The sequence below is a fragment of the Streptococcus sp. 3.1 genome, assembly GCF_016648915.1.
Lineage (GTDB): Bacteria > Bacillota > Bacilli > Lactobacillales > Streptococcaceae > Streptococcus > Streptococcus salivarius_E.
This window is the reverse complement of sequence record NZ_JACLQV010000010.1, coordinates 1-57,671: the sequence shown is the minus strand read 5'-3', so window position 1 is coordinate 57,671 and position 57,671 is coordinate 1. Positions and strand designations below refer to the sequence as shown.

General features: G+C 41.2%; 56 protein-coding genes and 1 pseudogene (1 of these 57 running past the window's edge). 46 read left to right on the top strand and 11 right to left on the bottom strand.

What is annotated here, in order from left to right:
- From H7U02_RS07095 to H7U02_RS06970, 26 genes are all read left to right on the top strand, one after another.
- Window positions 1–349, top strand: partial view of a DUF1340 domain-containing protein gene (locus H7U02_RS07095; protein ID WP_260318463.1) — the 3' portion only. It extends 311 nt beyond the left edge of the window; 349 of the gene's 660 nt are visible here — the last part of the coding sequence; its start codon lies off the left edge, out of view; the stop codon is at window positions 347–349.
- 344 nt (window positions 350–693) lie between these two features.
- Window positions 694–1,092: a DUF1492 domain-containing protein gene (locus H7U02_RS07090; RefSeq protein ID WP_201043027.1), complete on the top strand. Its 399-nt coding sequence runs from the start codon at window positions 694–696 to the stop codon at window positions 1,090–1,092.
- A 114-nt stretch (window positions 1,093–1,206) separates the two neighbouring features.
- Window positions 1,207–1,731 (top strand): HNH endonuclease, encoded by a 525-nt coding sequence (locus H7U02_RS07085; RefSeq protein ID WP_311637512.1) that lies wholly within the window; start codon window positions 1,207–1,209, stop codon window positions 1,729–1,731.
- Between the two features lie 180 nt (window positions 1,732–1,911).
- The gene (locus H7U02_RS07080; protein ID WP_201043024.1) at window positions 1,912–2,370 is read left to right on the top strand and encodes a phage terminase small subunit P27 family; all 459 of its coding nucleotides are present in this window, start codon (window positions 1,912–1,914) and stop codon (window positions 2,368–2,370) included.
- A gap of 12 nt (window positions 2,371–2,382) precedes the next feature.
- The gene (locus H7U02_RS07075) at window positions 2,383–4,260 is read left to right on the top strand and encodes a terminase large subunit (protein WP_201043022.1); all 1,878 of its coding nucleotides are present in this window, start codon (window positions 2,383–2,385) and stop codon (window positions 4,258–4,260) included.
- Between the two features lie 3 nt (window positions 4,261–4,263).
- Window positions 4,264–4,443, top strand: coding sequence for a DUF1056 family protein (locus H7U02_RS07070; protein ID WP_201043021.1), 180 nt, complete (start codon window positions 4,264–4,266; stop codon window positions 4,441–4,443).
- A 17-nt stretch (window positions 4,444–4,460) separates the two neighbouring features.
- Window positions 4,461–5,612, top strand: a complete 1,152-nt coding sequence (locus H7U02_RS07065; RefSeq protein WP_201043019.1) for a phage portal protein — start codon at window positions 4,461–4,463, stop codon at window positions 5,610–5,612.
- Window positions 5,599–6,267, top strand: coding sequence for a head maturation protease, ClpP-related (locus H7U02_RS07060; RefSeq protein ID WP_201043017.1), 669 nt, complete (start codon window positions 5,599–5,601; stop codon window positions 6,265–6,267). Before H7U02_RS07065 ends, H7U02_RS07060 begins: the two co-directional genes overlap by 14 nt.
- A 14-nt stretch (window positions 6,268–6,281) precedes the next feature.
- The gene (locus H7U02_RS07055; protein ID WP_201043015.1) at window positions 6,282–7,472 is read left to right on the top strand and encodes a phage major capsid protein; all 1,191 of its coding nucleotides are present in this window, start codon (window positions 6,282–6,284) and stop codon (window positions 7,470–7,472) included.
- Between the two features lie 14 nt (window positions 7,473–7,486).
- Window positions 7,487–7,801 carry a head-tail connector protein gene (locus H7U02_RS07050; RefSeq protein WP_201043014.1) on the top strand — a complete coding sequence of 105 codons (315 nt, stop codon included), beginning with the start codon at window positions 7,487–7,489 and terminating at the stop codon, window positions 7,799–7,801.
- Window positions 7,801–8,151: a phage head closure protein gene (locus tag H7U02_RS07045; protein ID WP_014634375.1), complete on the top strand. Its 351-nt coding sequence runs from the start codon at window positions 7,801–7,803 to the stop codon at window positions 8,149–8,151. Before H7U02_RS07050 ends, H7U02_RS07045 begins: the two co-directional genes overlap by 1 nt.
- 6 nt (window positions 8,152–8,157) lie before the next feature.
- Window positions 8,158–8,580 carry an HK97 gp10 family phage protein gene (locus H7U02_RS07040; RefSeq protein ID WP_201035901.1) on the top strand — a complete coding sequence of 141 codons (423 nt, stop codon included), beginning with the start codon at window positions 8,158–8,160 and terminating at the stop codon, window positions 8,578–8,580.
- Window positions 8,581–8,585: 5 nt separating this feature from the next.
- On the top strand, window positions 8,586–8,957 hold the full coding sequence (locus H7U02_RS07035) for a DUF806 family protein (protein ID WP_201043013.1): 372 nt from the start codon (window positions 8,586–8,588) through the stop codon (window positions 8,955–8,957).
- Between the two features lie 18 nt (window positions 8,958–8,975).
- A complete protein-coding gene (locus H7U02_RS07030; protein WP_201043012.1) occupies window positions 8,976–9,593 on the top strand; it encodes a phage tail protein in 618 nt (205 codons plus the stop codon).
- Between the two features lie 68 nt (window positions 9,594–9,661).
- Window positions 9,662–10,015 carry a phage tail tube assembly chaperone gene (locus H7U02_RS07025; protein ID WP_201043011.1) on the top strand — a complete coding sequence of 118 codons (354 nt, stop codon included), beginning with the start codon at window positions 9,662–9,664 and terminating at the stop codon, window positions 10,013–10,015.
- 220 nt (window positions 10,016–10,235) lie between these two features.
- On the top strand, window positions 10,236–15,245 hold the full coding sequence (locus tag H7U02_RS07020) for a tape measure protein (protein WP_201043010.1): 5,010 nt from the start codon (window positions 10,236–10,238) through the stop codon (window positions 15,243–15,245).
- Between the two features lie 5 nt (window positions 15,246–15,250).
- Window positions 15,251–16,807, top strand: coding sequence for a distal tail protein Dit (locus H7U02_RS07015; protein WP_201043061.1), 1,557 nt, complete (start codon window positions 15,251–15,253; stop codon window positions 16,805–16,807).
- Window positions 16,807–21,156, top strand: coding sequence for a phage tail protein (locus tag H7U02_RS11615; RefSeq protein WP_201043008.1), 4,350 nt, complete (start codon window positions 16,807–16,809; stop codon window positions 21,154–21,156). The genes H7U02_RS07015 and H7U02_RS11615 overlap by 1 nt, the downstream gene beginning before the upstream one ends.
- Complete coding sequence (locus tag H7U02_RS07005; RefSeq protein WP_201043006.1) at window positions 21,156–23,153, top strand: DUF859 family phage minor structural protein; 1,998 nt, start codon at window positions 21,156–21,158, stop codon at window positions 23,151–23,153. Before H7U02_RS11615 ends, H7U02_RS07005 begins: the two co-directional genes overlap by 1 nt.
- Window positions 23,154–23,170: 17 nt before the next feature.
- A complete protein-coding gene (locus H7U02_RS07000) occupies window positions 23,171–23,425 on the top strand; it encodes a hypothetical protein (RefSeq protein WP_201043004.1) in 255 nt (84 codons plus the stop codon).
- Between the two features lie 44 nt (window positions 23,426–23,469).
- Complete coding sequence (locus H7U02_RS06995; protein WP_201043002.1) at window positions 23,470–23,889, top strand: phage holin family protein; 420 nt, start codon at window positions 23,470–23,472, stop codon at window positions 23,887–23,889.
- A complete protein-coding gene (locus H7U02_RS06990) occupies window positions 23,882–24,112 on the top strand; it encodes a phage holin (RefSeq protein ID WP_201043001.1) in 231 nt (76 codons plus the stop codon). The genes H7U02_RS06995 and H7U02_RS06990 overlap by 8 nt, the downstream gene beginning before the upstream one ends.
- 3 nt (window positions 24,113–24,115) lie before the next feature.
- Window positions 24,116–24,568 (top strand): hypothetical protein, encoded by a 453-nt coding sequence (locus tag H7U02_RS06985; RefSeq protein ID WP_201043000.1) that lies wholly within the window; start codon window positions 24,116–24,118, stop codon window positions 24,566–24,568.
- Between the two features lie 13 nt (window positions 24,569–24,581).
- A complete protein-coding gene (locus tag H7U02_RS06980) occupies window positions 24,582–24,917 on the top strand; it encodes a hypothetical protein (protein WP_201042999.1) in 336 nt (111 codons plus the stop codon).
- Window positions 24,918–24,929: 12 nt separating this feature from the next.
- Window positions 24,930–25,202 carry a hypothetical protein gene (locus H7U02_RS06975; protein ID WP_201042998.1) on the top strand — a complete coding sequence of 91 codons (273 nt, stop codon included), beginning with the start codon at window positions 24,930–24,932 and terminating at the stop codon, window positions 25,200–25,202.
- A gap of 18 nt (window positions 25,203–25,220) precedes the next feature.
- Complete coding sequence (locus H7U02_RS06970) at window positions 25,221–26,624, top strand: GH25 family lysozyme (protein WP_201042997.1); 1,404 nt, start codon at window positions 25,221–25,223, stop codon at window positions 26,622–26,624.
- 602 nt (window positions 26,625–27,226) lie between these two features.
- Here the strand turns inward: H7U02_RS06970 and H7U02_RS06965 are convergent.
- The gene (locus H7U02_RS06965) at window positions 27,227–27,772 is read right to left on the bottom strand and encodes a hypothetical protein (protein WP_073686997.1); all 546 of its coding nucleotides are present in this window, start codon (window positions 27,770–27,772) and stop codon (window positions 27,227–27,229) included.
- A gap of 75 nt (window positions 27,773–27,847) precedes the next feature.
- Window positions 27,848–28,024 (bottom strand): DUF3042 family protein, encoded by a 177-nt coding sequence (locus H7U02_RS06960; protein WP_002883513.1) that lies wholly within the window; start codon window positions 28,022–28,024, stop codon window positions 27,848–27,850.
- 75 nt (window positions 28,025–28,099) lie between these two features.
- Here H7U02_RS06960 and miaA point away from each other — a divergent pair, with 75 nt between their 5' ends.
- The 4 genes from miaA to H7U02_RS06940 all read left to right on the top strand — a co-directional run bounded on the left by miaA (window position 28,100) and on the right by H7U02_RS06940 (window position 31,550).
- Window positions 28,100–29,011, top strand: coding sequence for a tRNA (adenosine(37)-N6)-dimethylallyltransferase MiaA (gene miaA, locus H7U02_RS06955; protein ID WP_049545618.1), 912 nt, complete (start codon window positions 28,100–28,102; stop codon window positions 29,009–29,011).
- A gap of 33 nt (window positions 29,012–29,044) precedes the next feature.
- Window positions 29,045–29,545: a GAF domain-containing protein gene (locus H7U02_RS06950; protein WP_282185667.1), complete on the top strand. Its 501-nt coding sequence runs from the start codon at window positions 29,045–29,047 to the stop codon at window positions 29,543–29,545.
- Window positions 29,545–31,197: a DNA polymerase III subunit gamma/tau gene (gene dnaX / locus H7U02_RS06945; protein ID WP_107372996.1), complete on the top strand. Its 1,653-nt coding sequence runs from the start codon at window positions 29,545–29,547 to the stop codon at window positions 31,195–31,197. Before H7U02_RS06950 ends, dnaX begins: the two co-directional genes overlap by 1 nt.
- Before the next feature lie 167 nt (window positions 31,198–31,364).
- A complete protein-coding gene (locus H7U02_RS06940; protein WP_002883500.1) occupies window positions 31,365–31,550 on the top strand; it encodes a DUF3272 family protein in 186 nt (61 codons plus the stop codon).
- Here the strand turns inward: H7U02_RS06940 and birA are convergent.
- Entirely contained in the window at window positions 31,537–32,475 is a 939-nt protein-coding gene (gene birA / locus H7U02_RS06935) for a bifunctional biotin--[acetyl-CoA-carboxylase] ligase/biotin operon repressor BirA (RefSeq protein WP_110981196.1), read from the bottom strand. The genes H7U02_RS06940 and birA overlap by 14 nt on opposite strands.
- Before the next feature lie 279 nt (window positions 32,476–32,754).
- Here birA and metK point away from each other — a divergent pair, with 279 nt between their 5' ends.
- The 15 genes from metK to H7U02_RS06860 all read left to right on the top strand — a co-directional run bounded on the left by metK (window position 32,755) and on the right by H7U02_RS06860 (window position 50,548).
- On the top strand, window positions 32,755–33,948 hold the full coding sequence (gene metK, locus H7U02_RS06930) for a methionine adenosyltransferase (protein WP_037601155.1): 1,194 nt from the start codon (window positions 32,755–32,757) through the stop codon (window positions 33,946–33,948).
- 667 nt (window positions 33,949–34,615) lie between these two features.
- Window positions 34,616–36,388, top strand: coding sequence for a DUF4118 domain-containing protein (locus H7U02_RS06925; RefSeq protein WP_201042995.1), 1,773 nt, complete (start codon window positions 34,616–34,618; stop codon window positions 36,386–36,388).
- The gene (locus H7U02_RS06920) at window positions 36,385–37,302 is read left to right on the top strand and encodes a hypothetical protein (RefSeq protein WP_022496453.1); all 918 of its coding nucleotides are present in this window, start codon (window positions 36,385–36,387) and stop codon (window positions 37,300–37,302) included. The genes H7U02_RS06925 and H7U02_RS06920 overlap by 4 nt, the downstream gene beginning before the upstream one ends.
- On the top strand, window positions 37,299–39,125 hold the full coding sequence (locus H7U02_RS06915; RefSeq protein WP_201042994.1) for a DUF2194 domain-containing protein: 1,827 nt from the start codon (window positions 37,299–37,301) through the stop codon (window positions 39,123–39,125). The genes H7U02_RS06920 and H7U02_RS06915 overlap by 4 nt, the downstream gene beginning before the upstream one ends.
- 22 nt (window positions 39,126–39,147) lie before the next feature.
- The gene (gene pelF, locus H7U02_RS06910; RefSeq protein ID WP_201042992.1) at window positions 39,148–40,554 is read left to right on the top strand and encodes a GT4 family glycosyltransferase PelF; all 1,407 of its coding nucleotides are present in this window, start codon (window positions 39,148–39,150) and stop codon (window positions 40,552–40,554) included.
- On the top strand, window positions 40,554–42,005 hold the full coding sequence (gene pelG / locus H7U02_RS06905) for an exopolysaccharide Pel transporter PelG (protein WP_110981201.1): 1,452 nt from the start codon (window positions 40,554–40,556) through the stop codon (window positions 42,003–42,005). Before pelF ends, pelG begins: the two co-directional genes overlap by 1 nt.
- Window positions 42,002–43,768 (top strand): CotH kinase family protein, encoded by a 1,767-nt coding sequence (locus tag H7U02_RS06900; protein ID WP_207185663.1) that lies wholly within the window; start codon window positions 42,002–42,004, stop codon window positions 43,766–43,768. Before pelG ends, H7U02_RS06900 begins: the two co-directional genes overlap by 4 nt.
- The gene (locus H7U02_RS06895; protein ID WP_002883511.1) at window positions 43,758–44,486 is read left to right on the top strand and encodes a polyphosphate polymerase domain-containing protein; all 729 of its coding nucleotides are present in this window, start codon (window positions 43,758–43,760) and stop codon (window positions 44,484–44,486) included. Before H7U02_RS06900 ends, H7U02_RS06895 begins: the two co-directional genes overlap by 11 nt.
- A 49-nt stretch (window positions 44,487–44,535) precedes the next feature.
- The gene (locus H7U02_RS06890) at window positions 44,536–45,207 is read left to right on the top strand and encodes a DUF4956 domain-containing protein (RefSeq protein WP_060972706.1); all 672 of its coding nucleotides are present in this window, start codon (window positions 44,536–44,538) and stop codon (window positions 45,205–45,207) included.
- Window positions 45,200–46,621, top strand: coding sequence for a DUF4832 domain-containing protein (locus tag H7U02_RS06885; protein ID WP_107373003.1), 1,422 nt, complete (start codon window positions 45,200–45,202; stop codon window positions 46,619–46,621). The genes H7U02_RS06890 and H7U02_RS06885 overlap by 8 nt, the downstream gene beginning before the upstream one ends.
- A gap of 14 nt (window positions 46,622–46,635) precedes the next feature.
- Window positions 46,636–47,649: a UDP-glucose 4-epimerase GalE gene (gene galE / locus H7U02_RS06880; RefSeq protein WP_021144269.1), complete on the top strand. Its 1,014-nt coding sequence runs from the start codon at window positions 46,636–46,638 to the stop codon at window positions 47,647–47,649.
- Window positions 47,650–47,840: 191 nt separating this feature from the next.
- Entirely contained in the window at window positions 47,841–48,077 is a 237-nt protein-coding gene (locus H7U02_RS06875; RefSeq protein WP_037603973.1) for a DUF1146 family protein, read from the top strand.
- Between the two features lie 67 nt (window positions 48,078–48,144).
- A complete protein-coding gene (murA, locus tag H7U02_RS06870; protein WP_038675881.1) occupies window positions 48,145–49,416 on the top strand; it encodes a UDP-N-acetylglucosamine 1-carboxyvinyltransferase in 1,272 nt (423 codons plus the stop codon).
- Between the two features lies 1 nt (window position 49,417).
- The gene (locus H7U02_RS06865; protein ID WP_013990684.1) at window positions 49,418–49,606 is read left to right on the top strand and encodes a DNA-directed RNA polymerase subunit beta; all 189 of its coding nucleotides are present in this window, start codon (window positions 49,418–49,420) and stop codon (window positions 49,604–49,606) included.
- A gap of 60 nt (window positions 49,607–49,666) precedes the next feature.
- A complete protein-coding gene (locus H7U02_RS06860) occupies window positions 49,667–50,548 on the top strand; it encodes a DNA/RNA non-specific endonuclease (protein ID WP_073687265.1) in 882 nt (293 codons plus the stop codon).
- A gap of 77 nt (window positions 50,549–50,625) precedes the next feature.
- Here the strand turns inward: H7U02_RS06860 and H7U02_RS06855 are convergent, their stop codons facing one another.
- The 8 genes from H7U02_RS06855 to H7U02_RS06820 all read right to left on the bottom strand — a co-directional run bounded on the left by H7U02_RS06855 (window position 50,626) and on the right by H7U02_RS06820 (window position 56,729).
- Window positions 50,626–51,276, bottom strand: a complete 651-nt coding sequence (locus H7U02_RS06855; RefSeq protein ID WP_002886253.1) for an amino acid ABC transporter permease — start codon at window positions 51,274–51,276, stop codon at window positions 50,626–50,628.
- Window positions 51,277–51,287: 11 nt separating this feature from the next.
- Window positions 51,288–51,986 carry an amino acid ABC transporter permease gene (locus H7U02_RS06850; RefSeq protein WP_002886251.1) on the bottom strand — a complete coding sequence of 233 codons (699 nt, stop codon included), beginning with the start codon at window positions 51,984–51,986 and terminating at the stop codon, window positions 51,288–51,290.
- A 17-nt stretch (window positions 51,987–52,003) separates the two neighbouring features.
- Window positions 52,004–52,837: a transporter substrate-binding domain-containing protein gene (locus H7U02_RS06845; protein ID WP_201042990.1), complete on the bottom strand. Its 834-nt coding sequence runs from the start codon at window positions 52,835–52,837 to the stop codon at window positions 52,004–52,006.
- An 11-nt stretch (window positions 52,838–52,848) separates the two neighbouring features.
- Window positions 52,849–53,616: an amino acid ABC transporter ATP-binding protein gene (locus H7U02_RS06840; protein ID WP_014634411.1), complete on the bottom strand. Its 768-nt coding sequence runs from the start codon at window positions 53,614–53,616 to the stop codon at window positions 52,849–52,851.
- A gap of 187 nt (window positions 53,617–53,803) precedes the next feature.
- Complete coding sequence (locus H7U02_RS06835) at window positions 53,804–54,454, bottom strand: amino acid ABC transporter permease (RefSeq protein ID WP_002886253.1); 651 nt, start codon at window positions 54,452–54,454, stop codon at window positions 53,804–53,806.
- Window positions 54,455–54,465: 11 nt separating this feature from the next.
- Window positions 54,466–55,164 (bottom strand): amino acid ABC transporter permease, encoded by a 699-nt coding sequence (locus H7U02_RS06830; protein ID WP_002886251.1) that lies wholly within the window; start codon window positions 55,162–55,164, stop codon window positions 54,466–54,468.
- Between the two features lie 17 nt (window positions 55,165–55,181).
- Window positions 55,182–56,015, bottom strand: a complete 834-nt coding sequence (locus H7U02_RS06825; RefSeq protein WP_155124255.1) for a transporter substrate-binding domain-containing protein — start codon at window positions 56,013–56,015, stop codon at window positions 55,182–55,184.
- Window positions 56,016–56,024: 9 nt separating this feature from the next.
- Window positions 56,025–56,729: an amino acid ABC transporter ATP-binding protein gene (locus H7U02_RS06820; protein WP_201043060.1), complete on the bottom strand. Its 705-nt coding sequence runs from the start codon at window positions 56,727–56,729 to the stop codon at window positions 56,025–56,027.
- 30 nt (window positions 56,730–56,759) lie between these two features.
- Here H7U02_RS06820 and H7U02_RS06815 point away from each other — a divergent pair.
- A pseudogene (locus H7U02_RS06815) lies at window positions 56,760–57,671 on the top strand (IS3 family transposase); the annotation flags it as partial.

The following is a 57,671-nucleotide window of genomic DNA, read 5'->3' as shown; positions in this document are numbered from 1 at the left end:
GGAAGTAGAAGAACTACGCAAGGAACACCCTAACGGCTTAAATAGCTATATTAGATATGTTAAGGACTGCGACCAGAAAAACGCTAACAGAACCCAAAACGCCCTCAATCTGTGCTATGCGGAAAAAGCAGCCCTAACCCCTTTGAAAGCTATTCAAATGGAAGGTCTACTTTCAAGAGAGTTATTTAGTGAGATTATTGACTTTGTCTTCAATAACTACGAGTGGGCTGAGAGATTAGATGATGAAGTTGATCGCATCATTCTTAAATATCGAACTAAAGGCAAGGTAGGTCGTAATAAGACCACGGTCAGAAAAGCTCTTTATACAGCCTACGCACTAGGCGTGTAGCTAGAACGGTTTACGAGGGTTCGACTCCCTTGCTAGCTATTGTCTGTCAAATACACTAATTTTAGTGGCTTGAACACTTTTTCGACAACCGTCGAGCTGACAGACCTCGACACGAAAATCCAGTAAATAATAAGTTATAGAATCGAGGAATCCTTTTTATTTTTTTCAACCCTAGCCTTGCATTACTGGTGGCATGGCTAAATCTAATGTATGGGAGGTGGTACATTTCTCCGCTCTTTATTCTTGTTATCAATGCGGATATAAATAATAAAAAAAGACCCAGACTAATGCCTGAGACTGTTCAAATGCTAATAATATTATTATACCATAAAGGAATCGTATTTATGAGAACAGTGGAACGGCTGCAACAAATCAAGGCGCTTGATAGATACATTGACAGTCAGATAGAACAGATTAAACGGCTGGAATCACAAGCGCTAAAAGTAACGGCTGGTGCAATGCAAACAGACATGGTCCAAGGTGGCAAACGTAAGGGCAAGGATGATATCTATGTGGAGCTTATGACAGCCCGTGAAGAAGTAGAACGGTTTACTGCCGAAGCTATCAAACAGAAACTAGAGTTTCACCGGCAGATAGCAAACGTGGGGGACATAGACGCTAGGTCCCTATTGCAAATGGTATATATAGACCAGCTAGATATCTGGCAGATATGTGACCGCATGGGCTTTAGTAAGGCTACATACTACGTTAAGTTAAGACAAGCTGAGAAGTATTTGGATTAATCTACAGTGGTATATACCAATTCATACGGCATCATACTACCAACATGGTAACATAGTATTATCGAATCAGAAGGACACAGTAGTGTTCTTCTTTTACTTTATCTGAAAGGAGGTATGCCAATGCCGATGGTCAGACGATGCAAGGCTGAGGGGTGCCGTGCCTTAACAGAGAGACCAGCACACTACTGTCCTGCACACAAGGACATGGAAGCAGCATACGCACAAGAGAGGCAGAGATACTCACGCACTAGATACAACACACGAGTAAGGAACAGAGACGATGAGAGTAAGGAACGGTATGCGTTCTATCGCTCAAAGATTTGGTCTTCTATTCGTAAGATAGCTTTAGAACGTGACAACTATCTGTGTCAGTACTGTCTAGCGTTGGGTGTGACCACACCAGACGCACGCATAGGCGACCACGTAACACCCGTTGAAATAGCTCCAGAACTTAGGACTGAAGTTTCAAACGTGGTAGCAACATGTAGAAGCTGCGATAACACCAAACGTACCCTAGAGCAAGAAATCTATGGTACTGGTCAAAATAGAACGAAACAGAACACCGAGCTACGACTTTCCGTGGCTACGTGGGCAGATTTAATAGCCCGCAAAAAAGAGGACGTCGTTAAACCCCTCTAATAAGCCCATAGCACGATTTTATAATAAGGGTGGTATAATAACCCTCGACCCAATTTAAAATTGACCCCCGCCCCCTTCTCGTGCCAAGGAGAGCCGCCACAAGGTGTTTTCTTACACCGCACGCCAATTTTGAGGGTTTTAAGCGGTGTCATAATTGAAAAATAGAAAGGAGGGTGCGATGTGGTCAAGAATCCATACTTCAAACAAAATTCGGGGCGTTTACCCACGGACCCTCCGAACTATTTAGGCACGGTGGCTAGAGAGACATGGCGTAAAATCATTCCGTTTTTAGAAGCAACAGAAAAGGTTGAACGCATTGACACTTTTCTTGTGGAAACCTACTGTACTAACTACGAGATTTACAAAAAAGCCTATGAGGACGTGAAAGAAAACGGTATCCAAACCGAGATTAAAAAACTTATCCAAGCACAGGGTAGCGGCGAGATTTTAGGTGAACAATCAATGGGATTTAAGAAGAACCCTGCCGTTGCGACGATGAAAGACGCCACTGAAACCCTTAATAAGATAGGTATTCAGCTAGGTTTGACCCCTAAAGGAAGGGCAGAATTGGCTGAAATAGCCGGAAGTCAAGCGGATAATTCTTCGATGAAAGATAAAATGGCAGCATTCTTCAAATAAAGGAGGTGAAACATGCAAGAGATTGATTTAACCAAATCAAAAGATGTAATCGGTGCTTATAACAGCATCGATTTTTCTTACGAGCGAAAAACATATACCGACTATGGCACACAATATTGTTTTAACGTGCTAGATGGCAAGATTGTCGCTGGTTACAATATCCAATTAGCGTGTTTCCGACACCTCCGAGATTTGCAAAGACAAGGGGATAGCGATTTTCCTTATGTCTATTCGGTTGAAGCATTTAACCGTTTCTTGAAATTCTTGTCTCTAGTGCCAAACGTTGATGATCTGAGCCAAAAGTTAGAGCCTATGGATTGGCAGTATTTCATATTTGCCCAACTCTTTGCATGGTTCGATTTAGACGATGTACCGAGGTTTTCAAATATCATTATCTCGATTGCCCGTTCGCAAGGTAAAACGATGATAGCTGGTATTTGCCTTAATTTCTCTTATTTGATTGAGATTATCGGGCAAAGTAACCAAGATTTTCTTGTTAGTTCGCTAAACTTCGACCAAACGATGAAGCTGTACACTTATGTCAAATCTATGATGGCTAGAATCATAGAGAATGAGCCGTTTAAGTCGTTAGCAGAGGAAACACAAGTCCAATTATATTCACGAGAAATTAAATCGCTCGTAGATGCCAATACCATTCATACTATCTCGTTTGAATCTGGTAAATTTGACGGTAAACACTTTAAACTGGCCGTGGCTGATGAGGTTGGTGAGCTTAGAACGGATGAAGGTATTTCTAAAATCACATCCGGACAAGTTAACACCGAGGGCTCACGCTTTATTGAGATTTCAACATCTTACCAAACGCCCGATGTGCCGTTTCATCAAGAGCAAAAGAAACTGATTGAAATCATGGAACGTGATTTCGACAGGTCTGGTGATGATCAGCTATGTCTAATCTGGTCTCAAGATAACTTGGAAGAAGTCTTTAAGCCAGAAACGTGGTCGAAAAGCAATCCTTTGCTTAATCATCCAAAACTGAAAGATGGCTTGATGAAAGGGTTACTTTCTGAGCGTGATAAGAAACTGCTTATGGGGAAACTTGCTGACTTCCAAGTTAAGAACATGAATTGCTGGTTGCTGGCAGATAGCAATAGCTTTCTTGATCTAACAGATATTGAAAATGCAGTCGTTGATGATTTTGATATCAAGGGCAAGCGTGTCTATGTCGGACTGGATGCGTCTATGTTCAGTGATAACACAGCCATTGGTTTCGTCTACCCCTACGTTACTGAAGATGGCAGTCAGAAATGGCATGTTGAACAACACAGTTTTATTCCTTGGCAACAAGCTGGCTCGTTAGAAGCCAAGATGGAACAAGACGGTGTCAACTATCGAGACTTGGAAACCAAGGGCTACTGTACGATTACCAGTCACCCACAAGGGCTTATCAATCCAGAGGAGGTCTATCGCTGGTTTGTTGATTATGTTGAAGACAATCAACTTGATGTAGTCTTTTTCGGCTATGACGCTATGATGGTTTCTAAAATTATCAAAGCCTTGGAATCTAACACTAGTTTCCCACTTATGCCGATTAGGCAGCGTACAAGCGAATTGAAAGACCCGACAAAATTCCTTCAAACGCTCTTTATCGAAGGCAATATCACTCGCCTTGATGACGAAATCATGCGAAAAGCCTTGATAAATGCGGTAATTAAAGAGGATAACATCGGTATTCAAGTAGATAAAATGAAATCGACCTATAAAATCGACGTTGTGGATGCTCTTATCGATGCGTTTTATGATGGTATGTATGCGTTTGAAGACTACGCTATTACCAACAATCCAACGTGGAAGGTAGAGCACATGAGCCAAGAGGCCGTTCTAAACTGGTTAAAAAACCCAGACAGTGGGCTATTAGAGGAGTATTAAGACATGATTTTGAAGTTTTTTAAGGCAATTTGGGCTATTTTTGACATTTTGATGTTTATTTTAGCTGCAATTTCGCTTAATTTAACGACTTACAACCTCGGCTACGTGTGGTTTGGTGTCAGCATGACCATTACATTCGTACTAGCTGGGTTGATTAGTGAACTAGCCGCAAAAAAAGGCTAGAAAGGAGGTGATAATAATTGCCGATATTTAATTTAGCAACCGAAAGCCCACCGAATAACCAAGGGGGCTTTTTTGATATTACTGATCCAGAGTTTTTAGCTACTTTGAATGGTAGTGAGTGGGTATCAGCCGAAACTGCTCTTAAAAACTCGGACCTATTCTCTATTATCAGTCAGCTATCTAATGACCTTGCGACTGCTAAGTTAACAACTAGCCGAAAACAAATGCAAGGAATTGTGGATAATCCGTCTAACAATGCTAACCGTTTCAATTTCTACCAGTCAATCTTTGCTCAAATGCTATTGGGTGGTGAAGCTTTTGCGTATCGATGGCGTAATGATAACGGCCGTGATATGAAGTGGGAGTATCTAAGACCATCTCAAGTCACTTTCAATCGATTGGACAATCAGAATGGGCTTTATTACAACATCACGTTTGACGATCCACGCATTCCGCCAAAACAACATGTTCCACAAAGCGACATCTTACATTTCAGACTGCTATCTGTAGATGGTGGGCTAACAAGCGTAAGCCCGTTGATGGCTCTAGGTAGAGAACTAGATATTCAAAAAGCTAGTGATAAGTTAACGCTTAATTCACTCAAAAATGCCCTAAATGCTAATGGTATTTTGAAAATCAAGGGCGGTGGTTTGCTCGATTTCAAAACTAAGGTTTCACGTTCACGACAAGCAATGAAGCAAATGCAAGGCGGTCCGTTGGTACTGGATGATTTAGAGGATTTCACACCTCTTGAAATTAAATCCAACGTGGCCCAATTACTTAAGCAAGCGGACTGGACGACCGGACAATTTGCAAAAGTCTACGGTATCCCAGAGAACGTTGTCGGTGGACAAGGTGACCAACAATCATCACTAGAAATGAGTTCCAACGTCTACTCTAAAGCAGTCGCACGATATTTAAGACCGTTTCTTAGTGAGTTGTCTCAAAAACTTTCATGCGATGTGGATGCGGATATTTTCCCAGCGGTTGATCCGACTGGTGCTAACTATATCAGCCGTATCAATAGCATGGTTAAAAGTGGCACACTCGCACAGAATCAAGGCTTGTATATTTTGCAGCAAGCTGAAATTCTACCTAAAGAGTTGCCAGAGGGTAAGAACCCTAACCGTACCACATTGAAAGGAGGTGAGATAAATGGGCAAGATTGACATTAAAGGCGATATTGTAAGTGATGATGCTGGTGCATTCTACGAATACTTTGGCATGTCTAGTACCTATCCAAAACTGGTACAGGATGCCATTGCTAACGATGAAGACGAAGAAATCACGCTTAACATTGCGTCAAATGGTGGTGATGTGTTTGCAGCTAGCGAAATTTATACAATGCTTAAGGCTAGTGGCAAGCGTATTGTGGTTAATGTGCAGGGCCTTGCGGCTAGTGCTGCGAGTGTCATTTCTATGGCTGGTGATACCGTGCGTATCAGTCCAACGGCACATATTATGATTCACAAAGCGTCTACTGGCATCGTTGGTAACAGCGATGACCTAGAGCATCAATCAGCGGTCTTAAATAGCATTGATGAGTCTATCGCATTAGCTTATGAAATGAAGACTGGTCTTAAACAACCAGAATTACTTGATCTCATGGCTAAAGAGACATGGCTTAATGCTAAAACTGCCGTTGATAAAGGCTTTGCGGATGAAATCATGTTCTTCGGCAACGATGAAGAAGAAATCATGGTCACTAATGCCGTGCATCAACTACCAAGCAAATCAGCAATCACTAAATTTAAGAATATGATTGCGACACCTAAGACCAATACATTGCGTGAGCAGAAATTGGCTATTTTACTTGAAAAATGAAAGGAAGATGATTGATGAAAACATCAAACGAATTGCATGACCTTTGGGTTGCTCAAGGCGACAAGGTCGAAAATCTTAATGAAAAACTTAACGTAGCTATGCTTGATGATTCAGTAACCGCTGAAGAATTGCAAGCCATCAAAAACGAACGTGACACTGCTAAAATGAAACGTGACATGTTCAAAGAACAATATGCTGAAGCTCGTGCTAGCGAAGTAGCTAACATGACTGAAGAAGACAAGAAACCTTTGACTGAAAACGAAGAAGAAGTTAAAGCTGACTTTGTTAAAGACTTCAAAAACCTAGTCCGTGGTCGTTACCAAAACTTACTTGATTCTAAAACAGACGGAACTGGTGCAGACGCTGGCTTGACTATCCCTCAAGATATTCGCACAGCTATTAATACATTGGTTCGTCAATACGATTCATTGCAAGAGTATGTAAATGTTGAAAACGTAACTACTCTTACTGGCTCTCGTGTTTACGAAAAATGGGCTGAAATTACTGGCCTTTCTAAGCTCGATGATGAAGCTGGACAAATCGGTGCTAACGATGATCCAAAACTTTCTCTTATCCGCTACGCTATCAAACGCTATGCTGGTATCTCAACAGTAACTAACAGCTTGCTTGCTGATTCTGCTGAAAATATCCTCGCATGGTTGTCTGGATGGATTGCGAAGAAAGTCGTTGTTACTCGTAACAAAGCTATCTTGGAAGTTATCGCAACACTCCCAACTAAACCAACATTGGCTAAGTGGGATGACATCATTGATCTCGAAGCTAAAGTTGACCCAGCAATCAAACAAACTTCATTCTTTTTGACTAACACTTCTGGCTTTACTGCTCTTAAGAAAGTTAAGAATGCAATGGGTGACTACCTCATGGAACGTGACGTGAAATCACCAACTGGATACTCAATCGATGGTTTTGCAGTTAAAGAAGTTTCTGACCGCTGGCTTGCTAATGGCACTGGTGGAGCTATGCCATTGTACTTTGGCGATTTGAAACAAGCGGTAACACTCTTTGACCGCCAACACTTGTCACTACTTTCAACTAACATCGGTGGTGGGGCATTTGAAACTGACACTACTAAAGTACGTGTTATTGACCGCTTCGATGTTGTTAAAACTGATGAAGAAGCATTTGTGCCAGCATCGTTTAAAGCGATTGCTGACCAAAAAGCTAACCTTACTGCTGGAGCTTAATTAGGAGGTAAGTAATGAGTGTATCTAAGGAAACTATCATGCAGACCCTCAATCTGGATGAGACAGACGACACTGCACTCATTCCAGCTTACATTGAATCGGCTCAACAGTACATTATCAATGCAGTCGGTAATGACCCGAAATTCTACGACCTTGAAAGTGTAGAATCTTTGTTTGACACGGCTGTAATTGCCCTCACAAGCACTTATTTCACATACCGGGTGGCTTTAACCGACACGGTGACTTATCCGATTAACCTAACTTTAAATAGCATAATCGGGCAATTAAGAGGCTTATACGCAACGTATAGTGAAGAAAGAGGTGACTAATGCCTAAAGTTAGATATTTACCCTCAGACTTTCGCTTTAAAGCTGATTTTGGTACATACCAAAGCACCCCTAATAAATTTACGGGTGTGAGTGTTCCGAAATTCGTGAAACAGTTTACGCTGCATTATAAACCCCATACTCGCACACTCAATCAAGAGTATTTGGCCCAACAGAATGGCGAAAGCGATACAAGAGTGATTGTTATTCGCCACAATGCTAAAGTGATTGAAGGCCAAGTCGCTGTCCTAAATGGTACTCAGTATGACATTGTCCGTGTCAGTCCAAACGAAAACTTTGGACTTAATCGCTACGACTTTCTGACTTTGAGAAAGCACAAGAAAGTTGGGTGATAGCTTATGGTAGGGCTTGATGAAGCACTAGAGGGCTGGCTTGAAACAGTCGCCAGCATTGGTGATTTAACACCAGCGGAACAAGCTAAAATCACAACAGCTGGCGCAAAGGTGTTTCAAAAGGAACTGGAAGAAGTTACTAGGGAGAAACACTACTCAAACAAGAAACATTTGAAGTATGGGCACATGGCTGACGGTTTATCTGTCCAATCCACGAATGCGGATGGCAGAAAGAACGGTGTGGCAACCGTAGGCTGGAAAAACAACTACCACGCTCAAAATGCCAGACGATTAAATGACGGCACTAAGAAATACCGTGCCGATCATTTCGTTACCAATGTCCAAAACGATAGTGCCGTTCAAAGAAAGGTGCTATTAGCAGAAAAAGAGGAATATGAGAAACTCATTCGAAGAAAAGGAGGAAAGTGATTTAAGTGTTAGCGACCGTAAAACTAAAAGAGCTAATTGACGGCAAAGAATTTGGTGAAATAAGCGAAGTATATGCAAACAACTTGCCTAAAGAGCTCGAAGAAAACACCGATAAGACAATCGTGTTACTCACCGAAAACAATCCGTCCCTTGATTTGAGTGGGAATAATACCTTTTTCGGAAAAACAGACAGGGTAGAGGTACAGATTTTTTACAAGGCTGATATTGATTTTGATATCGAAGCCTTTGAAATGGGATTGCTAAAATTCTTAAAATCTGAGCACTACTCAATTACAGATATGAGAGAACATAGCATAGACCCCGATACTTTGCAGATTACGGCGGTCTTTTTTGTTGCTCTCGACAGATTAATTTAACAAAGGAGAAATTACTATATGGCAATTGTAGGTTTGAAAATGGTCCGCCTTGCTTTGGTTGACCCAAAAACCCAAAAACTACTTAAAGGCGCTGACGGCCTTTCTACCGATGGCGTAATTGAAGTTGATTCTAAGATGCTCGGTACTCGTACCGCTAACATTTCCAACTTGGAAGGTCAAGCGACTAAAGTACCAGGGAACAACTCAGTGCAAGACGTTATGATTGCACCAGGTTCACCAACAGTGGCGTTCGACTTCAACAACCTTGACTTTGAAATCAAACAAAAAATGCTTGGTTTCAAACCAGACGGCAAAGGTGGTTACGTTATGGACGGTGAAAAACCACACACAGCGGTGTTGATTGAATCTGAAACACTTGACCGCAAACACTCAGTATTCTTTGGTTTCGCTAACGGAATCATGCAAGAATCAACTCAAAACGTTGCTACAGATACCGATACTGCTCAAACTCGTCAAGACGATAACATGACATTTAACGCCTTGTCAGCGGATGCGTTCGGTGGTGAGCCTTACAAGAAATACTACACTGGTGCATCTAACTACGATAAAGCTAACATGTTCAAAGAAGTATTCGGTGGATATGTTCTCACTGGTACACCAGTAGTCGGTGGATAATCTAAATAATTCGCAAGAGGTCGGGCTCATGGCCTGACCTCTATTTTTGTTAAAAGGAGTAAAGATAAATGGAAATCAAAACTATTAAAATCCCAGAAATCAGTAAGAAGGCGTTTGAAGTAGCTACAAGCAACCGTAATGTCTTGCGTATGCACGAATACCAACTTGCCGTACTTAAAATCAGCGACACCGTTGAAGAGAGTGACACGCAAGAGCAAGCACAAGCGAGCTTCACAATCCTCAAAGAAATGCTTAGCTTTATCCGTGCTGTCCTCAAGTTGGATGATGAAGCCTATGATAAATTGCTTGATTTGGACAATGAGCGTACACAAGAGATTGCCGAAAAATTGGTGGGCTACATGTACGGATTGACAGACGAACAACTTGAAAATGCCGCTGGTGAAACTGACCCAAAAGACTGAAATCTAAAGGCGAACAGATTTTTGATTTAGAAAATCGCATTGAAGATTTGAAAATCATTGCTAAAAAATCAATCCAAGGTTTTGGGTGGACATTAGATCAGTATTATGACACTGACTATTACGAGCTAATGAAAATCTTAAATGCCAAAGAGGAAGAAGATAGAATGGTTGACCCAACATCTTTACTCTAAATATTTAAGGAAAGGAGGAAAAATAATACATGGCAAAAGTACAAGCTACCATGTCCACGGAAATCGCCTTAGACACGCTACAAGCTGCTAACTCGATTAAGAGATTAACTCAGTTAGTCAATAGTTCAACGAACGCATGGAAAGCGCAAGAAAGCCAAATGCGTAGCGCTGGTGATTATTTGGGGGCAGCACAAGCTAAGTACGACGGTTTGGGTAATGCCATCCAAAACCAACAACGTAAGATTGAGAAACTGAAACAAGAGCAGTCCCAACTTAAAGGAAGCACCGCTGAAACTGCCGAACAGTACCTTAAGTACCAACAACAGATTGACCAAGCTACTACACGCTTGGCCTCGTTGGAAAATCAACAACGACAAGCTAAGAATAGCCTAGATTATCATAGGTCTGGGCTTGCTGAATTACAGAAACAGTACAAACTGCAAAATGAATCGTCTGAAGCCTACGTTAAGCGTTTGAAAGCGGAAGGTAAAGAGGATGAAGCGAGGGAAGAACAGCTTAAGCAATACAAGAGTTCGATTACTAACTTAAATAAGCAGTATGAGAAACAAAAAGATATGCTTGAGCGTGTCGCTCGCCAATCTGGTAAAACCTCTGAAGAATACCTCGTTCAGCGTAGGCGTTTGGATGAAACGGCTACTAGTTTGGCTCATGCTCGTAATGCTGCTGATAGATTGAATGATGAGATTGAACAAAGTCAACGTTCTAGCACGTTCATTGGTCGCTTAAAGGATAGCTTCAAACGTTTAGGGAGTGAAGTCAGTGAGACTGAAACGAAAACCTCACGCTTAAAAGGTATCTTCGGAGCTACGTTTGCCGCTAACTTAATTAGTAACGGTTTCCAAAACGCATTGGGAGCTATCAAGGGCAAGTTTGACGAAATTGCCCAATCAAGTGCCGAATACGTTAAATACCAACAAACCATGAATGCCACTTGGCTAACCTTAACCGGCAATGCCGAGGAAGGTAAGAAGATGGTCGATATGACCAACCAAATGGCACAGGCAGCGGCTAACTCAACCGAAATGGTTGACGGCATGAACCAGAAATTCTATGCCGTTACTCACAACACCGAGCTAACCAAACAACAAACGCAAGCTATCTTGACATTGCAAGATGCGTTTGGTCAGACCGATGCAGCCGTTGAGAATTTCGCTACTCAGTGGGCGCAAATGATTGCCAATGGTAAGGTCCAAGGGCAAGATATGATGTCAATCATCAATGTCTTTCCGGAAATGAAAAACCAGCTTAAAGAAGTAGCTGCACAAGAATTGGGCATTGCGGACATGACCCAGGAGAAATACGCCGAACTTCAAAAAGATGGTAAGATTACCTCTGAAATGGCGCAAAAAGCCTTGTTTGAGTTGCAAGACAAATACAAGGATGCCACGGCTAACTTCTCAACCACTATCGGTGGTCTTGAAAGAACTATCCAATCTCGTATGCCAGCGGTGGTCGCTGCTTTCCGTGACCCAATCGACAAAATGAAAAACCCATTCTTACAACAGATTGGTAATTGGGTTGCCGATCCTAACACTGAAACTAAGTTTAAAGATTTAGGGGAGCACGTTTCCAAAGGTCTAGGCACTATCATGGACGCTTTCTCTAAGGTGTTTAATCTTGGTGATGGTACAGATAAACTTAATGGCTTAATGGACGGTCTCAATAAGTTTGTCGATAATCTTAGTAAGAGTATCGCTAACAATGCCCCTAAAATTGTAGCTTTCTTCAAGGAAACCAAAGACAGTCTAGGTGCAGTTTTTAGCATTGGTAAAGACTTTGCTGGCGGTGTTTGGGAAGTTGCCGTTGATATGATTAAAGGTGTCGCTGGTGCTTTCAACCTCATGACCGGCAACGGCAAGAAAGCTAAATCACCAGTAACATCACTATCAAAGGCTTTAGGCGGTATTGCAGAACATAAAACGGCTATTAAAACGGTCGGTTCTTTGTTTGCTGCTTACTTTGTAGGTTCTAAAGTAGCTTCAGGAGTGATGAAAGTTGCGAAAGCTATTAACGTGATGAAAAATTCAACGATAGCTATGACTGTCGCCCAAAAAGCTATGGTTGCCGCTCAAAAAGTTGCGACGTTAGCTCAAAAAGCGTGGAATCTAGCTATGGCTTCCAACCCTATCGGTTTGATTGTGGTTGCAGTAACCACGGCTATCACTGCCTTGGTGTTGCTTTATAAACACAACAAAAAATTCAAAGCCTTTGTTGACGGCATGTTCAGTGCTGCAAAGAAAGCCTTTGATAAAATCTTCAAAGTCACCAAAGAAATCTTTGGTAAGATCATTGATTTCTTTAAAAAGGACTGGAAACAGGTCCTTTTATTTATTGCCAATCCGATTGCTGGGGCGTTTGCTTTAATCTACAAGCACAATAAAAAGTTCAAGAAATTTGTTGATGGTATTGTAAAAAGTATCAAAGACGGCTTTTCTCATGCTGGTAAGTGGCTCGGTAAGACGTGGGACGGCATGAAGAAGACTTGGACTGGTGCGATGGACTCAATGACCAAGAGCACCAAGAAAGGTTTTGAAAAGACCAAGAATTACTTTACCGGCGGTGAGAAAGGTATTAAAGCCTTCACCAACACCGCTAAGAAATTGCTTGTAATCTCTAATCCGGTAGTTGCTGGGTTTGAGTTGATGTATAAGCACAACAAACCATTCAAGAAATTTGTTGATAGCACTGTGGACCATGTCAAAGATATGGCTAAAGGCGTTGCAAAACACATGAGTAACCTTAAGAAAGATTGGGGCGAAAAGTGGGACAACGTTAAGAAATTCGCATCTAAAACATGGGAAGGTATCAAGGGTAATGCTACGGAAGCCATGACTGCCCTTGGCAAAGATATCGACAAACACCATAAGGGCATCAATAAGAATTGGTTTGACGGTTGGGAAAACTCTAAAAAATTCCTTTCTAAAAAATGGGATGAAATCGGAGCGTTAACACAAGAAAAATTCGGTGTTAATATTACCAAACTAATCACGGATGCCTTAACCAACATTGCTAAATTCTTCAAGGATACATGGGATAACGTCAAAAAAGGTTTCAGTGAGATGTGGGATGGCATGAGGAAACTTGCCGGAGACGGTATCAATGCTGTCATTGCCTTGCCAAACGCTGGTATTGACGGTATCAACAAACTGATTTCTGATTTCGGTGGTAGTAAAGAAGCTATCTCTAAAATTCCGAAAGTTAAGTTTGCCGGTGGTACTGGTATGTTTAGCTCATACCGAAACCCAATCACCAAGCCTACGTTAGCTACTCTTAACGACGGCTACGATAGCCCAGAAACCAACAACCAAGAAATGGTTATTTTGCCTAACGGTAAGTCATTCTTGCCACAAGGTCGAAACGTTGAATACCTCTTGCCGGCTGGTTCGGAAGTTATCAATGCTAGTGAATTGGCTTTGCTCATGGGTGTTGAACGTGGAGCTTTTGCAAAGGGTACTGGATTCTGGTCTAAAATCTGGGACACTGCTACCAACGTGGCGGGCTCAGTTTGGGATACCATGAAGAATGGTGTCGATAAATTCATGAAAATGATTGAGTTTGTGACCGATGTCGTTAAAGACCCTGTTGGATCATTGGCTAAGAAATTCAGTCCTAACGCTGATAAGTTAGCCGGCATGTTTAACCCACTCGGTAATGCGTTGTATAAGAAGCCAGTCGAAGAAGCTAAGAATTGGTGGAAAGAACTTTGGTCTATGGCTAGTGCCTCAATGGATGAAGGCACGGTGGCAATGGGGGCTAAAGGTGATGACTATCGTTTCAAAGACAAGGCTAAAGATGCTGGTGCTGACCCGTGGGGTTACTTCTACCGTGAGTGTGTATCCTTCGTTGCCAGCCGTTTGGCAAACCTTGGTGTTAAACCTAGTCTATTTAGTCACCTCGGTAATGGTAATCAGTGGATATCTGCCAGCGTGCCACACCTAAGTCGACCTAAACCCGGTACGGTAGCGGTCTACACTGGTGGCCCAGTATCAAGCAACCACGTTGACTTTGTAACGGCAGTACATGGGGACACTTACGACGGTGAAGAATACAACTACGGCGGTAACGGTCAGTATCACCAATACGCTGGCCGTCACATTTCAAACGCTGCGACCTTCCTTGATTTCGGTGTTCGAGACAGCGGAAGTAGTAGCGGTGACGATAGCAAGCCTTTGAAAGACCGCAACAGTCCACTTCAAACCTTGATTAAACGTCAAGTCGGTGGCATGTTCGACTGGATTAAGAAAACCCTTGGTCCGTTGCTTAGCCCAGCGGGTGGGGGTGAAGATAATCCACAGGGTACTGGAGTGGCTAGATGGCGTGAATCAGTTGAAAAAGCACTGAAAGCCAATGGATTGCCTACCACTCAAGAATATGTCGGGGCTTGGTTGCGACAAATTCAAAGTGAGTCTGGCGGTAACCCTAATGCCGTCCAAGGTGGATATGTCGATATCAATACCTTGACTGGAGACCTTGCCAAAGGTTTGGTGCAAACAACATCTAGTACATTTAATTCATTCAAACATAAAGGCCACGGAAACATTTTCAATGGCTATGATAACCTTTTGGCTGGTATTGCTTATGCGAAATCTCGTTATGGTGGTAATATGCTTGCGGTTATCGGACATGGACATGGCTACGCTAACGGTGGTCTAGTCCACAAAAACGGCGTTTATGAATTGGCTGAAGGCGATATGCCAGAATATGTCATTCCAACAGACATCGCTAAACGTGGTAGAGCGTGGCAACTACTCACTGAAGCAGTGGCACGATTTGCCGGCGATGCCCCACAAGGCAATCACGATAGCACTTCAGACCGTGAGCGTGTCTCTATGCTTGAAAGCAAATTAGATGTCATGATTGACTTGCTTGGTCAGTTGGTAACAAACGGTTCTAACCCAATCGAAGTTAGAAATATCATCGATGGTAGAAGCGTGTCAAACGGTCTAGCACCCTTTATGACAAAAGCAACAAACGATTATGAACGCAGACAAGCGTTGCTAGGAGGTAGCATTATTTGATAGGAATGTCAGTAACTTATGACGGTAAGAACTTAACCGAATTATTTAATGAGGGGCAAGGGCGTACCGTTCCAGTGGACGTCACTAAGAATGTGGCATCCAACTTTAACAACAACTATCAAGACCAAGGGCGTAGACGCTACGGCCAGCAATTCCTATATAGCACCTTGTCCGTTAAGCAGATTCAAGTATCGTTTACCCTCGTCGGTAACTACGACTACTTTAACACTATCGCTGAAACGTTGGGCGGGTATCTCAACGTAGACAAGCCTAAACTTTTGATTTTTGGCGATGAGCCTAACAAGGTTTGGGAGGCTCTCCCGTCTGGCCAAGCGTCCTTAACAGTGGACAAGAACACCGCACCGATTACCGCAACGGTAACGGTTACGTTCGACGTGCCTAAAAGTTATGGTGAAAACAAGGCACAAGCCCTAGTAAGTAGCGATGGTGAAACCAAGTACGGTAGTATTAAGAAAATTTCTACTGGTCATTACAAGGCTACGTTAAAGAACTTTGGTACGGCTGAAACTTACCCAGATATTAAGCTGAAGTTTAACTCGGATAATGGCTGGGTTGGGATTGTGAAGTCTTCGAGCGAAAGTTATGAGATTGGCAATCCTAACGAGGTAGACACTCGGACAGTCAAGCAATCTGAAATTCTGTTCGATTATGTTTCTAATAACTGGATTACCAATGGTTTTTCTGTTGGTGCTAAAAACCAAGGGCGTTTCAACGACAACTTGCAAAGTTTGAATGGAACGCTTGCGATTGACAACGCATGGGGTAGACCACACATTGCCTTGACTAATCGAGGTAGTGGCTCAACTTCCTTGCGTGGTAGCTCGATTACGTGGGAAATTCCGGAAGATAGCAACCGAGAAAAAGGCTCACTATATGAATATATGTGGTGGAGACAAATTTTTTGGTTAGGGGCATCCAACGAGTGCGGGTATATCAAGATATCTGTCACGGACGCAAACGGCACATTCCTCTATGGCGTGGAAACCCTTAAACATGTCAACGGTCTAGGTTGCGAGTATCGTTTCCTTGCTAGCGATGGAAACGGTAGTTACCGTACGATAGACAGAAAATCATTTTGGGGTACGCATGTCATGACGCAAAACCCATTCAACGAACCGCAAGGGTGGGCAGATATGCAACGCTTTGATGATGAAGTACAGTTTTATTATCAAGGCGGTTATCCTAAATTTAAGATTCCAGAGATCAAGGGGAAAAAATCGGCAAAAATTAGTGTTGGTTTTTTTGGTATCGGTGATACACCACTTGTAACTCATATGTATCTGGACAGTTTTGTCTATCGAAAAGACTATGTGAACAAGGAAGAAGACATCCCTAACCGTTTCCGTAAGGGCTCTATCCTTGAAATCGACATGGCTAAAGGCAAGACCCTAGTCGATAACTTGCCAGCATCTAATGAGCTAACTTACTTATCCGAGCCGTTCAGTATCGGCACTGGTGAGACTGAAATCGACATCTACACATCAAGTTGGACAAGAACTGACCCAACAATTGAAGTAACATGGAAGGAGCGTTTTGTTTAATGCAAATTTGGATTCATGACAAGAACATGCGTAAGGTTTGCGCCTTGAATAACAACGTTCCGGGCATGTTGCCATACTCTAACAGTCAGTGGCATCCTTACCTTGAATACTCAACTAGCACATTCGATTTCACAATTCCTAAGATTGTCAATGGGAAACTGCATGAAGATGTTAAATATATCAAAGATGATATGTTTGTTTCGTTTTATTACGATAGCTCCTACCATGTTTTCTATGTGTCGCAACTTGTCGAAAATGACACTTCATTCCAAGTCACTTGTAATAACACCAATCTCGAACTGGCACAAGAGCAGTCGGTTGCTCTTAAAAGCAACGGGGCTCAAAATATTGCATGGTACTTAGAACACCTTGAAATTCTAGGGTTTACAAATCTTGAAATTGGCGTTAACGAGGTATCTGATAAAACAAGAACGCTTGAATTTGAGCCACAAGAAACAAAATTGGCACAATTACACAGTCTCATGTCTAAATTTGATGCTGAATTTGCATTCCGTACCGAATTGAATCGAGACGGTACGATCAAGCGTTTTACTATCGATATCTACCAAATCCCAGACGAAACTCACCACGGTATCGGTAAGGCTCGTGGAGATGTGGTGCTACATTATCAAAACGAACTTAAAGGCGTACAAGTCACGAGTGATAAAACCCAGCTATTTAATGCTGGGGTGTTCACTGGTGCGGATGGTGTTAATCTCGAAAGTGTTGAGTTTGAAGAGAAGAATGAGTTAGGGCAAGTAGAGTTCTACTCACGAAAAGGTAGTAGTTATGTGTTCGCTCCACTATCTAGGGAACGCTACCCATCAACGATGAACCCCAACAATGCTGATAACTGGACACGTAAGGATTTTCAGACCGAATACAAGGACGTAAACTCACTTAAAGGCTACGCATTACGTACCATTAAGCAATACGCTTATCCGTTATTGACTTACACGGTGGATGTTCACTCTAGTTTCATGGAAAACTATAAAGACATTAATTTAGGTGACACTGTTAAGATTATTAATAATAATTTTAGAGGTGGGCTAGCCCTCGAAGCTCGTGTCACTGAAATGGTAATTAGCTTTGACATGCCGTTGAATAACTCGGTTGTGTTCTCGAATTACCGTAAAATTGTGAACAAGCCATCGTCTGACTTGCAACAACGTATTGATGAAATCGCAGCAAGAGCCTTACCATACCGTGTCGAGATCACGACTACAAATGGAACAGCGTTTAAAAACGGTGTCGGTCGCTCGACTGTTCGACCAATCTTGAAACAAGGCGATAAAACTGTTAATGCAACGTGGCGTTTCGTAATTGACGGTGTTATAAAATACGTGGGTATGACCTACGACATGGTAGCGTCACAGATTACCCAACCGACAGCGTTGACGGTTTCCGCATGGGTAGATAACAAAGAAGTAGCTTCAGAAGAAGTTACTTTTTTAAACGTCTCAGACGGTAGAAATGGTGCAAAAGGCGACCCCGGACCTAAAGGAGATAAAGGTGAGCAAGGCCCTAAAGGCGATAAAGGTAATGACGGCTTGCCTGGTAAAAACGGGGTAGGCTTAAAAACTACCACTATCACTTATGGCATGAGCGATAGCGACACTGTAATGCCTACTAGTTGGACGTCAAACCCACCGATTTTAGTTAAAGGTAAATACCTTTGGACGAAAACACAGTGGATGTATACGGATTTATCTAGTGAGACTGGATATCAAAAAACATACATCCCACAGAATGGTTCTAAGGGTGATGATGGTCTACCCGGTAAAGATGGCGTAGGGCTGGTAAATACCACACTACGCTATGCGAAATCTACGGACGGTGTCAATAAGCCGTCTGGAAATGTAGTAGCTAATTTCCCTAACGAGATTAAGCCTAATCGGTCAAGTATCGATAATAATATCACCACTGAACTAAAAGTCCGTCTGGAGCAAGGTAAAACCTACATCCTATCTGCTGAAACCAATGGAACATTTACCAATCAGCATAACCCAAACCAATCGAGTGATAATGCTACGATTTGGCTTGTCAATCCAAGTTTCAGTACATGGTTAGTGATTTCTGACGGTAATACGGCTAACGGTACGAGATACACACATAACCGTCCAACTGGAGAATACAATATTCGTGTCAATGGGTACAAAACCGACAATTCGACATGGGTTAAAAACATCGTATTTGAGGACGGTACATGGTCGCAAGATATCCCAATGGTCAACCCCGGTGAATACCTATGGACAAGAACGACATGGTTCTATTCAGACGGAACGAACGAACAAGGTTTTTCAGTCGCTAAGATGGGCGAACAAGGACCCAAGGGAGACCGTGGGAACGATGGTTTGCCCGGCAAGAACGGTATCGGTATTAGAAATACCAGTGTTCTATACGGATTATCTGTATCTGAAACCGTGCCACCTACGGCATGGTATCAAAACCCACCAGCCTTGGTTAAAGGGCAATGGTTTTGGACCAAGACGGTTTGGACTTACACTGATAACACAAACGAGACTGGCTATCAAAAAACCTACGTAGCAAGAGACGGCAACGATGGTAATAACGGTATCGCTGGCAAGGATGGTGTCGGTATTCGTAGCACAACCATTACTTATGCACAAGGAACATCCGGAACGGTAGCACCAACGACTGGTTGGACTAGTCAAGTACCTAACGTGCCAGCTGGGCAATTCTTATGGACGAAAACCGTTTGGAGTTATACGGATAACACAAATGAAACGGGATACTCGGTTTCTAAAATCGGGGAACAAGGTCCACAAGGCGTTAAGGGTGAGACTGGTGCGAAAGGTGATAGGGGCGAAAAAGGTCTGCAAGGTGAACGTGGTTTAACTGGTCCTGCCGGTCCCCAAGGCTTGCAAGGTCCAAAAGGTGACCAAGGTATCCCTGGTGTTAAGGGTACGGATGGTAAAACACAGTATACCCACATTGCTTATGCTGATACCGTTTCTGGTAGTGGTTTTAGCCAAACCGACACCAATAAGGCGTTTATCGGTATGTACCAAGATTTCAATGCCACGGATAGCCGAAACCCTCAAGATTATCGCTGGTCTAAATGGAAGGGTAGCGATGGACGGGATGGCATTCCGGGTAAAGCTGGGGCAGACGGAAGGACGCCTTACGTCCACTTTGCTTATGCCGATAGTGCCGATGGTCGAACTGGTTTCAGTTTGACCCAGAATGGTAACAAGCGATATCTAGGCGTGTGTACTAATTTCGATAAATCAGATAGCACCAACCCAGCGGATTACTCGTGGAATGATATGACTGGTAGCGTTTCAGTTGGTGGCGAAAATCTAATCGTTAACTCAGCATTTCCGAAGAACCTGGATGGCTGGGGATTCTGGGAAGCGCCCCAACCTAACTCGAATTTATCTGTGTCGAGTCATTCACTCTATTACAACGGCTCTAAGCCGTTGTTTTTGCTGTCAACAACAACAACAACAACACCTAGCGCAACGCTGAGATTCCCGGTGAAACGAAATACCAACTATTCGCTTAACGTTTCAATCTTGGCAGGCGGCAACCTAAAAGGGATGGATATCTATTTCCTTGGTCGCAAGTCAAACGAGACTAAAGACTTTAGTAAGGTAGTCAATATCAAGCATTTCGATGGGTCGCCATCCACAAGTAGTGTTTCGAAATTCCACTTCACGTTCAATACTGGCGACTGTGATGAAGGTTTTATCCGTATTGATAACACTGGTACGACAAACGGCAGTCAGTCATTGCTGTTCTTCACCGAGCTTGATTGCTATGAAGGGACTACTGATAGAGCATGGCAAGCGTCACCGAAAGACCTAGCTAGTCAGTTAGACGGCAAGGCTGATAGTGCGTTGACGCAAGACCAAATTAATAAACTGAATGAGCTTAACTCAATCGTACAAGCCGAATTGAAAGCCAAAGCTAGCTTGTCAGTGGTCAACCAGTGGGTGAAGGCTTATCAAGATTTCTTGTCAACCAATCAAGAGAATAAAAATAAGACTGAAAAAGCCTTAGTTGAAGCTAGTCAGCGTATTGTGAAACTGCAAAACGATTTAGGCGAAACATCCCAGCGTTGGAACTTCCTCGACAATTACATGCGAGCGTCTAACGAAGGCTTGACTATTGGTAAAAACGACGGTTCTAACTCGGTTATGGTTTCGGACAATCGAATTTCTATGTTCAGTTCGGGTACTGAAGTCATGTATATCGATAAAGGTGTCATTCACATACAAAACGGTATCTTCTCGAAATCTATTCAAATTGGGTATTATCGTGAAGAACAAGACTTAATTGACCCAAACCGCAACGTGATCAAATGGGTAGGAGGTAATTATTAATGGCTGGAGGGAAAGCGATTCTGCGTGCGTATGAAGCTGGCACGAACATTGATAGGAATACATCTCAAGTGCGTTTACAGCTCTATTGGGAGAACGGAGATACTAAAATTTCTGGTGTCCCCTGGGAAGCGTACATCGATTATGACGGCGGGAAACGTTTGTCAAATTCTGGCACATTAACTGTTGAGCCTAATCAAACAGCTATGTTGATTGACCAAGAGGTCACTGTCGCTCACGATGGAGATGGGGCACGCACAATTTACTACCGTGGAGAATTTAAGAATAAGAGTAATAACAAGGTGATACCTATTAATAATGCAAGTCTCCCCTTGACTACCATTTCCCGTGCCAGCTACGGTGCGGATGTGACGGCTGAAATTGCCAAACCAGTGACCATCAACATTACTAAACGTGAAGCGTGGATGAGACATTCCATTTGGGTGCGTGTTGGTGATTGGGAACAGAAAATCGCTGGGGATAATATCGATACCAGCTATACATGGACACCGCCTATTGATATCGCTAATCAATTCCCAAACTCGACGAGTGGAACGGGAACGGCAACTTACATATCATACGCTGACGGGATTGAGAGGGGGAGGGATATTCGAAAAATCACGGTCAGTGTCCCGACCAATCTTTTCAAACCCGGTTTCACTGGTTTCAATCTATCAGATACAAACCCAGTAACACAAAACCTTATTCCAAGCCCAACGCATTTCGTTAGTACGCTATCCCGTATCAAAGTAGGATTTGACGGTGCTAGAGGTGCAGCGGGGGCTTCCATCACAGGTTACTATGCGGAAATCGTTAGTGGAAACACCTCGGCTCAAACAAACGGCGGTGTCTTAACTGTACCGACAACGATGACTGACAAACAAATGACTGTTAGGGCTAAAGTCCAAGACAGTCGTGGGTTGTGGTCTGATTGGCGAGAACAACCTATAACGGTGTTAGCCTATTTCAACCCAACCCTACGCTTTGAAGCAAAACGAACGGGCGAGAAATTAGACACGATCACACTGAAACGCTTCTTAAAAGTGGCAGCGTTATCCGTCAATGGCACGCAAAAGAACACAACTAAGCTGACCTTTAAAACAAGGAAGGTCGGTACGGATACTTACACGACAGATAGCACGAATGAGTGGCAGAACATTTCTGAGTTAAATGGTTCGGATGTTAATCTTAATGGCAAGTATCCAGCCGATACCTCGTGGGAAGTATTGGGGCGTGTTGAAGATAAATTCTCATACACAGAATTTGTTATCACTGTTTCAACGGACAAGGTGGTGATGAGTTACGAACGTGATGGTGTCGGTATAGGTAAGTACCGTGAAATGGGAGCGTTGGATGTTAACGGCTTGATTTACTCAGACCGCAAACAGATACAGCACCACAAGCTAACCGAACCAAACGGCGCAGCGATCGATAACAAAGTAGCTAACCTAAATGACTATAGAACCACTGGTTTCTATTCGATTTTAGGCAATTACAAAAACCATCCTGCATCGGGCGAGGGTGCTTACTTGGAAGTCGTTGAAAGTGCTTCTGGATATCATCAAACACTAACGACTGTTTCTGGTCGCATGTTTAAACGAACGGTAACCAATAATTCTAACGGCTCGTGGATTGAGTACACGCCTAAGCCGGAGAAAGAGGAAAAACCAGAGCCACCGTTTATTAAACGAACAGTCGATTTTGGTTGGGGTGTTAGAGCGTTCTTCGTCAAAAAAGGCTCGGTAGTAACTGCTAGTCTTTTCCGTGATGCTAACGAGGTCGGTGTCTATGAATACGGAAAAATGGATAACAATACCGTTCCAGAGGGTTTTAGACCGGCTACGGAAGTGCACCTTGTCGCTAACAAGAACATTGGTACTGGTCATGCTGGTGTGGCAGTCTGGCACCTTGCCTCAGACGGTTCAATTAGGCTTACCAACCAATCTAAAGACCGTGCCATTTATTCCGGCACAGTCACATATCTAACTGAAGATAATTAAGAAAGGAAAATAATATCATGTCACTTAAAATTACAAAACAACGCACAATCAATGCAGAATTTAACGTGGAAGAAGAAGGAGCTACAATCCTTGCCAAACAGACATTCATCAGCGTAGATTCCAATGCAGTCTCTACAGTCCAAGAAAATCTTCTTAACGCTGAACTCTACGCTAAACACCGTCAAGAAATGCGTACAGACGAACGTGCTCTACGTGACTTGCGTTATAAAGTAGAGGACGAAATCTTGGCGGATACTACTACAGAGGCTTAATGCGTTAAAAATGGGGGTTAAATAAAAATGTTAAGGAGTGTTAAATGCAGAAACCAGACGGCATCTTTGGCGTCTTTGAAGTCGTCAAAGATTTCTACGAACATGGCATAGACGAACATCTTTGGGTGTTCCTACTTATGTTAGTTATCGTAGCTGACATTATTTTGGGAGTATCCAGAGCATGGGCTTTTCATGAGTTTTCAAGCCGTAGGTTTCGAAAAGGATTGGTCAGCCACACGGCTATGCTAATTATCGTAACAGTGTCTTATCCGTTTATGGTTTTTATGAATCTAGGCGGTGCTATGGATGCTTTTATTTTCGCCATGCTATCAGCATACGGGGCTAGTATTCTTGCTAGCTTATCGGCTCTAGGGGTTGAAATTCCCTTTATTGACAGATTTGTCAAGAAAAATATTGATAAGGATAAATTTAACTTAATTGAGGAGGAAGAAGACAATGATTAATTTTAAACTACGTTTGCAAAACAAAGCTACTTTGGTAGCTCTTATCTCAGCAGTATTCTTGATGTTGCAACAATTCGGGCTTGAAATCCCACACAATATCCAAGAGGGAGTTAATACTTTCGTTGTGATCTTGGTAATTCTTGGTATTGTTACAGACCCAACAACCAAGGGTGTGGGAGACAGTGAACGAGCTTTAAACTACAACGAACCTCGTGAGGACTAGCCTATGGCTAAGCTCATGACTTCCATCAACCAAATTAAAGGCGGTGATGTCCTTAAATCTGGGGACACCACTTCCATTTTTGGTTTTGAAATTCTAGGGTACGATGGGAAACGCATGGGATTGTCCGGCATTGGTAAGCTAACGCTGTCTAATGATGAAACAGTGGCATTATACCAAGATATCACTGTTGAAAATGGGACATTCTCGTTCTCAATGGGCAGTGTGGTAGCTACTGGCACTTACTACCTCGAAATTAAACTAGATGGGCATATTTTCCCGTCAAATAATTTTAAGGTTAAAGTGAAAAACTCACTAAATGCGGACAGTGCTATCCCATCGGACAAGAGCCCTAAACTAAAACTACTAGCGGATGAATTGCGAGATTCTGGGTTAATCACTGGTGGCACTGACACCACGGAAGACCTCGTAAACGTCTACAATCTCGCTAAAATTTGAAAGGAAAAATTAAATGAGTAAATTACATGATTTCGCCACAGCAGTCGGGACTGACATTAAAGAAATTAAAACAGCATTGGCTGGCAAAGCTGAGAAAAGCGAAGTGACCGCCAATGGCATCACTCAAGAACAACTTAACACTGCAATCGCACAAGCTAAAACCGACCTTATTGGCGGAGCTCCTGAAGAGCTTGACACTCTTAAAGAACTTGCTGATAAAATCAATGCAGCGGGTGGCAGTACCGATAGCGGTATTATCTCTAAGATGACCGAGTTGGGTACTCGTATCGACACTATTGAGCAAGAAGACCTTGTGAGTGTATATAATACAGCGAAAAACACCCTCTAAGGAGGTTGAATTATGAGCAATTTGAGCAAGGCTATAGAAGCCATCGGGCATGATATTGGGGAGATTCAAGGCAAACAATCTTCATTCTTGTCTATCAGCCAAGCGTATGGACTATTTCCAACGTATAATAACTTTTTTCTACAGGTTTTAGAACAAAATAGATTTGCGGCAGACCCACTTGTAACAAAATCTCAATTACCTACAAACGAAATTGACACTTTAAAACAGAAGGTCGAAGAGTTGGAGAGAACTATCTCGGAGATTAAACAATCTATTCAAAAATAATTATGAGAAAGGAGACCTATGACATCTAAAACACAGTTATTAAACACGCTTGAAAGCCTAGTCAATCAACGTGTAACCGTGCCTACCAATCCTTATGGTGGTCAGTGCGTGGCTTTGATTGACAACGTGTTGCAATATCAAGGCTTGTTTAATCTTAATTTCAGCTACTTAAACGCTATTGATGCGTTAAGCCGTGCTGAAAGTCTAGGTTTGAAAGTTACCTATTTCAACGGGGCTAACAATCCACCAGTTGGGAGCGTTTGGGTAACTAACTGCTTACCTTACCACCAATTTGGGCACATCGGTTTTGTGGTTGCTGAAAACCCAGACGGTACAGTTACCACTGTCGAACAAAATATCGACGGTAATGGTGACGCCCTCTATAATGGCGGTTGGACACGTAAGGTAACAAGAAACCTCGATAGCGCTGGTAATTTCAGTTATATTGACTGGAATGCACCGACTCAACAAATGGTGGGGTGGTTTGAATTGCCGTTTGATGATGTTGAGGTCGAAGAAGTTGACGGCATGAACAAAGGTGATTACTTCATCGATGTTTCAGCTTATCAATCAGCAGACTTAACTGGAATTTGTCAAGCGTCTGGCACTAGGAATACTATCATTAAAGTATCTGAGGGCGTTGGATGGCTAAGCCCAGTTGTGGCACAACAAACCAACACAAGTAACTGTATTGGTTACTATCATTTCGCTCGATTTGGTGGGGATGTAGGTACAGCACAAGCTGAAGCCAATTACTTTATCAGCAATCTGCCATCACACCCACGCTATTTAGTGTGTGATTATGAAGATGGCGCTAGCGGTGATAAGCAAGCTAACACTAATGCGGTACTGGCATTCATGGATGTTTGCAAGTCAAACGGTTTTGAGCCTATTTATTACAGTTACAAGCCATACACACTAGCTAATGTGTATGTAGATCAAATCACTGCACGTTATCCGAATAGCTTATGGATTGCAGCATATCCAAACTATGATGTAACACCGCATCCAGTCTGGGAGATTTACCCTAACATGAGCCACACGAAATGGTGGCAATTTACAAGTACAGGGATTGCCGGCGGGTTGGATAAAAATGTTGTAATCGTCGGTGATAGTTTTAAGAAAAAGAAAGAGGAAGAAGATATTATGAATTTTGTAGTACGTAGCGAAAGCGGTAAAGAAGGTTGGGTAGCAGTCGTTAATGGCCGTGTATTTGGTATCGGCTCAATGGGCACAGTGGACGCTCTCGAAGCCACTGGTGCTAAACGTTTGCAACTAGAAGATGCGGACTTTGAGCGTTTCCTATACAGTCAATCAAACGACGCCGAAGCGGTTTCTAAGGCAATCAATGAAGCTAGTGCTTCAGTCGTTAAGGCTATCGAAGAACGTGCACAAGCCACACAAGGGCAAACTGGTAAATAATTAGACCACGAACAAAAATAAAATAAAAAGGAGTATATCACCTCCCGACAGACCACAGTTCGGAAATCATGGTGGTAGTGGTCGAAGCCCTAGCATTTGCTGGGGCTTTTTTTGTGTTATAATAATATTGGTTTTGAGAATAGCCTTCATAGGTAGACGCCGCCCTTTTATGGGCGGTTTTTTATTTTGTGCATAGCATTAGACATTTAATCTAAATAGAGGTACACTATAGATAGTCATTTTTATTTGTTTCTAGTCGTTTGGTTTTATTCTGTTATCAAACGACTTTTTTGTCCACATTTCTGTCCACCTTTTTCAAAAACCTACGAAAATAAATAAAAATAAAAACTATAAAAACCTAGTAAAATCAAGCTTTTATAGTTTTCATTTATTTTTATATTCTATATCTTTTCGTTGGCAGGGGACATTTTTAAGCCTTTAACCATGCGGGTTTAAGCTATTCTGCCCCAAATTTAAGCCAAATGTATTTGACACCTATTGAATTATAGGTGTTTTTTTGATAAGCAAAAACCCTAGTCAGGATTAGTCCTAACTAGGGTTGAAAATAGAATACTGGTGATGATAAGTATTCTGTTATCTCATTAATTGGAATTGGCAGTTGTGTCTGTGCTTGATGAAGCTTGTGGGTACTCGTAAGGATTGTTATCAACGTCGTTAATCCACTCATTGCTCTGATCAGTTGAGCTTGAGTGATTGCTTCCTCCACCAGCACCTGCGGCGAAGGCTGCATCGTGACCTCCACCGCCTCCTCCGTTAGTGGCATAGGAGCCATCTTCTGGTCCGCCCCAACCTCGTCCGCCTTCAGTAGGCTTGGACTTTTCTTGATTTCCATCTTGATGAGGTGTTTGGTTGTTTTGTTTTTGATTTGCTCCTTGAGCAGAAGGAGATGCTTGATGCTTATTTTCGTCCTTAGCCTCCTTCTTATGATCTTCCGTCGAAGTAGCAGTTGAAGATTTAGTATTCTCTTTTTTATGAGATGAGCTACTTTTTGATGAAAGGCTGTGAGAGATGTGATGCGTTTTTGCTGTTGGCTTTACAGGTTCTTTTAAATGTTTTGATAAATAACCGAAGAGAAAGAAGAAAGCTAGCAAAGAAAAGGTGATGATATTATATTTTTTTCTTTTCAAATTTGGCTCCGTTCCTAGTCATAGATGAAGAGTTAAAAATAACAGTAAAAAACCAGGTTTCCCTGGTTCTCATTATTAGCGGCTTACACGACGGCGAGCTGCTTTTTTACGGTTTTCTTCGATGAAAGCCAATTTCTTTTCTTCTGGTTCGATAATGGTTTTCTTAACTGCGAAGACAGCACCTGCTACAGTAGCAGCAGTTCCGATAACGCCAGTAGCGACACCTTTAGCGAATGAATGTTTTTTAGCCATGAGACTATCCTCCGTATATGTTATAATATGCTTATATTATCTAAAAAAATATCTAGAATAGCAAGTGAAAACATTATGAAAACCAAACTTATTGTAGTAGCTGGTCCTACTGCTGTGGGAAAAACAGCGCTTGGAATTGAATTGGCCAAGCGTTTTAATGGCGAAATTATTTCAGGAGATAGCCAGCAGGTTTACCGACAATTGAATATAGGAACCGCCAAGGCCACTCCTGAAGAGCAGGCAGCAGCAGTACATCATCTGATTGATGTTCGCAATGTTGATGAGTCCTATTCAGCTTATGATTTTGTGACAGAGGCAGAGGTTGCCATTACAGATATAGTTAGTCGTGGCAAGTTACCTATTGTAGTAGGAGGAACAGGTCTCTATTTACAAAGTCTCCTAGAAGGGTATCACCTAGGGGGGCAGGTAGATCAGGAGCAGGTCTTAGCCTATCGCACAGAATTAGAGCAATTATCTGATCAGGAACTTTTTGAAAAAATTGATCGCTTAGGTATTGAGATTAAAGAGATTAACCGTCGTCGTGCTATCAGAGCACTTGAGCTTCATCGTTTTTCGAAGAATCTTGAAAATACTGAGACGACTTATGATCCCTTTCTTATCGGATTAGATGATGAACGCTCCTTAATCTATAATCGAATTAATACACGAGTAGACAAGATGGTTGAACTTGGGCTCTTGGAAGAAGCCAAGTGGTTGTACGATAATTATCCTAATGCCCAGTCAGCTCGTGGTATAGGCTACAAGGAGTTGTTTCCTTATTTTTCTGGGAACCAGAGCTTGGACGAAGCCTTGGAAAAACTCAAGCAAAATACGCGTCGATTTGCTAAACGGCAATTAACTTGGTTCAGAAATCGAATGACTGTTAAGTTTTATCAGATTTCTAGTCCAGAATATCCTGAAAATGTCGTTCAAGATCTTGAATTATTTTTAAATGAAAGGGAAGGAGAAAAGGTAGGTCAATCTTAGTTTTAAGAACCAATCTTTGCTATAATGGTAGTTATGACTAACGAAGAAAAAAAATCAGCCTATGAATTAATGCTAGCACAGGCTAAAGTGCTTTTTGCCAATGAAAACAATGCTCTGGCCAACTTTTCTAATGCCTCAGCTCTCTTGAATACAACCCTGCCAAATTCTGTGTTCACAGGCTTCTACCTGATGGATAATGTCAAGAATGAGTTAATCCTTGGCCCTTTCCAAGGTAATGTTTCTTGTGTTCGAATTGCCTTAGGTAAGGGTGTTTGTGGTCAGTCTGCAGCAGAAAATAGAACCCTAATTGTCGAAGATGTCACCAAACACGCTAATTACATCGCTTGTGATTCCGCTGCTCGAAGTGAAATTGTTGTACCAATGGTCAAAGATGGCAAATTAGTTGGTGTTCTCGATTTGGATTCTCACCAAGTAGGAGACTATAACCAAGTAGACCAAGATTATCTTGAAGCATTTGTCAAAATTTTACTTGAGAAAACCGAGCTTACATTTGGAATGTTTGAGGTAAACTAATGTATCAAGCCTTATATCGTAAATACCGTAGTCAGACCTTTGGCGAAATGGTTGGTCAAAAAGTGATTTCAACCACGCTCAGACAGGCGGTAGAGTCAGGGAAAATCAGTCATGCCTATCTCTTTTCTGGGCCACGTGGTACCGGTAAAACCAGTGCTGCAAAAATCTTTGCCAAGGCTATGAACTGTCCTAATCAAGTTGATGGTGAGCCTTGTAATTACTGCGATATTTGTCGCGATATTACAAACGGAAGTCTTGAAGATGTTATCGAGATTGATGCGGCATCCAATAATGGTGTTGATGAGATTCGTGAAATTCGTGACAAATCGACCTATGCCCCAAGTCGTGCGACTTACAAGGTCTATATTATTGACGAAGTTCACATGCTCTCGACAGGTGCTTTCAATGCTCTTTTGAAGACTTTGGAAGAACCAACTGAAAATGTGGTCTTTATCCTAGCGACCACTGAATTACATAAGATTCCAGCAACTATCCTTTCTCGTGTCCAACGCTTTGAGTTTAAATCGATCAAACAGGGAGCTATTAAAGAGCACTTAGCTTCAATTCTGGAAAAAGAAGGACTGACCTTTGATGATGAGGCTTTGACTATTATTGCTCGTCGTGCAGAAGGTGGTATGCGTGATGCGTTGTCAATCTTAGACCAAGCACTGAGTCTGTCTCCTGACAATCATGTCAGCCAAGCCGTAGCTGAAGAAATCACTGGTTCTATTGGTTTGACAGCCTTGGATAGTTTCGTCGCTAACGTTCGTAATCAAGATACTACGCAAGCTTTATCAAATCTCGAAACTCTCTTTGATAATGGTAAGTCTATGACCCGTTTTGCGACTGATCTCTTGGAGTATTTCCGTGATCTTTTGATTGTCAAAGCAGGTGGAGAGAACAGTCACCATAGTCCCCTTTTTGAAGAGAATCTTTCTCTGGGCCAAGACCGACTTTTCCAAATGATTGATTTGGTTACAAGTGCCTTACCAGAAATTAAAACTGGAACACATCCTAAAATCTATGCGGAGATGCTGACTATAAAATTGTCAGAAACCCATAGTCAGATGTCACAAGAAATTCCAGGAAATTTACAAGAAGAGTTAGATAGTCTTCGTCGCGAAGTAGAAGGCCTACGTAAAGCTCTTAAAGAGGGCAAAGTCCAAGGAGAAGTAGCACCAACTCGAAAAGCCAAACCTGCTTATCAGTATAAGGTGGATCGTGAAAAAATTCTCACTATTATGCGTGAAACCATGGAAAATCCGCAGAAATCACGCCAATGTCTGGATGCCCTAAAGGCAACTTGGCCTGAAATCTTGGATTCTATTAGCCCACAAAATAGGGCCCTTTTGAATGGATCTGAGCCTGTATTAGCCAATCAGGAAAATGCCATCCTGGCTTTTAATGCTGCCTTTAATGCTGAACAGGTCATGAAACGCAGTGATCTCAATGATATGTTTGGCAATATCATGAGTTCAGCTGCCGGTTTCTCACCCAATATTATGGCTGTTCCAAAAGCAGAATTTGAAAAACTCCGAACAGAATTTGCACGAAGCCTCAAATCCAAAGAAGAATTGGAAAAAGAAGATCGTGAAGAGTATATCCCGCAAGAACTTGAATTTCTCTCTGATGTTGTAGAAATAGAGGACTAAAAAGGTCCAGTGGACCTTTTTAGGTCCGAGCCTAGAAATAGAAAAGCGAGGAGATTCAGTGTAATTTGATAGATTTCTGAATCTGATATTTGGAAGGTTTATCCTTGTAAAAATGAAAAGAGCCTAGACTGCTTGTCCTAGGCTCTATCTATTGATATAATAATCTTATGATTCAACAAATTTTGTTTATTACGCTTGAAACTATTTTTGAAACGGTTTGTTTTAATTACAGTTTACAGCACGGCTATTACTTTTTTACAGCCTTTTTTGGTTATTTACTGTTTCGTCGTCTTTGGACAACCTATGTTGTTTCACGCATTGCGCGTGCAGCCGACAAGTCTACCAAGAAGTAAGACTTACTTCGCCAGCGGTCAACCATTTTTCCTGGCCATCATCAGTAAGAACGAGAAGTTGGCCCTTATCACCAATTTCCTTGGCAATACCAGTATAAGTCCTTCCAGCTTGTTCAAAGGTCACTTGTTTGTCTAAAACGAGGGACTTTTCTTTATAAACTTTGACCAAATCGCTAGTCGGAATGGTTAAAAAGAGTTTCCAAATTTCTGAAATGAGCTGGTTTCGAGTGATGCTTGGTTTTTTAGAAGTAAAAAGACTAGTAGCTTTATTAGCTAACTCTTCAGGAAAATCACTGATTGAGAAGTTAAGCCCAACCCCGATAATGACATCTGTGATGCGACCAGATTCGATAGAACTAATGGCTTCGGTAAGGATACCAGCCATTTTTTTGTTGTTGAGGTAGATGTCATTAACCCATTTGATTTCTGTATTGATGCCAGTTAGACGCTGGATAGCTTTGACAATAGCAGCTGCCGCCATCATCGTATAAGGTGGTAACTCCTCAAAATGACAGTTGGGCTTTAAGTGGATACTCATGTAGATACCACCTTGTGGACTGGCAAAGAAGTGACGTTCAAATCGTCCTTTGGCTGCTTTTTGACTTGATGCCAGGTATAGAGCAGGTGTTGGATTATTCTTTTCCATGCCATGTTTAGCATCTAGTTGGGTAGAGTTAGAATCTGGATTAAAGTAGACTGGAATGTTGAGTTGCTTAGAGATGTCTTGAGGAAGAAGAATATCTCCCTTTTCTAAATAGTAGCCTTTCTTCCGTACACTTGTAATGTCAATTCCTTGTTCTTGTAGTGTTTGGATTGCCTTCCAAATGGCTGTCCGTGAGACACCAAGGCTTTTTGCCAAACTCTCTCCCGTCACAAAGTCAGGACTCTTCGATAAGATGTCATAAACGTGTTCATAAGTTTTCATATCCTAAGTATAATACAAAAGATGGTAAAATGCTCACTATAAATTATTGATAAAGCTTGATAATAAATAACTATATGACTAGACTGAAAAAACATGATATAATGGAAGGTAGTTATTAAGTCCCGATAAGGCAACAGTCATCCTAGGGTTGGCTGTTGGTTCTTTGTAACTTTTTAACGGCGTCTAGCTCTATTAGGAGTATAGCGTTTTACCTATTAGGAGACGGTCAAATCTGTTTTATCTAATACTATTTTTCATATTAAAAGGGGGACATTTTATATGTCAGAACGTAAACTTTTCACGTCTGAATCTGTATCTGAGGGGCATCCAGATAAAATTGCAGACCAAATTTCAGATGCCATTCTTGATGCGATTTTAGCAGAGGATCCAGATGCACACGTTGCAGCAGAAACAGCTGTCTACACTGGTTCTGTCCACGTTTTCGGTGAAGTTTCTACAACAGCTTATGTGGACATTAACCGTGTGGTTCGTGATACTATCGCTGAAATTGGTTATAACAATGCAGAATACGGCTTTGCAGCAGAATCTGTTGGGGTTCACCCATCATTGATCGAACAATCTCCAGATATTGCTCAAGGTGTCAATGAATCACTTGAAGTTCGTGGAACTGGTGACCAAGACCCACTTGATCTTATCGGAGCTGGTGACCAAGGTTTGATGTTTGGTTTTGCTATTGATGAAACTCCAGAGTTTATGCCACTTCCAGTTAGCCTTTCACATAAATTGGTTAAAAAATTGGCAGATTTGCGTAAATCTGGTGAGATTTCATACCTTCGTCCGGATGCTAAATCTCAGGTTACTGTTGAGTATGATGAGAATGACCAACCAGTACGTGTTGATACAGTCGTTATCTCAACGCAACACGATCCTGAAGCAACTAACGATCAAATTCGTCAAGACGTCATTGAAAAAGTCATTAAAGCAGTTATTCCAGCCGAATACTTGGATGACGAGACAAAATTCTTTATCAACCCAACAGGTCGTTTTGTTATTGGAGGACCTCAAGGGGACTCTGGTTTGACTGGTCGTAAGATTATTGTTGATACTTATGGTGGTTACTCAAGACACGGTGGTGGTGCCTTCTCAGGTAAGGATGCTACTAAGGTTGACCGTTCAGCTTCATATGCCGCTCGCTATATTGCTAAAAACATCGTAGCTGCTGGTCTTGCTAAGAAAGCAGAAGTACAATTGGCTTATGCTATTGGTGTTGCTAATCCTGTGTCTGTCCGTGTTGATACCTTCGGAACGGCGACAGTTGCTGAAAGCAAACTTGAAGCTGCTGTCCGTGATCTCTTTGACTTGCGTCCTGCAGGTATCATTCAAATGCTTGATCTTAAACGTCCTATCTACCGTCAAACAGCAGCCTATGGTCACATGGGACGTACTGACATCGATCTTCCATGGGAAAAATTGGATAAGGTAGATGCCCTCAAAGCAGCTGTAGGAGATTAAAAATATTTAATATAACTTTCAATTTAATAATATCAAAACAACAGAATTTAATTTTTTTGAATTCTGTTTTTTATTTTGAAAATGAATAATATGAATTTTCTGACTTCAGACACATGTAAACCCAAAGGATTGAGTAATTAAAGGGTAAAAACGACTAGCTAAAAATAAATTCTTTAGGTGAAAAACTTTGAAAGGAGTTGAAAAATAAGAAAAAATTGCTATAATAAGAGTGACGATGTAAATATGAAACTAGAGTCATTTTAGATTGATAGAGTAAGAAGAAATACCTTTAAATAAGGTCTAACAGGTGTTAGATAATCTAAAGTGATCTGGTTAGTTTGTGATTTCTTGGGGAAGCTAATCAACATAACAAGATATTTAATTAGTCAATTTAATCTATTCTTTAATAATATTAATTTTACTTAATGTTTATTTAGGATAATCTTGTTCTTTCTTATGTTTTTTGAAATCTTTAAGAATCTTCAAAAGAGATTCTGATGAGAGTTAGGTTATCACTCATTGGGGAGGAAGACATAGCTTTCAAAGGGCTTTCTTAAGAAAGGCATTACATTGTGGTCTTGAGAGTATTGGGAAATACTTGAGACTAATGATTAGAATGGGTAGAGAGTGTAGTTAAGGGGACACTCTTAAAAGTGGGGAGAAGTTTATGAATATTTTGATACTTGGTAATACTGCTGGATTAACAAACGATTTCATTTTGAAAACGTTTCCTAATCAAGCAGTTTTTATTTTTGGTCATACAGGTGTAAAGAACTCTCGTAAGAATAAAATCACCGTTTATACCAAGCATTATGAGAACAACCAATTAGAAGACGTTTTTGATTTTCATGATTATGATCAAATCATCTATTTTTCGGAATATCTCAATTACGGACATGAAAGTTCAGGGGAGATTGAAAATCTCATCAGATTGTTAGAGTGTCTTAAAGATAGAAAAAACAAACGATTACTTTATATCACAGGTCCTATCCTTGAGGATGGGAAAAGAAGTTTACAGACGACAACAAAGGATACCTTATTATCCTGGAGTCGAGAATTTGGGGTCAACCTTAAAGTTCTACATAGTCCCTTTCTTTATTCAGTTATTAATAAAGAAGATTATCTTTATAAACTGTTTGTGCGTTTAGATGACCATGAACAGGTAGAGTTAAAGGAGTCATCACAAAGTCAGGCGACTTTTATCAGTCTATCTGACTTGGGAGATTTGCTTCACAAATTATGTGAGCGATGGAATGACACCTATGAAAGCATTATTATTCCGGATCCTTTCCAACTGACTTTTGGGGAGCTCTTGCAAGCTTTGGATAAATATTTCCCTAATAAGCAGGTTCATTTCCTAGAGGAAAGAAGAATTAGTAAATATGATAATGATCCTGAAAAGCATCATGATTTGCGTGATAGGTTTGCTTGGTTTATGCGTTATGCTTTGGTGCGTGACTTGCCAGATATTTACGAAGACTATCAAAAACAGCGAATAGGGTCTCTACGTGTTTCTAAGTTCCGCAATATCATAGATAATATCGTTAAGCAAAAGAGAAATAAGAAACTTGCTGCTGTTGTCGTGACCTTCTTAGTCTTTGAAGCTTTTCGATATATGACTCAAGGTCAGTTACAGTTCCAATTGATCGACCTACGTTTGCTCTTTGTTGTCTTGATTAGTACAGTTTTGGGCATGGGGTATGGCTTGTTCTCGGCAGTTCTTGCAATTATTGGTTTGACCATCAGTCAAATCATGTCTGGAACTAGCTGGCAACTGCTTCTATATAACACTGACCGTTGGGTTGCCTTTATTGCCTATATCTTTATCGCTGTGGTTTGTGGTTTTGTGGAAATGAAGAAGAAAGATGACAAGCTACAACTAGATAAACAGTTGGAAACAGTTAAGGAAGACTATCTTATCCTTAATCAATCCTACGATACATTACTCCATGAAAACAAAGACCTGAAAAATGCCTTGTTGGCAAGTCAAGATGGTCTTGGAAAAGCATATTCTTACTTTGTGACTTTAGATCATACTAGTGTTGAGAAGGTTCTTAGACAGACGCTTGATTTGGTTTCAGAAATTTTGAATGCTCCTGTTTCACTTTATGGAGGTGGTCCTTTCCAATACGAGCTTCTTTTGGGAGATAACGATAAGAAGCAAGTATCTTTGACAGATTTTAAAGAAATTGGAGGTGCCTTTGGTCATGGACGTGTCTGGGCTAATAAATCATTGCTTGAGAATCGTCCAGCGTATGCCATGGAAGTTAAGACCAAGGCAGAGGGTACTTTTATCATTTGGGTAGAGGCTGTTCCTTTTGAAGCTATGTCTACTAAAGTGTTAAACGAGCTTGAGGTTCTTTCAAAAATGAGTCGTTCTTTCATTGAAAAGGCAGAACTTCTTGAACAAGCTAGTTATCAAGGGAGGGTTGCACAATGATTCCAGTCCTAATTACTAGTATTTTAACGGTTTGTTACTTCCTATCTATAGCACTTGTCTATAAAGCCATTGTTAGTGGCAAATCAGATTTAACCATTTTTTACTTGATTTTCCCAATTGCTTTACCTTTCTTTGGTGCCGGTCTGATTCATATGATTTCTAAGCCAAATCCTGGTAGACACCGTCGTGGTCAAGAAGCAGCAGTTGGTGGCAAAATTAAAGATTTGACCATTGATTTTGGAAATATCGATGATTTTCAACGTCCTAAGGAATTGGTTGAAGAAGACATCGTTCCTCTTGAAGAATCTCTCTATTTGAATAAGGCTAAGGAAGCTCGTCAGCAATTGATGGAATTGGCTAATAATGATCCATCTCATTTTATGGATTTGCTCTACTTGGCTCGCTTAAATGAGGACAGTGAAATTGTTCACTATGCGACAACCTTTATTTCTGAAATTTCAAGTCAATACGATGAGAAGTTGAGTGCCTTTGAGAAACGTTTTGAAAAGGGTGAAGCAGACTTTGACCTCTTAACCGAGTATTGTGATTTTATGGAAGATTACCTCTCTAAAGAACTTCTAAGTAAACAAATGGAAGGTTTGCTTCGTAAGGAGTACGAGGAACGTCTCTTGCAAAAACTTAGTCACGGAACGACTGCTAAAGACTTAGTGAGAGTTATCCATAATGAACTAGCTCTTGGTTTGTATGATTTGGCTCAAAAGCATTTGACGCAGCTTTCAATTAAATCAAATGCGGATGATGTGTATTATTTGTATTTGGAATATTACTATCAAACTGGTCAGTTTAATGAATTTAAGAACATGATTCGTGAGATGCAAGGCAAACAGGTTGTTCTTTCTAAGGACAAACAAGATCTCTTGAACTTCTGGCAAGGAAAAGAGGTGATGGCATGAAATTAGGTAAAAAGAATGTTATCCGCAAAGAAACCTTGCTAGGTGTTGGCCTTATTTTGTGTTTGGCCATCGGACTCTTTGTTCAAAAGAAAGGGGAATGGTACCCAACTCAAGGTAAGGAAGCCTATCTTACCGGAAAAGTACCTTCTACGGCCTCAGTTGTCAAGGATTTAGATAAAGATACACTGGTTCTTTATGATAGTGAAAACGAGACGAGTCAAAGGGCTTGGAAACAGTTTGAGCAAATTCTAAAAGATATGCGTATGGGAGCTAAGTTAGTCGATGTGGCTAAACACGAGTCCTATTCACTTTCAGATTATAAAAAAGTAGTCCTTCTTGTCACTGACCTTTCTCGAATGGAGGACCAGGTGCAGCCACTCATGGATTGGACTGAAAAAGGTGGTCAAACACTTTTTGCAGTAACCATGGGGAAAGAAAGTAATCTGGATGCCATTGATCATAATCTCGGCGTGAGTTATTCCAATTTTGAGATGGATGAGGTCAAGGAAATCTACGTGGATCCTGATTTCATGATTGGTGGGGGACGCAATTATAAAATTGAAGAACCTTTTGAGTCAGCCAGAAAAGTCTCTCTTGAAAGTGATGTTAAGGTGCATGCTAAAACAACAGATGATTCTCATACACCGTTGATTTGGGAAAAATCATACGGCAAAGGGAAGTTTGTCGTTGATAACCTTGGAATCTATGAGCGTAATATCCGTGGTATTTATGCCGCTTCTTATAGCCTTTTGACTGAAGCGACAGTTTATCCGGTAATCAATGGCTCTACCTATTATATAGATGATTTCCCATCACCTGTTCCAGCTGGAGATGGTCGTTTCGTTAAACGTGATTACGACATGTCTGTGTCTGAATTTTATACCAATGTTTGGTGGCCAGACCTTCTTAAATTGCACGAAAAGTATGGTATCGTTCATACAGGTGTGGTCATTGAAAACTATGAGGCCCAGACAGATGGTAAAATTGTTCAACAAAATGATTTAGATCGTTTCAAATATTTTGGAAATTCGCTTTTGGCTAATGGTGGCGAGCTTGGTTATCATGGTTATAATCACCAACCTTTGAGTCCTTCATCTGTTAATTATGGTGAAAAGTATGCCAGCTACAAGACTTGGAAGGATAAGGCTGCTATGAAGGCTGGTCTGTCTGAGTTGATTCGTTTTGTCAACCAACTCTTTCCTAAAGCGCAAAAATCAGTCTACGTTCCACCATCAAATATTCTTTCGAAAGAAGGACGAGAGGTAATCGTTAATGATTTCCCAGAAATCAAGGCTATCTCAAGTAACTATTTCCCAGGGGATTTCACTTATTCGCAAGAGTTTGAAGTGTCGCCTGATGGAATGATTGAAGAGCCACGTACTGTTTCTGGTGCGGTTTGGGATGATTTCTCACAGATGACGGTCTTTTCTGAAATGAATATGCACTATGTTAATAACCACTTCCTTCACCCTGATGATGTTCTTGATGTCGATCGTGGTGCAGAATTAGGTTGGGCAAAGATGTATAAGGCTTTGGACAAGGAAGTTAGTTGGGTCCACAATATGTCACCTTCACTTAGAAATCTAACAGGTTCAGAATTAGCAGGTGCTGTTCAGCGTTACGGTATTTTGAAAGTTTCTCAAAAATATACCAAAGACGCCCTAAAAATTGATCTTGAGAATTTTCATGATCATGCTTACCTTATGGTTCGTTTAAATCAAAACGAGGTTAAGAAGGTAAAAAATGGTAAGGTTACGCATTTAACGGGTGACCTTTACCTATTGGAGGCTACGAATAAGTCAGTCACCATTACATTAAAATAAGGCAAAATAGGGGAAAATGCCGATGAAGATATGTTTAATTCTTGAAGGGTCCTATCCGTATGTTCACGGTGGTGTCTCTACTTGGATGCATCAATATATTACAGAAATGAAAGAGCATGAATTTGTTCTTTGGGTTGTGGGGGCAACGCATGAACAAAAGGGGGAGTTTGTTTATGAACTTCCTGAAAATGTCGTAGAAGTACACGAAGTCTTTTTGGACTATGTTGTGCCAGATAAAGAAGAAGACATAGAGCCATATCAGTTTACAGATGAGGAAAAACAAGCGCTTAAGGATATGGTTTTTTGCCAACAACCTGATTGGAAAGTCTTGTTTAAACTGTTACAAGATGGTAAGGTCGTTCCTAACGATCTCTTGAGTAGTGAGGCCTTTTTTCAGGTCTTAAAGGATCTTTGTAGTGAGCGCTACACACAGCTATCTTTTTCAGATGTTTTTCACACTATCCGTTCTATGCTGTTTCCACTTTTAAATATTTTATCCTGTCCACCTCCTGAAGCAGATGTTTACCACTCAATCTCTACAGGTTATGGTGGTATTCTTGCAACTTTGGGAAGTTTGACCTATGACAAACCTCTCTTCTTAACTGAACACGGGATTTATACGCGTGAACGTGAAGAAGAGTTGCTTCGTGCGAAGTGGGTTTTACCTACAATGCGCCATCAGTGGGTAAGATTCTTCTATATGTTGTCTGATGCGATTTATCAAAATGCTGAAAAAATTACCAGCCTCTTTACGAAGGCCAAGGAAATTCAGATTGAGATGGGTTGTGATCCAGAGAAATGTCAGGTTATCTCAAACGGGATTGACTATGATGCTTTTTCTCAAATTCCTTTGAAAGAACCGGATGGTTGGATTGATATCGGAGCTGTAGTTCGTTTGGCTCCAATCAAGGATATTAAAACCATGTTATATTCTTTCTACGAATTGGCCCAGCAGGTGACAAACGTTCGTTTGCATATCATGGGTGGTATAGATGACCAAGAATATGCGGATGAGTGTTTTAGCTTGGCCGATAAGATGGATTTGGGAGATCGTCTTCTATTCACTGGTCGTGTTAATATTCGAGAATATATGAAGAAAATTGATTTTACGCTTTTGACCAGTCTTTCTGAGGGCTTGCCACTTTCTGTTTTGGAATCAATGGCGGCTAGCCGTCCTTGTGTGACGACAGATGTCGGATGTTGTCAAGAATTGCTAGAAGGTCGTGAGGATGACAATCTAGGGATTGCAGGATTTTGTGCACCACCTACTTGTACAGGGCCTCTTGCAGAAGCTATGAAGAAGATGACGATTAATGATGAAAGACGGCTTGAAATGGGTGAAATTGCGCGTAAGCGTGTTGAAGCGATATATCAATATCCGCAAATGATCGGTCAGTACCGACGCTTATATGAGGAGGTGGCTGTTTAATGGCCGGTATTGGATTTGAATTACGTAAAATTTACAACGAAGATAGCCTTTTTTCAAAACAAAAGGCCTACGCTTATGCTGGAATTGTGTATACCGGTCCTATGCTTTTGGGGATTTTACTTACAGCTGGCGTCGTTGTTCTGACAATGGTAGCGGGAATCAGTGAAAATGAGCGTGACTATATTCTTTCGAACTTGACTTACGCTATCATCTTTTCACTTGTGATTACCAGTCTTTTCTCGTTGGTGGTAACCCGCTTTGTTGCGGATATGCTCTACGAGAAGAAATTTGAGACTATTATTCCTTCATTTTATGCGTCGAGTGCCTTGATGCTTATGATTGGGACACCACTGTATGCGCTCTATCTAGCCTTGGCTAGCCGAAGCTTAGCAGAAGTAGCTATGGGTGTTTTGCTCTTTGGTGAGCTTTGTCTCGTTTGGAATGTAATTACCTATTTGACAGCGATTAAATCCTATAAAGAAATTATCAAAGGTTTCTTTTTAGCGATTGGTGTGATGATTGTCTCTGGGTTACTTAGTATTTTCCTACATCAAAAGTATGGTATATTCCTAAGTGTTTGTTTGGGATACGGTGGAATGATGTTTTGGATGGTTCGTCTGATCCATGATTATTTCCCATCTAATCTTAAAATGTCCTTTGAGTTTTTGAAATGGTTTGATCAATTTTCTGATCTTGCCAAGACTGGACTTTACATGTTGGTGGCCCTCTTTGCTCATATTGTTATTAACTGGTTTGGACCAATTAGTAAGAGTTTTGATGGCTTCTTCCGTACAGCTCCAGTCTACGATGTGCCAGCCATGTTAGCCTACTTAACGACTTTAGTATCAACACTTAATTTCGTTATGTCTGTCGAGGTTTCCTTCTATCCGCATTTCCGACGTTATTTTAAGCTCTACAATGAAGAGGGAAGTCTTTCGGATATTCAGGAAGCTGAAACTCAAATGTTGGATGTCATGAGTAATGAGCTCAAATATGTTTTTTGGAAACAATTGCTAGCGACAATTTTCATCATGTTCTTCGGAAGCGTGGTTTTGACTTACTTACCAATTGGTTTTAACAATCAAATGCATGGTTACTTCTTAACGCTATGTCTAGCTTATGGTCTCTATGCTGTAGGTAATGTGAATATCTTGCTCTTGATGTATTTTGCAGATTATAAGGGTGCCAAGAAGCTTGCCAAACACTTTGCCATTCTGACAGTAGTTTTGAGTTTTGGTTCTCAGTTCTTGGACCCAGCCTTCCTAGGCTATGCCTTCCTGATTTCTTCTTTAGTTCTTTTCATCGAAAGTGGTCAGGAAATCGATAAATACACAAGTGATCTTCAGTATCATTTCTTAGGAAGCCAAACCATGGTATCTAAGAAAGACGTGGGCTATTTTGAAAAATGGACTGAGCGTTTAGAAAACATACAAAAGAGGTGGGGGAAATGAATAGGAAAAAGAGTTTAGCAGCGGTTTTGTTGCTCTGTACGGTATTTGGTTTTACAGCATGTGGAACCAAGGAACAGACAAAAAACGGTGTGACAACTAAAAAAGTAGATAAACAAGCGGCCACTGATATCTCTAATGTACACTTAAGAGACAAAAAGAGTCTCTATGATAAAGATCATACCAAGGTAACGACCATGTACCTGACTGTACGTCGAGGAGACGCTACAGAAAATCAAAATCACTCATGGTCTGAGGTCAACCAATATTCTGTTGAAGATTATCAGAAGATGGGTGTTAAACGATACCAAGTAGCAGGTCTTCTTCAAGTTGGTAATGAGGACGGTCCTGTGTCTGGTGAGTTGGGTTATGACCAGGACGTGCCAAACGCCAGTGTTCAGATTCGTGGGGAAAGTTCAAGTAAGAACGCCCAAAAGAACTATAAAATTAAGATTAAAAAGAACAAGGGCGAGTGGAACGGCCAACGTACCATTAACCTTAATAAACACCAGACTGAAGCCCTTCGCTTTAGAAATAAGTTGTCCTATGATTTAATGGAAGAAATTCCTCAACTCATGGGTGCTAGAACGAGTTTTGTTCACCTCTACGTTAAGGATGAAACCTCTGACAATCCATCAGGTAAATTTGAGGATTATGGTCTCTACACGCAAGTCGAGCAGATTAACAAAAACTATCTGAAAGATCACGGTCTGGATGAAAATGCCAACCTTTATAAACCAAACTTCTTCGAATTCTTCCGCTATGAAGATACGATTGTTAAAGAAGATGATCCTAAATTCGATAAGGATAAATTCGAGAAACTTTTGGAAATTAAAGGTAGCCATGATCATACCAAACTTATTGATTTTCTAACCAAGCTCAACGATCCATCGGTGAAGATTGAAACCATCATGGACAAGTATGTAGATCCTGAGAATATCCAATATTGGATGGCCTTCCAGATGTTGCTTGGTAATGATGATACACAGAGTCGTAACATGTATCTCTATAGCCCACAAAACTCAACCAAATGGTACATCATTCCTTGGGATAACGATAGTATCTTGATGAAGAATGAACGTCGTTTGGTAAGTAAGGACAGTGACCAAGCTAATAGCTGGGAAGTCGGTGTCAGCAACTATTGGGGTAACCAACTTTTCCAACGTTTGCTCAAGTCAAAAGAGTTCCGCAAGGGTCTAGATGAGAAGATGGATGAGCTACGTAAGACGATTACTGGTGACAAGATTACTTCTATGAGTAATGAATACGCAGCAGTTATTAAACCTTACCTAGCTAAGATGCCTGACCAAATGCATGCTAAGACAACACCTGATAATTACGACAAGATTTTGGCAGATTTGCCAAATGAGTTGGAGAACAACTACAAGATTTACAAAACAAGTCTTGAAAAACCGCAACCATTCTTTATCAATAAGCCGGAAGTGGCCAATAACAAATTGAAATTAAGTTGGGGTGCCTCTTACGATTTCAATAACAGCAAGTTGACTTACACTGTAGAATTAGCTAAAGACTATGAATTTAAAGACAAGGTCTTTGAAAAATCTGGTCTTAAAACTCTCAGTGCCGAAACAGATACCTTGCCTAAGGGACAATATTTCGTACGTGTGACTGCAACTAATGAGGCTGGACAATCACAACGTGCTTTTGACTACTATATCAATAGTGATAACTCTAAACAATTTGGTATCATGAGCTTCTTTGTCCTCGAAGATGGAAAAATTGGGGTAGATGGTTATGAAGACTAAAGAGAAGCCCTTTCGCCATGAGTTGAAATACGTCATTGGTGAACCAGAAAAGGCCCTGTTGACTGAACGTTTTAAACATTTGATTCAGTTGGATAAGCATGCGACAAATGGTGGTTATACCATTAGAAGTCTTTACTTTGACGACTATTGGAATAGTGCCTATGCTGAAAAAGATGCAGGTATTCTGGTTCGTAAAAAATATAGGATTCGTATCTACAATTTCGGGACCAATAGTATCAAGCTAGAGCGTAAGAAAAAGGTTGATACCTACATTCTGAAAGAGGATGCACCACTAACTGTCGAAGAATTTTATAAAATCATTGATGGGGATTATGACTTTCTCTTGAAAAGTCCCTATCCTCTCTGTCAGGAATTTTACTATGAATGTGTTAGTAACATGATGCGTCCCCGGACCATCGTTGATTATGAACGAGAGCCGTGGGTTTATGACTTTGGAACAGTTCGCTTAACCTTTGACCAAAATGTCAGAGTAGCGGTTGGAAGTTTTGATATTTTTGATCCGGACTTACCAACAATTCCAGTCATTGATCCGGAAAAGATGGTTTTCGAAGTTAAATATACAGAGTATCTGCCAAAGATTGTCCAAAGTGTCTTGCCAGGGAAAGCAGATATGATGGCTGTCTCTAAGTACGTATTGGCTTATGAAAAATCTCAGTATCTAAATGGTTTTGAATACTGGGAAGATGGGAATATATAAATAGGAAAAGTGCTAAGTTCGGAAGAACTTAGTATAAGAAGGGGAATTTATGAGTGTTCAAGACTTTATAAAAAAATCTATTTTGCAGTCTGATAACTATGCGACGCAGTCACCGTTTCGTATTGTTATCGTCTTGCTACTTGCCTTGTTGATTGGAGCCTTTATCTATAAGGTTTACCAGCATTTCTTTACAGGCGTTATTTATTCACGCAGTTTTGCCATGACTTTGGTCGGTATGACCTTGCTTACGTCAATGGTAACACTGGCAATCAGTTCAAACATCGTTATCTCACTTGGTATGGTCGGTGCCCTCTCTATCGTCCGTTACCGTACTGCAGTTAAAGATCCTATGGACTTGCTCTATCTTTTCTGGGCAATTACCTCAGGGATTACGGTAGGGGCAGGTATGTATGTCCTGGCCGTTGTAACGTCTATCGTTATCCTACTGATGCTTATTGTCTTTAGCCGCTTGCAAGAGACTGGTAAGGTGTATATCGCTGTGGTTCACTTTGATGGTGAGCATACAGGTGACAAAGTTATTCAAGAACTTGGTCGCATCAAGCACTTTATCAAGTCTGAAACTATGCGAAAAGACAGTGTCGAGATGGCAATTGAAGTCTTTGTGAAAAATAACGACCTTACCTTCGTTGAAAATATCAAATCTATCGATGGTGTCAAAGACCTTACGCTAATCCAATACAACGGCGAATACCATGGCTAGAAGACGTGAGAAGAAAAGTTGGAGTAGTCGAAAGAAGAAACTTTGGCTCGTCATCTGTCTAATCATCATTACGAGTGGTCTTTATGCCATTTTTGTGTATTTGAATACCAGAAACACAGGTACCAAGTTTGAATATACGCTTTCAGACAAGAGTTTTGGGAATCCGCTCATGGGTTATGTCCCTTCAGCTGAAGAAAAAACAGTTTCTGAAGACGTTCACCTTGTCTATGTTGATATTACATGGAAAGAATTGGAACCTAAAAAGGGCCACTATAACTGGGAAACAATTGAAGAAAGTAACCAGTTTAAACGATGGAAGAAAGAAGGCAAGCAGGTCGTCTTACGTTTCTTGCTAGATTACCCTGGCAAATCAAGTCATAAGGATATCCCTAACTGGTTGGGAAATGAAATTTCTGACCTTGGAGATGCTTATAGCACATCCTACGGTAAGGGATTTTCACCAAATTACCAAAATAAACTGCTTAGAAAATACTATAAAGATGCTGTTACTGCTATGGGACAGCGTTGGGGCAATGATGATTTTATCGCCTACATCGAGCTTGGTGGCCTAGGCCACTGGGGTGAGTGGCATGTTCACTCAGATGCGGGCATTCGCCAATTGCCACGAAAAGAAGTTCGTAAGGACTACATTGCTCCGTTTCAACCAGCCTTTCCTAAAGCAAAGATTCTTATGAGAAGACCTTTTGATACAGGTTTGGAAGGTGATTTTGGAATCTACAATGATGTCTTTGGAGACAAATCAGCTACTAAAACCTGGTTAAATTGGATCCAAAATGGTGGCGCATACGATCAAACCCAAGAGCAAGCTGCCTTGAAAGCCATGCCTAAGGCCTGGGAGAAAGCACCAATCGGTGGTGAATTAACAAGTTCGCAGTCTATGTCTACTTTGCTTGGTAATAACTTAGATGAGCTTACAGATGAAGCCAAAGCAGCTCATTTGACCTTCTTGGGTCCAAAGGTTGCTGAAGATATTGGTGACGGGAAAGCTGCTTATAATGAGCTCTTGAAGAACATGGGCTACCGTCTCTGGGTATCAGGTTTGACAATTTCCAAAGGAGAGAGCAAGGTTGAAATTACCCTTAATTTGGAAAATTCTGGGGTTGCCCCTTTATATGGGGATTGGCCTGTGGTATTATACTTGTGTAATGCTAATGGCAAGGTTCTTCAAGCCCAACAACTTGATTGTCGTTTGTCAGAATTGCTTCCAGATCAAACAACTGAACTAATGGCAAGTTTCGCTTATTCCAAAGATCAGAATTATCAGGTGAAGCTAGGAATTCTATCTCCAATGACACAAGAGCCTTCGGTTCATTTTGCCATGAAAGGTTTTGAAGGAGAAGTCATGCCTAAATTAGCAACGATTCAAAAGGATCAAAAAGGCACTGACAAGTAAGAAAGGAAAAATAAATGTCTATTTTAATTACAGGAGGAGCTGGCTATATCGGTAGCCACACAACCGTTGAACTCCTTAATGCAGGTTTCGATGTAGTCTTAGTTGACGACTTTTCAAATAGTTCGCCAGCAGTTCTTGAACGTTTGGAAAAGATTACTGGTAAAAAATTTCCATTTTATCAAGGTTCCATTTTAGATACTGATTTTTTGGATAAGGTTTTTACAAATGAAGATATTGAGTTAGTTATTCACTTCGCGGCCTTCAAGGCAGTGGGAGAATCTGTCCAAAAACCTTTGAAATATTATAAAAACAATATCAGTGGTACCATTACCCTCCTTGAAAAAATGAAGGAATACGATGTGAAAAACATTGTCTTCAGTTCAAGTGCAACAGTTTACGGTACCAATAATCCTTCTCCAATGACCGAAGATATGCCAACATCAGCTATCAACCCATACGGTTATACTAAGTTGATGATGGAACAAATTCTTACAGACGTAGCTGCATCAGATCCGTCATGGTCTGTCACAAATCTTCGTTATTTCAATCCTATTGGTGCTCATGAAAGTGGTTTGATTGGGGAATTGCCAAACGGTATTCCAAACAACTTGATGCCATATATTACACAAGTAGCTATCGGTAAACTGCCTGAGCTTAACGTCTTTGGGGATGACTATCCAACTCCAGATGGTACAGGTGTGCGTGACTACATTCACGTTCTTGACCTGGCCTCAGGTCACTTGGCTGCTGTCAAATATAATTTGAGTCATAAAGGTGCTGAGATTTTCAACTTGGGTACTGGACATGGTTATAGCGTTTTGGATCTCGTTAAGACTTTCGAAGCTGAAAACAAGGTTGCTATCCCATACCGTATTCAAGGACGTCGTGCTGGCGATATTGCTACTTGCTATGCCTCTCCTGAAAAGGCCAAAGAAGTCCTTGGCTGGGAAGCTAAGAAGACCTTGAAAGAAATGGTTAGAGATTCATGGCGTTGGCAAACGACTAACCCAAACGGTTATGAAGACTAAGTAGCATAACTCAAATTATCAGTTCCTAGGGAGTGTAAGATAAGCACTAGATTATTTTAAACTATGCCTAATCTAGTAGCTTCAAAAATAAAGAGAAGAGGAGTGGGAGCGGTCACTAAATGATTACAGATTTAGAACTGTCTCACCCTCTTTTTATGTTTAAGCTTAGCTTTCTATGGTATAATGAAACTATGACTATAATTAATCAATTCGTCACTTTGGCGAGTCACCTTGTATTTATAGGATTGAGCTACCAAATGCTGATTAGCCTTTTTGATTGGGCGAAGATCATCAAAAATCCGATTGAAAATACTGGTAAATTGAAACTCTTTTTGCTCTTTATCAGTATTGCCTTAGGCTACCTTATCAGCTCCTTTGTTCTGGCGGTTTTAGCTTTTGGACAGAATATGGCTAGCTCGATTTCTTAAATTAGTGATTTTAAAAGACTTTTGATATAATACAAAAAGATGAAAATGACCCTTGAAAGGAATCCTTATGGATAAAATTATTGTGCAGGGTGGCAACACTCGATTAAGTGGTGAGGTTGTCATTGAAGGTGCTAAAAACGCTGTCCTCCCTTTGTTGGCAGCGACTATCTTGGCCTCAGAAGGTCAAACAACCTTAACTAATGTTCCAATCTTGTCAGATGTTTACACGATGAATAATGTTGTTCGTGGTTTAGATATTGCTGTAGACTTTGACGAGGAAAATAATACCGTTGTCGTTGATGCTAGTGGAGAAATTCTCGATCAAGCACCATACGAGTATGTTAGCAAGATGCGTGCGTCAATCGTAGTTCTTGGACCTATTCTTGCCCGTAATGGTCACGCTAAGGTTTCAATGCCTGGCGGTTGTACGATTGGTAGTCGTCCAATCGACCTCCACCTCAAAGGTTTAGAAGCAATGGGTGCTAAAATTACCCAAGTTGGTGGTGACATTACTGCGACAGCAGAAAACCTTAAAGGTGCAACTATTTATATGGACTTCCCATCTGTTGGTGCCACTCAAAACCTTATGATGGCAGCAACTTTGGCTGATGGTGTTACAACCATTGAAAATGCTGCGCGTGAACCAGAAATTGTTGACTTGGCCCTCCTTCTTAACGAGATGGGAGCAGACGTCAAAGGTGCTGGAACTGAAACGCTCGTGATTAAAGGTGTTAAAGCTCTCCATGGTACTAAACATGCGGTTGTTCAGGACCGTATTGAAGCCGGTACTTTTATGGTAGCGGCAGCTATGACTTCTGGAGATGTTCTCATCAAAGATGCTATCTGGGAACATAACCGTCCTTTGATTTCAAAATTATTGGAAATGGGTGTCGATGTTAAGGAAGAAGAAGGTGGCATTCGTGTTAAATCTGATATTTCTCAATTGAAACCAGTAACCGTTAAAACTCTACCTCACCCAGGTTTCCCAACTGACATGCAGGCTCAATTTACAGCACTTATGGCAGTGGTAAACGGGGAATCAACCATGATTGAAACTGTCTTTGAGAATCGCTTCCAACACTTGGAAGAAATGCGTCGTATGGGACTTCATTCAGAAATCCTTCGTGACACGGCTATGATTCACGGTGGTTTGCCACTTCAAGGTGCTCAGGTTATGTCTACTGACCTTCGAGCTTCAGCAGCACTTATTCTTACAGGAATGGTAGCTGAAGGAACAACGACTGTTGGTAAATTAACACACTTGGATCGTGGTTACTATCAATTCCATGAGAAACTAGCTAAACTAGGAGCAAATATTTCACGTGTAAGTGAGGCTTAGTATGGAAACTGGTAAAGGCTATGTTTTTCGTCAATTATTACTTGTTTTGAGTGTGTGTGTGATTGGCCTTGCTTTTCTAGCTATCGGTTTGATGGTTGGCTATGCTGTTTTAGGAGAGGGCAAGGATCCAATAAGCATCTTAAAACCAGAAACTTGGCAGGCAATTGTTGCTAAATTTACAGGAAAATAAAGGGAGTGGGAAGTAATCCCGCTCCTTTAGTCATGACATTCATATAAAAGAAAGAGAACAATGGCAAAAAGAAAGACATCTTTAACAAATAAACAGAAACGTCAGCTAGTCTCGTTACTGATAGCGGTTTTGATTGCAGTTTTAGGTTACGTTGGAACGAGTAATAAGCTCTCACCTAACAATCCAATCAAGCAGGTAGCTAGTCTAGTCTCGGGAAAATCCAATAACTACGTCAAATCAAACGGCTCAACAAGTGGGCAGTCTACGCCACAAGAGCAACTCGCAGAGACGGTGATGACCAGCTCTGTCAAGAGTCAACTAGGAAACGCCATAGAATGGAATGGGGCTGGTGCCTATATTGTTAACGGTAATAAAACCAATCTTAATGCTAAGGTATCTAGCCAACCCTACGCTAATAACCAAGTTAAAACGGTTCAAGGACAAACGGTTCCTACAGTTGCGAATGCCTTGTTAAGTAAAGCGACCAGACAGTACAAAAATCGTCAAGAAACAGGGAATGGCTCAACATCTTGGACACCAGCTGGATGGCATCAAGTTCACAATCTTTTAGGAGAGTATAGCCATGCCGTAGACCGAGGCCATTTGTTGGGCTATGCACTTGTAGGTGGTCTCAAAGGATTTGATGCCTCGACTTCAAATCCAGAAAATATTGCCGTTCAAACTGCTTGGGCTAACCAGGCTAATAGCGAAACTTCCACAGGCCAAAACTATTATGAAAGCCTGGTGCGAAAAGCTCAGGATAAAAACAAACGTGTCCGTTATCGCGTGACCCTCATTTATGAAGGAGATAACCTGATTCCATCAGGATCACATCTTGAAGCCAAGTCAGCTGATGGCTCGCTTGAGTTCAATGTCTTCGTTCCAAATGTCCAACAGGGAATTACCCTAGATTATTATTCAGGCAAAGTAACGGTGAATTAACGAAACAAACGACTCCGATTGGAGTCGTTTTTAGTATCCAGAAAAACAAAAACCCACCCGTAGGTGAGTTTTTTGTTTTATTCACTAGCTTGCTCCCATTGTTTAGAGAGGTAGCGAGAGTAGCTAGAGATGGCAAAGTTAACCACGAAATAAGCTAAAGCCACAATACCGTATAAGGTGAAGATTTGACTAGGTTCGTAGTAACCACCCATCAAAATCTGACTCTTACCAAACAATTCTTGTAAGGCGATAACAGAGTAAAGGAAAGAAGTATCCTTGATAACTGTTACGAATTGAGAGATGATAGATGGCAACATCTTACGAATAGCTTGTGGGAAGATGATGTAAATAAAGATTTGTTTGTTGTTAAATCCTTGAGACAAGCCGGCTTCCGTTTGGCCATGGTCAATAGAGTTCAGTCCCCCACGAATGATTTCCGCCAAGGCAGCTGAAGTAAAGACCGTGAAAGAGGTAATCCCTGCAGCGGTTGACTTGAGTTGGAAGACCAGGAAGATAATGAAAATCCAAAGCAAGTTAGGAACATTACGGACGAACTCAACGTAGATAGAAGCAATCCAACGCAGAATAGGATTCTTTCCGTTACGCATCACCGCCAGAATAGTTCCGAACAGGGTAGATAGCACGATGATGAAGAAAGACAAGTAAAGAGTCGTCCACATCCCTTGTGCCAAGAATTTAAGGTTAGTAGCTGATAAAACTTCTGACATAGTGGACCTCCTTAGTAAGCTTTCTTATTCTCTTCTTCTTTACGACGTGCCCAAGTAGCTAGAGGGAAACACATGATAAAGTAGAGGAAGGCAGCCCCAGCAAAGGCCGGCACATAGTTAGTGGTATCATAAGCCCAAGCCTTAGCAGTGAACATGATATCTGCCCCAGAGATAATGGCAACTGTAGAAGTATTCTTAATCAAGTTAACCACTTGGTTGGTCAATGGTGGCAAGATAGTACGGACTGCTTGAGGCAAGATGATGATACGCATGGTATCAGCGTAGGTGAATCCTTGAGACAAAGCGGCTTCGGTTTGACCTTTAGGAACTGCCTCGATACCTGTACGAATAATTTCAGAGATATAGGCTCCTGTGTAGACACCCACACAAAGGATAGCTGTCAATGAAATTGGAATCATGACATGGCCATCAGTCAAGATTGAAATCCCATAGAAGACAACCACGAATTGCACGAGCAAGGGTGTGTTCTGGAAGATTTCAACATACACACGTGAAATGCCACGAAGGACCTTGTTATGAGTCGAACTCATAGCCCCAAAGATGAGCCCAAGAAGAAGAGCTACAATCAAGGCACCAATCGAAATACCAAGAGTGTAAAAGAATCCTTTGGCAAATTGCCCAAAGTTAGCGAAGAAAGCAGCCCAACGTTCAAGAGCGAAAGGACTAGCCGTTTCTGTTAAAAGATACATAAATTCAGGACTCCTTTCTATTTATCTTCAGCCTTAGCTGGTTTCAAGTGATACTTATCGTAGAGTTTTTGAAGGCTACCATCTTTTTGCCATTTAGCAATCAAATCGTTGGTATAATCAATCAACTCTTGATTAGACTTACTTGAAGCAATACCGTACTCTTGTGTTTTGAAACCTTCTTTTAAGGTTTTAGTTTTCTTACTTTCATATCCAGAGAGGATAGATTTATCAACTGAGAAAGCATCTACACGGTGAGCGTAAAGAGAAACAGCCAATTCTGGGAAAGATCCGAGTTGAACATAGTTGAACTTAAGGTTATTAGCTGAAGCGTACTCTTGCAACGCAGCCTTAGTTGACGCCCCTTGAGACACTCCAATAGTCTTACCATTCAAGTCTGAGATTTTGTTAATCCCTGAATCCTTAAGAACCAAGAAACCGATTTGGTCATAGTAGTAAGGAGTTGAGATAGCGTAAGAAGCCTTACGTTCATCATTAATGGTATAGGTAGCGATAAGCAAGTCGATAGTACCGTTATCCATAAGTGGTTCACGAGTTTGCGTCGTTACTGGGATATAATTCACTTTAACTTTTAACTCATCAGCAATCTTCTTAGCAAGATCAACTTCCATACCTTCGTAGGTATTAGTCTTAGCAGAATAGTAACCAAAGTTAGGAACGTCTTGCTTCACACCGACATTGAGTGTCCCTCGCTTAACAATCTTTTGGACTGCTTTACTATCAAGAAGCTTACTAGTGTCTTCCGCCTTAGTCTTGTGACTCGTGATAAGAAAAATAGTGAGAATTGCCAAGCTTGCAACAGTTAGGTAACGTAAGATTTTTTTGAAAGTCATAGGCAACCTCCTTAAGCATCGACTTGAACACGATCAGAGTTATGGTCGATAATCTTAGAAAGGAATTGTACTGCACGCGGTTCAGTAGGATTGTCAAAGAAACCATCCACATCAGTTGTGTCGACAAGAATCTGACCTTCAGCCATGAAAATGATACGGTCAGCCACACTACGAGCAAAGCCCATTTCGTGGGTAACGACCACCATATTCATGCCACCTTTGGCAAGGTTTTGCATAACGGCAAGCACGTCACCGATAGTCTCTGGGTCAAGGGCTGACGTTGGTTCGTCAAAGAGCAAGAGCTCAGGGTTCATGGCAAGACCACGGGCAATGGCGATACGTTGTTTTTGCCCACCAGAAAGCATACCTGGATAAGAGTCTTTCTTGTCCCACATGTTAACGTAACGAAGGAATTTCTCGGCAGTCTTTTCAGCTTCTGCCTTACTAATCCCAAGAACCTTGATAGGTGCCAAGGTTACATTTTCAAGAACAGTTTTGTGAGGGTAGAGGTTGAAGTGCTGGAAGACCATCCCTGCTTCCTTACGAAGTTCAACCAAATCTTTGGCAGAAGCTTCCGTCACATTATGTCCGTTAACGATAAGAGTACCGTTATCGATTGATTCCAAGGCGTTGATTGTACGGATGAGGGTGGATTTCCCAGACCCAGAAGGTCCCAAGAGAACCACAACTTGTCCTTTTTCAATTTCTAGATTGATATCACGAAGTGCATGATAATCTCCGTAATATTTATTAACATTTTTAAATTCAATAAGTGCCATAAGAGCCTCCTATAATGGATTTACTTGTTAGCTTTTCTAACATATATTGAATTTTAGCATAAGTAAAGTCGAAAGTCAAAAAATTCCGAATATTCTTTCAAAACGTTCGGTTTTTACTAAATAATTAATCATTTTTTGATATAAATATGAGAAAAACAAAAACCCACCCGTAGGTGAGTTTTTTGTTTTATTCACTAGCTTGCTCCCATTGTTTAGAGAGGTAGCGAGAGTAGCTAGAGATGGCAAAGTTAACCACGAAATAAGCTAAAGCCACAATACCGTATAAGGTGAAGATTTGACTAGGTTCGTAGTAACCACCCATCAAAATCTGACTCTTACCAAACAATTCTTGTAAGGCGATAACAGAGTAAAGGAAAGAAGTATCCTTGATAACTGTTACGAATTGAGAGATGATAGATGGCAACATCTTACGAATAGCTTGTGGGAAGATGATGTAAATAAAGATTTGTTTGTTGTTAAATCCTTGAGACAAGCCGGCTTCCGTTTGGCCATGGTCAATAGAGTTCAGTCCCCCACGAATGATTTCCGCCAAGGCAGCTGAAGTAAAGACCGTGAAAGAGGTAATCCCTGCAGCGGTTGACTTGAGTTGGAAGACCAGGAAGATAATGAAAATCCAAAGCAAGTTAGGAACATTACGGACGAACTCAACGTAGATAGAAGCAATCCAACGCAGAATAGGATTCTTTCCGTTACGCATCACCGCCAGAATAGTTCCGAACAGGGTAGATAGCACGATGATGAAGAAAGACAAGTAAAGAGTCGTCCACATCCCTTGTGCCAAGAATTTAAGGTTAGTAGCTGATAAAACTTCTGACATAGTGGACCTCCTTAGTAAGCTTTCTTATTCTCTTCTTCTTTACGACGTGCCCAAGTAGCTAGAGGGAAACACATGATAAAGTAGAGGAAGGCAGCCCCAGCAAAGGCCGGCACATAGTTAGTGGTATCATAAGCCCAAGCCTTAGCAGTGAACATGATATCTGCCCCAGAGATAATGGCAACTGTAGAAGTATTCTTAATCAAGTTAACCACTTGGTTGGTCAATGGTGGCAAGATAGTACGGACTGCTTGAGGCAAGATGATGATACGCATGGTATCAGCGTAGGTGAATCCTTGAGACAAAGCGGCTTCGGTTTGACCTTTAGGAACTGCCTCGATACCTGTACGAATAATTTCAGAGATATAGGCTCCTGTGTAGACACCCACACAAAGGATAGCTGTCAATGAAATTGGAATCATGACATGGCCATCAGTCAAGATTGAAATCCCATAGAAGACAACCACGAATTGCACGAGCAAGGGTGTGTTCTGGAAGATTTCAACATACACACGTGAAATGCCACGAAGGACCTTGTTATGAGTCGAACTCATAGCCCCAAAGATGAGCCCAAGAAGAAGAGCTACAATCAAGGCACCAATCGAAATACCAAGAGTGTAAAAGAATCCTTTGGCAAATTGCCCAAAGTTAGCGAAGAAAGCAGCCCAACGTTCAAGAGCGAAAGGACTAGCCGTTTCTGTTAAAAGATACATAAATTCAGGACTCCTTTCTATTTATCTTCAGCCTTAGCTGGTTTCAAGTGATACTTATCGTAGAGTTTTTGAAGGGTACCATCTTTTTGCCATTTAGCAATCAAATCGTTGGTATAATCAATCAACTCTTGGTTAGACTTGCTTGAGGCGATACCGTATTCTTGTGTTTTGAAACCTTCATCAAGGATCTTGGTTTTATCACTTTCGTAACCTGACAAGATTGATTTATCACCAGCAAAAGCGTCAATACGGTAAGCATAGAGTGATACGGCTAACTCAGGATAAGATCCGAGTTGAACGTAGTCAAACTTAAGGTTATTAGCTGAAGCGTACTCTTCAACAGCAGCTTTGGCAGATGACCCTTGAGACACTCCAATAGTTTTACCGTTTAGGTCAGAAAGTTTCTTATAGCCAGATTTGGTTTGAACGAGGAAACCGATCTGGTCATAGTAGTAAGGAGTTGACATGGCATATGAAGCCTTACGCTCATCTGTTATGGTATAAGTAGCGATAAGCATATCAATAGTCCCATTATCCATAAGGGCTTCACGAGTTTGTGGGGTAACCGCTGTAAAATTCACCTTAACCTTAAGTTCTTTGGCGATTTTCTTAGCGAGGTCAATTTCCATCCCTTGATAGGTATTAGTTTTGGCTGAGTAGTATCCAAAGTTTGGGACATCCTGTTTGACACCAACGTTTAGAGTCCCTTTTTTGACAATTTTTTGAATTGCAGCACTATTGAGTAGTTTACTGCTTTCATCTGCCTGACTGCTTTTGGTGTTCCAGAGGAGAACTGCTAGAAAAGTTATAACAGAGATAGCTAAAATGCGACTAAGTTTCTTGATTAACATAAGTCCTCCTTAGGCGTCCACTTGGACACGATCAGAGTTGTGGTCGATAATCTTAGAAAGGAATTGAACTGCACGAGGTTCAGTTGGATTGTCGAAGAAACCATCCACATCCGTAGTGTCTACAAGAACTTGACCTTCAGCCATGAAAATGATACGGTCAGCCACACTACGGGCAAAGCCCATTTCGTGGGTTACGACAACCATGTTCATGCCACCTTTGGCAAGGTTTTGCATAACCGCAAGCACGTCACCAATAGTCTCTGGGTCAAGGGCTGACGTTGGTTCGTCAAAGAGCAAGAGCTCAGGATTCATGGCAAGACCACGGGCAATAGCGATACTTTGTTTTTGCCCACCAGAAAGCATACCAGGGTATGAATCCTTCTTGTCCCACATGTTAACGTAGCGAAGGAATTTTTCAGCAGTCTTTTCGGCGTCTGCCTTACTGATTCCAAGAACCTTGATAGGTGCCAAAGTTACATTTTCAAGAACAGTTTTGTGCGGGTAGAGGTTAAAGTGTTGGAATACCATACCCGCTTCCTTACGAAGCTCAACCAAGTCTTTGGCAGAAGCTTCCGTCACATTATGTCCGTTAACGATAAGCGTACCGTTATCGATGGATTCCAAGGCGTTAATTGTACGGATAAGGGTAGATTTCCCAGACCCAGAAGGTCCCAAGAGAACCACAACTTGAACTGCACCCCAAAAGTTAGACAGAAAAAATCTAACTTTTGGGGTGTTTTTATTATGAAATTGACTTATGAAGATAAAGTTCAAATATATGAACTGAGAAAGCAAGGAGAAAGCTTTAAACGACTTTCAAATCAATTTGAGGTGAACGTTTCTGGTCTAAAGTACATGGTGAAATTAATTGACCGTTATGGAATAAACATCGTCAAAAAGGGAAAGAAGCGTTACTATTCTCCTAAATTAAAACGAGAAATGATTAATAAGGTTCTGCTTGAAGGTTGTTCCCAACAAAGTGTTTCTCTGGACTATGGCCTCTCCAATCAAGGTTTGCTTAACAATTGGATAGCACAATACAAGAAAAATGGGTATACTATTGTTGAGAAAGCAAGAGGGAGACCGCCTAAAATGGGACGTAAGCCAAAGAAGAAACCTGAAGAGATGACAGAACTAGAGCGACTTCAAGCAGAAAATGAGTACTTGAGAGCGGAGAACGCTGTTCTAAAAAAGTTAAGAGAACTCCGATTGAAGGACGAGAAAGAGCAAGAAGAAAAACGGAAATTGTTCTAGAATTGGTAACAGAGTTTGCTTTAGAGATTCTTCTAAAGATTATTAGGCTTGCTCGTTCGACCTATTATTACCACTTAAAACAGCTGGATCAAACGGATAAGAATCAAACTATCAAAGCTGAAATTCAAGCTATTTTTACTGAACACAAAGGAAATTATGGCTATCGTCGCATCACTCTTGCATTGAGAAATCGTGGCTTCGTGGTAAATCATAAGAAAGTGCAACGTCTGATGAAGGCTCTTGGTTTAAGTGCTCGAATTCGCCGAAAACGGAAGTACTCTTCATATCAAGGAGAGATTGGTAAGAAAGCAGAAAATCTCATTCGACGCCAGTTTGAAGCATCAAAACCAATGGAAAAGTGCTACACAGATGTGACAGAGTTTGCCATTCCAGCAAGCAGCC

Excerpts from the sequence above, each read along its gene's own strand:
- H7U02_RS07090 (WP_201043027.1), top strand. The coding sequence starts at position 694 with ATGAGAACAGTGGAACGGCTGCAACAAATCAAGGCGCTTGATAGATAC.
- H7U02_RS07085 (WP_311637512.1), top strand. The coding sequence starts at position 1,207 with ATGCCAATGCCGATGGTCAGACGATGCAAGGCTGAGGGGTGCCGTGCC.
- H7U02_RS07075 (WP_201043022.1), top strand. The coding sequence starts at position 2,383 with ATGCAAGAGATTGATTTAACCAAATCAAAAGATGTAATCGGTGCTTAT.
- H7U02_RS07070 (WP_201043021.1), top strand. The coding sequence starts at position 4,264 with ATGATTTTGAAGTTTTTTAAGGCAATTTGGGCTATTTTTGACATTTTG.
- H7U02_RS07060 (WP_201043017.1), top strand. The coding sequence starts at position 5,599 with ATGGGCAAGATTGACATTAAAGGCGATATTGTAAGTGATGATGCTGGT.
- H7U02_RS07055 (WP_201043015.1), top strand. The coding sequence starts at position 6,282 with ATGAAAACATCAAACGAATTGCATGACCTTTGGGTTGCTCAAGGCGAC.
- H7U02_RS07050 (WP_201043014.1), top strand. The coding sequence starts at position 7,487 with ATGAGTGTATCTAAGGAAACTATCATGCAGACCCTCAATCTGGATGAG.
- H7U02_RS07045 (WP_014634375.1), top strand. The coding sequence starts at position 7,801 with ATGCCTAAAGTTAGATATTTACCCTCAGACTTTCGCTTTAAAGCTGAT.
- H7U02_RS07040 (WP_201035901.1), top strand. The coding sequence starts at position 8,158 with ATGGTAGGGCTTGATGAAGCACTAGAGGGCTGGCTTGAAACAGTCGCC.
- H7U02_RS07030 (WP_201043012.1), top strand. The coding sequence starts at position 8,976 with ATGGCAATTGTAGGTTTGAAAATGGTCCGCCTTGCTTTGGTTGACCCA.
- H7U02_RS07025 (WP_201043011.1), top strand. The coding sequence starts at position 9,662 with ATGGAAATCAAAACTATTAAAATCCCAGAAATCAGTAAGAAGGCGTTT.
- H7U02_RS07020 (WP_201043010.1), top strand. The coding sequence starts at position 10,236 with ATGGCAAAAGTACAAGCTACCATGTCCACGGAAATCGCCTTAGACACG.
- H7U02_RS07015 (WP_201043061.1), top strand. The coding sequence starts at position 15,251 with ATGTCAGTAACTTATGACGGTAAGAACTTAACCGAATTATTTAATGAG.
- H7U02_RS11615 (WP_201043008.1), top strand. The coding sequence starts at position 16,807 with ATGCAAATTTGGATTCATGACAAGAACATGCGTAAGGTTTGCGCCTTG.
- H7U02_RS07005 (WP_201043006.1), top strand. The coding sequence starts at position 21,156 with ATGGCTGGAGGGAAAGCGATTCTGCGTGCGTATGAAGCTGGCACGAAC.
- H7U02_RS07000 (WP_201043004.1), top strand. The coding sequence starts at position 23,171 with ATGTCACTTAAAATTACAAAACAACGCACAATCAATGCAGAATTTAAC.
- H7U02_RS06995 (WP_201043002.1), top strand. The coding sequence starts at position 23,470 with ATGCAGAAACCAGACGGCATCTTTGGCGTCTTTGAAGTCGTCAAAGAT.
- H7U02_RS06990 (WP_201043001.1), top strand. The coding sequence starts at position 23,882 with ATGATTAATTTTAAACTACGTTTGCAAAACAAAGCTACTTTGGTAGCT.
- H7U02_RS06985 (WP_201043000.1), top strand. The coding sequence starts at position 24,116 with ATGGCTAAGCTCATGACTTCCATCAACCAAATTAAAGGCGGTGATGTC.
- H7U02_RS06980 (WP_201042999.1), top strand. The coding sequence starts at position 24,582 with ATGAGTAAATTACATGATTTCGCCACAGCAGTCGGGACTGACATTAAA.
- H7U02_RS06975 (WP_201042998.1), top strand. The coding sequence starts at position 24,930 with ATGAGCAATTTGAGCAAGGCTATAGAAGCCATCGGGCATGATATTGGG.
- H7U02_RS06970 (WP_201042997.1), top strand. The coding sequence starts at position 25,221 with ATGACATCTAAAACACAGTTATTAAACACGCTTGAAAGCCTAGTCAAT.
- H7U02_RS06960 (WP_002883513.1), bottom strand. The coding sequence starts at position 28,024 with ATGGCTAAAAAACATTCATTCGCTAAAGGTGTCGCTACTGGCGTTATC.
- miaA (WP_049545618.1), top strand. The coding sequence starts at position 28,100 with ATGAAAACCAAACTTATTGTAGTAGCTGGTCCTACTGCTGTGGGAAAA.
- H7U02_RS06950 (WP_282185667.1), top strand. The coding sequence starts at position 29,045 with ATGACTAACGAAGAAAAAAAATCAGCCTATGAATTAATGCTAGCACAG.
- dnaX (WP_107372996.1), top strand. The coding sequence starts at position 29,545 with ATGTATCAAGCCTTATATCGTAAATACCGTAGTCAGACCTTTGGCGAA.
- H7U02_RS06940 (WP_002883500.1), top strand. The coding sequence starts at position 31,365 with ATGATTCAACAAATTTTGTTTATTACGCTTGAAACTATTTTTGAAACG.
- birA (WP_110981196.1), bottom strand. The coding sequence starts at position 32,475 with ATGAAAACTTATGAACACGTTTATGACATCTTATCGAAGAGTCCTGAC.
- metK (WP_037601155.1), top strand. The coding sequence starts at position 32,755 with ATGTCAGAACGTAAACTTTTCACGTCTGAATCTGTATCTGAGGGGCAT.
- H7U02_RS06925 (WP_201042995.1), top strand. The coding sequence starts at position 34,616 with ATGAATATTTTGATACTTGGTAATACTGCTGGATTAACAAACGATTTC.
- H7U02_RS06920 (WP_022496453.1), top strand. The coding sequence starts at position 36,385 with ATGATTCCAGTCCTAATTACTAGTATTTTAACGGTTTGTTACTTCCTA.
- H7U02_RS06915 (WP_201042994.1), top strand. The coding sequence starts at position 37,299 with ATGAAATTAGGTAAAAAGAATGTTATCCGCAAAGAAACCTTGCTAGGT.
- pelF (WP_201042992.1), top strand. The coding sequence starts at position 39,148 with ATGAAGATATGTTTAATTCTTGAAGGGTCCTATCCGTATGTTCACGGT.
- pelG (WP_110981201.1), top strand. The coding sequence starts at position 40,554 with ATGGCCGGTATTGGATTTGAATTACGTAAAATTTACAACGAAGATAGC.
- H7U02_RS06900 (WP_207185663.1), top strand. The coding sequence starts at position 42,002 with ATGAATAGGAAAAAGAGTTTAGCAGCGGTTTTGTTGCTCTGTACGGTA.
- H7U02_RS06895 (WP_002883511.1), top strand. The coding sequence starts at position 43,758 with ATGAAGACTAAAGAGAAGCCCTTTCGCCATGAGTTGAAATACGTCATT.
- H7U02_RS06890 (WP_060972706.1), top strand. The coding sequence starts at position 44,536 with ATGAGTGTTCAAGACTTTATAAAAAAATCTATTTTGCAGTCTGATAAC.
- H7U02_RS06885 (WP_107373003.1), top strand. The coding sequence starts at position 45,200 with ATGGCTAGAAGACGTGAGAAGAAAAGTTGGAGTAGTCGAAAGAAGAAA.
- galE (WP_021144269.1), top strand. The coding sequence starts at position 46,636 with ATGTCTATTTTAATTACAGGAGGAGCTGGCTATATCGGTAGCCACACA.
- H7U02_RS06875 (WP_037603973.1), top strand. The coding sequence starts at position 47,841 with ATGACTATAATTAATCAATTCGTCACTTTGGCGAGTCACCTTGTATTT.
- murA (WP_038675881.1), top strand. The coding sequence starts at position 48,145 with ATGGATAAAATTATTGTGCAGGGTGGCAACACTCGATTAAGTGGTGAG.
- H7U02_RS06865 (WP_013990684.1), top strand. The coding sequence starts at position 49,418 with ATGGAAACTGGTAAAGGCTATGTTTTTCGTCAATTATTACTTGTTTTG.
- H7U02_RS06860 (WP_073687265.1), top strand. The coding sequence starts at position 49,667 with ATGGCAAAAAGAAAGACATCTTTAACAAATAAACAGAAACGTCAGCTA.
- H7U02_RS06855 (WP_002886253.1), bottom strand. The coding sequence starts at position 51,276 with ATGTCAGAAGTTTTATCAGCTACTAACCTTAAATTCTTGGCACAAGGG.
- H7U02_RS06850 (WP_002886251.1), bottom strand. The coding sequence starts at position 51,986 with ATGTATCTTTTAACAGAAACGGCTAGTCCTTTCGCTCTTGAACGTTGG.
- H7U02_RS06845 (WP_201042990.1), bottom strand. The coding sequence starts at position 52,837 with ATGACTTTCAAAAAAATCTTACGTTACCTAACTGTTGCAAGCTTGGCA.
- H7U02_RS06840 (WP_014634411.1), bottom strand. The coding sequence starts at position 53,616 with ATGGCACTTATTGAATTTAAAAATGTTAATAAATATTACGGAGATTAT.
- H7U02_RS06835 (WP_002886253.1), bottom strand. The coding sequence starts at position 54,454 with ATGTCAGAAGTTTTATCAGCTACTAACCTTAAATTCTTGGCACAAGGG.
- H7U02_RS06830 (WP_002886251.1), bottom strand. The coding sequence starts at position 55,164 with ATGTATCTTTTAACAGAAACGGCTAGTCCTTTCGCTCTTGAACGTTGG.
- H7U02_RS06825 (WP_155124255.1), bottom strand. The coding sequence starts at position 56,015 with ATGTTAATCAAGAAACTTAGTCGCATTTTAGCTATCTCTGTTATAACT.